At 38.3% G+C, this 40749-nt stretch carries 22 protein-coding genes and 1 pseudogene; 19 read left to right on the top strand and 4 right to left on the bottom strand.

Annotated features, from left to right (window positions below):
• From J416_RS12585 to J416_RS12550, 8 genes and pseudogenes are all read left to right on the top strand, one after another.
• Positions 1–710 (top strand): substrate-binding domain-containing protein (locus J416_RS12585; protein ID WP_003473082.1); only part of this gene is annotated, 710 nt, incomplete at its 5' end.
• A gap of 192 nt (positions 711–902) precedes the next feature.
• Positions 903–2147 carry an ABC transporter substrate-binding protein gene (locus J416_RS12580; protein ID WP_003473080.1) on the top strand — a complete coding sequence of 415 codons (1245 nt, stop codon included), beginning with the start codon at positions 903–905 and terminating at the stop codon, positions 2145–2147.
• 53 nt (positions 2148–2200) lie between these two features.
• A complete protein-coding gene (locus J416_RS12575) occupies positions 2201–3061 on the top strand; it encodes a carbohydrate ABC transporter permease (protein WP_003473079.1) in 861 nt (286 codons plus the stop codon).
• A 3-nt stretch (positions 3062–3064) separates the two neighbouring features.
• Positions 3065–3883, top strand: a complete 819-nt coding sequence (locus tag J416_RS12570; protein ID WP_003473078.1) for a carbohydrate ABC transporter permease — start codon at positions 3065–3067, stop codon at positions 3881–3883.
• Between the two features lie 39 nt (positions 3884–3922).
• On the top strand, positions 3923–5608 hold the full coding sequence (locus J416_RS12565; RefSeq protein WP_003473076.1) for a glycoside hydrolase family 13 protein: 1686 nt from the start codon (positions 3923–3925) through the stop codon (positions 5606–5608).
• 129 nt (positions 5609–5737) lie between these two features.
• Positions 5738–7363 carry a glycoside hydrolase family 13 protein gene (locus J416_RS12560; RefSeq protein WP_003473074.1) on the top strand — a complete coding sequence of 542 codons (1626 nt, stop codon included), beginning with the start codon at positions 5738–5740 and terminating at the stop codon, positions 7361–7363.
• 246 nt (positions 7364–7609) lie between these two features.
• Positions 7610–8584 carry an Rpn family recombination-promoting nuclease/putative transposase gene (locus tag J416_RS12555; RefSeq protein ID WP_003473072.1) on the top strand — a complete coding sequence of 325 codons (975 nt, stop codon included), beginning with the start codon at positions 7610–7612 and terminating at the stop codon, positions 8582–8584.
• A gap of 202 nt (positions 8585–8786) precedes the next feature.
• A pseudogene (locus tag J416_RS12550) lies at positions 8787–9880 on the top strand (Rpn family recombination-promoting nuclease/putative transposase).
• Between the two features lie 127 nt (positions 9881–10007).
• Here J416_RS12550 and J416_RS12545 read toward each other — a convergent pair.
• The 3 genes from J416_RS12545 to J416_RS12535 all read right to left on the bottom strand — a co-directional run bounded on the left by J416_RS12545 (position 10008) and on the right by J416_RS12535 (position 11492).
• Positions 10008–10313 carry a YrhK family protein gene (locus J416_RS12545; protein ID WP_003473066.1) on the bottom strand — a complete coding sequence of 102 codons (306 nt, stop codon included), beginning with the start codon at positions 10311–10313 and terminating at the stop codon, positions 10008–10010.
• A gap of 267 nt (positions 10314–10580) precedes the next feature.
• Positions 10581–10901 (bottom strand): hypothetical protein, encoded by a 321-nt coding sequence (locus J416_RS12540; RefSeq protein WP_003473064.1) that lies wholly within the window; start codon positions 10899–10901, stop codon positions 10581–10583.
• Between the two features lie 228 nt (positions 10902–11129).
• The gene (locus J416_RS12535) at positions 11130–11492 is read right to left on the bottom strand and encodes a hypothetical protein (RefSeq protein WP_003473062.1); all 363 of its coding nucleotides are present in this window, start codon (positions 11490–11492) and stop codon (positions 11130–11132) included.
• A gap of 94 nt (positions 11493–11586) precedes the next feature.
• Between J416_RS12535 and J416_RS12530 the strand changes: the two genes are divergently transcribed.
• From J416_RS12530 to J416_RS12485, 10 genes are all read left to right on the top strand, one after another.
• Positions 11587–13461 carry a dynamin family protein gene (locus J416_RS12530; protein ID WP_003473060.1) on the top strand — a complete coding sequence of 625 codons (1875 nt, stop codon included), beginning with the start codon at positions 11587–11589 and terminating at the stop codon, positions 13459–13461.
• Between the two features lie 26 nt (positions 13462–13487).
• Entirely contained in the window at positions 13488–15227 is a 1740-nt protein-coding gene (locus tag J416_RS12525) for a dynamin family protein (RefSeq protein WP_003473057.1), read from the top strand.
• On the top strand, positions 15202–17802 hold the full coding sequence (locus tag J416_RS12520) for a dynamin family protein (protein ID WP_003473055.1): 2601 nt from the start codon (positions 15202–15204) through the stop codon (positions 17800–17802). The genes J416_RS12525 and J416_RS12520 overlap by 26 nt, the downstream gene beginning before the upstream one ends.
• Before the next feature lie 212 nt (positions 17803–18014).
• On the top strand, positions 18015–19520 hold the full coding sequence (locus J416_RS12515) for a response regulator transcription factor (RefSeq protein WP_003473053.1): 1506 nt from the start codon (positions 18015–18017) through the stop codon (positions 19518–19520).
• Complete coding sequence (locus J416_RS12510; RefSeq protein ID WP_003473051.1) at positions 19480–21246, top strand: sensor histidine kinase; 1767 nt, start codon at positions 19480–19482, stop codon at positions 21244–21246. Before J416_RS12515 ends, J416_RS12510 begins: the two co-directional genes overlap by 41 nt.
• Positions 21247–21419: 173 nt before the next feature.
• Positions 21420–22715 carry an ABC transporter substrate-binding protein gene (locus J416_RS12505; RefSeq protein WP_003473050.1) on the top strand — a complete coding sequence of 432 codons (1296 nt, stop codon included), beginning with the start codon at positions 21420–21422 and terminating at the stop codon, positions 22713–22715.
• Positions 22716–22830: 115 nt separating this feature from the next.
• Positions 22831–23700: a carbohydrate ABC transporter permease gene (locus J416_RS12500; RefSeq protein WP_156809595.1), complete on the top strand. Its 870-nt coding sequence runs from the start codon at positions 22831–22833 to the stop codon at positions 23698–23700.
• Positions 23697–24524, top strand: coding sequence for a carbohydrate ABC transporter permease (locus tag J416_RS12495; RefSeq protein ID WP_003473047.1), 828 nt, complete (start codon positions 23697–23699; stop codon positions 24522–24524). Before J416_RS12500 ends, J416_RS12495 begins: the two co-directional genes overlap by 4 nt.
• Positions 24525–24545: 21 nt before the next feature.
• Positions 24546–27890, top strand: a complete 3345-nt coding sequence (locus J416_RS15170) for a glycoside hydrolase (RefSeq protein WP_003473046.1) — start codon at positions 24546–24548, stop codon at positions 27888–27890.
• Between the two features lie 381 nt (positions 27891–28271).
• Positions 28272–35207 (top strand): Cna B-type domain-containing protein, encoded by a 6936-nt coding sequence (locus J416_RS12485; RefSeq protein WP_003473045.1) that lies wholly within the window; start codon positions 28272–28274, stop codon positions 35205–35207.
• A 45-nt stretch (positions 35208–35252) separates the two neighbouring features.
• Here J416_RS12485 and J416_RS12480 read toward each other — a convergent pair whose 3' ends face one another.
• Positions 35253–36407: a response regulator gene (locus J416_RS12480; RefSeq protein WP_003473044.1), complete on the bottom strand. Its 1155-nt coding sequence runs from the start codon at positions 36405–36407 to the stop codon at positions 35253–35255.
• Positions 36408–36646: 239 nt separating this feature from the next.
• Here J416_RS12480 and J416_RS12475 point away from each other — a divergent pair.
• On the top strand, positions 36647–40749 hold a 4103-nt coding region (locus tag J416_RS12475), incomplete at its 3' end, for a SpaA isopeptide-forming pilin-related protein (RefSeq protein ID WP_003473043.1).

Raw genomic sequence — 40749 nt, 5'->3', positions numbered from 1 at the left:
AAAAAACGATGCAATATTTGCAATTACTTAAAGAAAAGCAAGTTGATGGTATGATTTTTACTAGTGAGACATTGAAAGAGGAATACTACAATTTTATTAAAGAGATGGAAATACCGATGGTTCTTCTCTCATCAGAGTCATATGATTTTCCGGTTCCATTTGTTAAAGTGAACGATCAACATGCCGCTTACTCTGCAACAGAATATCTCATTAAGAAAGGCCATGAGAAGATTGGAATGATTAGTGGTAATGCGAACGATCCTGTTGCAGGACTACCAAGAATTAACGGGGTAAAGCAAGCGATGCAGGCAAATAATTTCCCTGTTCATGATCATCAAATCGTTGTTGAAACAGGCTTTGGTTTTGAAGATGGCATTAATGGATTTCATCGTCTAATCAAGCAATTTCCTGATATAACAGCCATTTTTGCAGCTAGTGATGAGATAGCGCTCGGTGTTATTTCAGCAGCCTATCAACTGAATGTAAAAGTACCCGATGACATATCGTTAATAGGCTATGACAATTTAAGCATTGCCGAAATGAGCACACCGCCATTAACTTCAGTGCATCAGCCATTATATGATATGGGTGCTAAAGCAACAGAATTAGTTTTTGAAATGATTAATCAACCAGAAAAACTTGTGGAAAGCCGTATCTTTCAACATGAAATTAAGGAAAGAGACAGTGTAAAAGACTTGTCGTCTAACTAACGACAAAAGACAGATCGGGCATAATGAAATGTTTTTACCATTTGAGTAAACGTTTACTAAAAAAGAAGTATTTTTAAAGAAAAATATAACAAAGTGAGACAATATTTGGGGTATATACTTTATTTTGAACGAATTAGAAACGTTTGCGCAAAACGTAAACGTTTACCTAAAAATAATTTTTGGAGGGTTAATATGAAACGTGTAACTAAAGGATTGCTTGTCGTTGGACTTAGCCTATTGGTATTCCTTGCCGGTTGTGGATCAGGTGATGAAGAAAGTGAAGGTGCAGACGGTTCTGTAACATTGGAGATGTTCTCTAATAAGTCTGAGAGTATCGATACGTATAAAGGAATTATTGAAGACTTCGAATCTGAAAACCCTAATATCAATATTGAATTGGAAGCTCCTCCAGAGGCTGAAACCGTACTAAAAACCAGGCTAACGAAAAATGATTTACCAGATATAATGTCTATTGGCGGAAATGCGACATACGGTGAATTAGCGAGTAGCGAAGTGTTTCATGATTTTTCAGGCTCAGATGTTTTAGATAGTGTACAGCCATCATATATCGATATGTTAAGTAGATTAGTCGGACCTGATAAAGAAGAAGTATATGGAATCCCTTACGCAACAAATGCAAATGGAGTGATTTACAACAAGCAAAAAGTGAAAGAACTGGGAATTGAAATACCTACAGACTGGGATGAGTTTATCCAAGCCCTTGAGACTGCTAAAGCGGCAGGTGAAATACCGATATACTTCACATTGCAGGATGCATGGACTGGTATGCCAATCTGGAATGGTGTTGCAGCCAATTTAGTTCCTAAAGATTTTGCACAATTAAAAAATAACGGAGAAGCAACATTTCAAGAAGAATATAATGATGTTGCTAGTAAGATGTTAGAATTACTTAATTATGGTCATTCAGATAACTTTGGGATTGGTTATGCGGACGGTAATAGAGCATTCGCTAATGGAGAAGGTGTCTTTTACATTCAAGGAAATTGGGCAATCCCTGAAATTCTAGAGATGAATCCTGATATTGAGTTAGGCACAATGGCACTTCCTTCAAATAATAATGCTGAAGAAAACGATCTTGTATCAGGCGTAGATGTAGCATTGACCATCAGTGACAGCACTGAACATAAAGAAGAAGCAATGAAATTTATCAAGTATTTAGCAAGCGAAGAAGTGGCTCAACGATATATTAATGAGCAAAAAGCCTTCTCAGGATTAACGGGAGTCTTGCAAAAAGACCCTGTATTCGATGGAATTAAGAAGTATTTTGAACAAGGAAGATTGACTAGCTTCCCTGATCATTATTATCCAGCAGGTTTAGGTACAGAAAATCTTGTGCAGGACTTCTTAATAGAAAAGAATAAGGATGCGTTTTTAGAAACTATGGATTCTGAATGGGATAAGGTATTGAATCGCTAAAAATTGCTTAGGGGGCTATAGCGCCCCCTCAAGTTATCAAAGGAGCGTTTGTGATGACAAAGAAAAATTACACCTATTTAATTATGGTCATCCCTGCCATTATCATTTTTTTCACCTTCCATACTTATCCGACTATACAAGGTATTTTCTACAGTTTTACCAATTTTAAAGGGTATGGAAGTTGGGACTTTATAGGTTTTGATAATTATTTAAATGTATTTCAAGATGGACGTGCATTAAGTGCTTACGGTTTCACTTTTCAATTCGCGATTGTATCTACCATCCTTGTTAATATTGTCAGTTTACTTATTGCAATAGGCCTAAATGCAAAAATTAAATTTCATAAGACTTTGCGAGCTATTTACTTTTTGCCATTTATTTTAAGTGTCCTCATCGTAGGATACATTTTCCGGTTCATCTTTACTCATATCCTTCCAAAGGTGGGAGACACCTTAAATATCGAATTTTTAGCTTCAAATATTCTAGGAAATCAGGAATTGGCATGGGTAGGAATTGTCTTATTAGCTGTTTGGCAATCAGCTGCCTTTAACACCCTCTTATATTTGGCGGGGTTATCGACGATTGATCAGCAATTATATGAAGCATCCGATATTGATGGTGCAGGACCATGGCAAAAGTTTTGGAAGGTTACATTTCCTTTGATTGCACCATTCTTTACGATCAATATGGTCGTTGCCATGAAGAACTTTTTAATGGCCTTTGATCAGATCATTGCTTTAACCGGTGGAGGACCTGGGCAAGCTACAGAGTCAATTTCACTTCTCATCTACCGTGGTGCATTTCAAGGCGGAGAATTTGCCTATCAATCGGCGAATGCTGTCATTTATTTCATTGTTATTGTTGTTATCTCTATATTCCAGCTACGTGTTTTAGAGAAAAGAGAGGTGAAATAGCTAATGAGAGGACATACGAATTGGAAAGCAACGATCTTATTAATTCTTGGAAGTCTATTTATTCTGTTTCCACTTTATTTAACGGTGAATATCGCTTTGAAAACTCCAGAAGAGATGGCAGGAAATCTATTAGCTCTTCCTGAATCGTGGGCCTTTTCAAATTTCATGGAAGCGATCGTTATGACCGATTTTTTTAGAGCGTTGACAAATAGTGTTATCGTAACAACTCTTACTGTTGTACTTGTTCTGTTAACGCACTCACTTGTGGCATATGCGATTGCTAGAAATATGCATAAAAAGTTTTATAAGTTTTTATATTTATATTTTATCAGTGCGATGTTTGTTCCTTTTCCGGTTATCATGCTGCCAATCGTTAAGCAAACAAGTATGTGGGGAATGGATAATTTAATTGGTTTAGCTTTACTAAACGTAGTTATGCAATTAGCTTTCAATGTTTTTGTCTATGTTGGTTTTATTAAATCGATCCCTAAAGCCTTGGAAGAAGCGGCTATTATAGATGGGGCTAGTATATGGCAGGTTTTTTGGAAAATTATATTTCCTTTAATGAAACCAATACATGCAACTGTTGCTATATTGACAGCATTATTTGCATGGAATGATTTTATGCTGCCACTTGTTATCTTAAGTGATTCGTCACAATATACATTGCCTCTTGTGCAGTATGCTTTTCAAGGACAGTTCAGTACGGATTATAATCTCGCCTTTGCATCTTACTTAATGGCAATGTTACCAATGATTATCATTTATATACTTGCTCAAAAGTGGATCATAGGAGGGGTCATGAGAGGTTCATTAAAGTAAGCATTTCAGTATTAAAGATAAACGACGGGGGAATTATGAATGAATCAAAAAAATTGGTGGAAAGAAAGTGTTGTATATCAAATTTATCCTAGAAGTTTTAATGATACAAATGGAGATGGTATTGGTGATATTAATGGAATAACGGAAAAATTAGACTATTTGAAAGAGCTCGGTATTGATGTCATTTGGTTATCTCCTGTTTATCAATCTCCCAATGATGATAATGGTTATGATATATCAGATTACTGCAGTATCATGGACGAATTTGGAAGCATGGAAGATTGGGACAACCTATTAGATGAAGTCCACAATCGAGGCATGAAGTTAATTATGGATTTGGTTGTCAATCATACATCTGATGAGCATGAATGGTTTGTTCAATCAAGAAGTTCAACAGACAACCCGTACCGCGATTATTATATATGGAGAAAAGGAAAAGATGGACAGGAACCAAATAATTGGGAATCTGCATTTAGTGGGTCGGCTTGGCAATATGATGAACTGACTGGTGAGTATTATCTGCATTTATTTAGCAAAAAGCAACCAGATCTAAATTGGGAAAATCCAAAACTTCGCCAAGACATCTATCGTATGATGAAATGGTGGCTGAATAAAGGCGTTGATGGATTTCGTATGGATGTCATTAATTTCATTTCGAAGAACCCTGATTTGCCAGATGCACCAAACCCAGATAATAAAAAATATGTAGGTGGCGGGCAATATTATATGAACGGACCGAGAATCCATGAATTTCTCCATGAAATGAATCGTGAAGTGTTATCTCATTACGATGTTATGACCGTCGGTGAGATGCCTGGTGTCGATGTGGAAGAAGCGAAGAAGTATACGGATCCTAGTCGAGAGGAATTACAAATGGTTTTTCAGTTTGAACACATGGATCTAGACTCAGGTCCAAATGGTAAGTGGGATTTGAAGGAGTTAGACTTAAGGGATCTTAAACAAAGTATTACGAAATGGCAAAATGGTTTGCACGGTACTGGCTGGAATAGTTTATATTTAAATAATCATGATCAACCGAGAATTGTTTCTCGCTTTGGAGATGATGAAAAGTACCGTGTAACATCCGCAAAAATGCTAGCAACATTTTTACACATGTTACAGGGAACACCGTATATTTACCAAGGTGAAGAAATAGGTATGACAAATGTGAAATTTGAATCGATTAATGATTATCAGGATATTGAGATATTGAATATGTATCAAGAACAAGTCATTGATGGGAATGAAAATCATGCGGAAATCATGCAAGCAATATATGCTAAAGGAAGAGATAACGCGAGAACACCTTTTCAATGGGATGATTCTGAAAACGCTGGTTTTACAGATGCAGAGCCATGGATGAAGGTAAACCAGAATTTTAAAGAGATTAATGCGAAGCAAGCTGTCGAAGACGAAAATTCCGTATATCATTACTATCGAAAATTAATTCAATTACGTAAAAATCATCCAATTATTGTGTATGGGAACTATCAGCTTATTCTTCCTAATGACCAAAAAATATTTGCTTATCTGCGAAATTATCAGTCAGAAAAATTATTAGTTGTTACTAATTTTTCAGATGACCATGTGAACTTTGATTTACCAGAAGATATTGCGTTTACCGCAAATGAATTATTAATTAGTAATTATGAGATACAGAACGAGACGGATGACCAATCATTTACTCTAAGTCCATATGAAGCAAGAGTTTATAAAGGCGTCTAGTATAAGAATTCATAGATAGCACTTTTATAAAAGCATTCTCATTTTGTTTTGGGAATGCTCCATTTTTTAATGCTTGTAAAATAAGCGGAGAAATCAAACTGTAATCCTAGAGAGGAAGGAGTGATCCACTTGCAACAGGATTGGTGGAAAGAAGCTGTGGTATATCAAGTATACTGGAGAAGCTTTTTAGACTCAGACGGGGACGGCTATGGTGATTTAGAAGGAGTCATTAAAAAATTAGATTATATCAAATATTTGGGAATTGATGTAATATGGTTAAATCCATGCTATGAATCTCCGGATATAGATAACGGATATGATATTTCGAGTTATCAAGAGATAATGGATAAAGCTGGGACGATGGAAGTGTTTAATCGTCTACTAGAGGAAGTACATAAAAGAGATATGAAGCTAATTATGGATTTAGTGGTGAATCATACTTCTGATCAACATTACTGGTTTCAAGAATCGCGTAAGTCAACGGATAACCCGTACCGTGATTATTATATTTGGAAGCCAGGTAGGAATGGGAGAGAGCCCAACAATTGGCGTTCTTATTTCACCCCATCAACATGGGAATATGATGAAAAGACGAATGAGTATTACTTTCATTCGTTTGCAGTGGAGCAACCAGATTTAAATTGGGAGAATCCAGCTGTCAGGCGAGAAATTTACCAAATGATGCGCTATTGGTTAGACAAAGGAATAGACGGTTTTCGGATGGATGTTATCAATTTACTAGCTAAAATACCAGGTTTTCCTGATGCTGAAAAACCAGAAGATATATCATACTTGGGAAACAATCCTGGGATTCATGATTATTTGCAAGAAATGCATGAAGAAGTTTTGAAAGATTATGATATATTCACAGTTGGTGAAATTCCATTTGTTACCCCTGAAGATGGTTTGTTATATGTGGGAGAGGATCGTAAGGAATTGAACACTTTATTCCATTTTGAAGTTCTCGATGATATGAAAAGTTGGGATTTATTACAATTTAAATCCATTCAAAAAAGATGGTATGAAGGGTTATGGAAAAGAGGTTGGAATTCTCAATTTTTAAATAATCATGATCACACAAGATTGGTCACAAGATTCGGTAATGATAAAGAATATCGCCAACAATCTGCTACTTGTTTTGCCACATTAATTCATACTTTACCTGGAATACCGTACGTTTTTCAAGGTGAGGAAATCGGTATGACCGGTGTTCGATTTAACAGTATTGATGAATATAATGACATTGCAATGATCAATGAGTATAAAGAAAGAGTCGCGAATGGCGAAGACTCCAATTCTGTCTTTGAAGAGCTGGTCCCTTTTTCTAGAGATAATTCTAGAACACCTATGCAGTGGAATGACGAAAAGAATGCCGGTTTTACATCAGGGCAGCCATGGATTCAAGTGAATCCAAACTATCACGAAATAAATGTAAAAAAAGCGCTTGATGATCCGGATTCGATTTTTTATTATTATCAGAATCTGATAGAAATGCGCAAACGTCATAGCGTCATGACATACGGTGAATATCACCCCATTTTAGAAGATCATCCGACCATTTATGCCTATTATAGAGTTGATGAAAATGAGAAATGGTTTATATTATTGAATTTATCTGAGGAAGATACTTCATTCAGTTTTACTGAAAACAAGGTATTCGTAAAGCAGTTGGTCATTCATAATTATCCTGTCAAACAGGATTCTGCAAATAGCATTAGGTTAAGACCATATGAAGCAAGAGTATATACAATATAATGCATTGAGTGGTTGTCATTTCATACAAAAAATCCCTTCCTAAATATTAGGTGGGGATTTGAAGATGCTAGCGCATTCCAATTTTTAGCATGTAATGAATGCCACAGCTCTACGTGTGCAAATTTTGTGTAAAGAAAAATGTGGAATTTTTCTATAAAACACTTGCTTTTTGTGTGTGTTAATAGTATATTATTTGTAGAACATATGTTTGCGTTAAGTGTAAATGAAAAGAGAAGAGGTGAACTAATGGATGCGGCAATGCCAGTCGTTTGTGAAGATTCGAAACCGTACATTCCTCATGACCAACTTTTTAAGCAGTTGATCGATACATTTTTCGCAGAATTTATGGCCTTATTTTTCCCCGACATCTACGAACATATCGATTTCTCGCAAGTAAAGCCACTATCTAATGAGTTGTTTACCGATTTATTAGACGGTGAAAGTCGTAAGGCAGATATTGTCGTCGAAGCCAAGTTAAAAGGTGAAGAAACGATTATCATCATTCATGTTGAACCTCAAAGTTATCCGCAAGATTTTTTCCATCAACGTATGTATCAATACTTCAGCCTGTTGTATAATAGATATAGAAAACCGATCTTACCTATTGCCCTTTTTACGTACGATCACATTCGAGATGAACCCAATCAATTCACGGTTAGTTTTCCATTCTTCCATGTATTAACATTTTCCTTTTTAACAATCGAACTCAAGAAGCAAAATTGGCGCAAGTTCTTGCAGTCTAATAATCCTGTCGCTGCGGCTTTACTTAGTAAAATGGGCTATACTGAATCCGAGAAATCAGAAGTGAAGAAGGCGTTTTTGAATATGTTGTTAAGATTAAATGAACCACCCGCGAAGTTAGAGTTAGTCAATGGCTTTTTTGAAAATTATTTACCGATTCATAAGGAGGAGGAAAAGCTGATGAAAGAAACGGAAGAATTCACCCCTGAAGAACTTGCGTTCATACGGAGTTTACCGAATTCATGGCGTGATCGAGGATTAGAGGAAGGTAGAAAAGAAGGTAGAAAAGAAGGTAGAAAAGAAGGGAGAGCTGAAGCATTAGCAGACACGTGCACGCGTTTAATCACCAAATTTGTTGCACCCGTATCAAATGATGTAAGTGAACAGATTCACAAGCAACACCCGGAAACATTAGAAACCATCATAGATCATATCGATGAATTTCAAACGATTGATCAAGTGAAACGTTATTTGAAGTGAAGGGCAATGTGGCAGTCATTTTTGAGTATTTTCCAAGTGTTATAGGCAATTAAAATTGATTCCGTTCTCGTCTGTTAAGATTCGTACACTTACGAGTAGGCGTATTCTGTTTATATGAATTAGGTTGTTAATAAAAATAGAACATGGGTGGTGAAGGTCTTTGAAGGAAAGTTTGCTCCGGCGTGTTCCTTTGCATCACTTGATGGACCTGAAAATTGACTATAGCTTCAAGCAACTGTTCGGAACAGAAAAGAATAAAGAAATTACAGTTGTTTTTTTAAATGCAATTTTGGATAGAAGTGGTCGAAATACAATCAAAGATATTTCTTTTCAAAATACCGAGCAGGTGGTGAATACAAAGAGGATAAACAGTCACGACTAGATATTTTAGCGCTAACGAACAATGACGAATGGATCAATATTGAGATTCAATTTACAAATAAATATGATATGGTCAAGCGTTCTATTTATTATTGGGCAGGTGTTTACCGTGGTCCCATGAAAAGAAAGATGTCATATAAACAGCTTAATCCAGTCATTGCTATTAATATATTAAATTTTGAATTATTTTCGCGAACAGATAGTTTTCATACTTCATATCATTTATATGAAGATATAGAAAAATTCAAATTAACAGATGTTATGGAATTTCATTTTTTGGAAATCCCCAAACTAATTCGTAAATGGAAACAGAAAAAGTTAGATCCATGGAATAATGTATTGGCGAGATGGTTATTGATGTTAGGCGTTGTGGATCATCGAAATGGCAAAGTCTACGAAGACATTTATAAGGAACTGGAGGGAATTGCATTGAAGGATGACACACTAAAGAATGCTTTCCGTGGTTGGGATGTACTCAGTGCAACACAGGAAGAAGTACTAGCATATGAAGCTCGACTTAAAGAGGTTTTGGATGCAGAGGCAGCGGTTGTAGAAGCGGAATTAAGAGAAAAAGAAGCAAAAATAAAAGGACATAAAGAAGGTCGGGAAGAAGGGCACAAAGTGGGACGTGAAGAAGGTCGTGAAGAAGGTCGTGAAGAAGGTCGTGAAGAAGGCCGTGAAGAAGGTCGGAAAGAGGGTCGCAGTGAAGGCCGGAAAGAGGGTTTCAAAAAAGGAGAACAAAAGCGTATCATTAGTTCTACGGTTAACTATTTAGAAGTTTCTTATCCCGGAAACCATATGCAAATAATTGAAAATAAACTGAATGCAATTGATAACATCGAAGTATTAGAAGACATTCAAAAAAGAATTTTCAGATCAAAGTCTTGGGAAGAGGTTCTGGAAATTTTTCGTTAACATGATGCCGGTAGAGAGTCAAACTTATTAATAAAGGCGTCAAGCTGGAATCCAAGAATTCTTTCGCTGAAGCTAGAATCCACGCAATGTGAAATAAAAATTAACCATCCTGCAAGAAATACACGTTTCATTTCATCAATTGATCATATTCTGTTCCATAATGTTTTCTTGCATTAACCTCATGAATTAATCGAATCGTCGGTTTAATTAAAAATTGAAAACTGCCGATCACGAATAACGTCACACCCCAAGTTTTTAGCGATTCAAAATAAAAGAAGATACTACCAATTAAAAACCATACAGCAATCGTAAAGTCATTAAGAGTATACAAAATGTTGTAAATATCTTTATAAAATCGATTGTGTTTTGCCATTTGTGAGTCGACATATTCATTACGTTTTTGTTGATGTTGGTCATAAGCATTGACAGACAAATATTACACCACCTTTATTAATCCATAACCGATTATTAAAAACATCAAACATAAATGTTTTTTTGTTAGGCGAGAATTAGTGAACATATGCTAGAGATTATATGATTGACGCGAGAAATTACGTGCTGAGGATGGAGTTATATGACTCACGCGTTATCATATTGAAGCCAGAACCCCCATACCAAAATTCACGAGAGGTAAAATAAAAAATAACCGTCCTAAGGCGGTTACTACAATAAAATATAGTATGAATGTGGGCTGTTTGATCTATTGTGCTCTACGTTTTAATTTAAAAATCAGCTCATCATGTTCCATTAATTTGTGCTGCATATATTCCGTCTTATCTTCGAGGTCGTCTTCCATACGATCCAAGCGTTTTGTTAATTCTGCATGATTCAGATCCACTTTTTCTGATAATTGCTGAATCGAGCTCTGGTTTTGATCCACTTTTTCTGACAATTGCTGAATCGAGTTCTGGTTTTGATCGACTTTTTCTGATAATTGCTGAATCGAGCTCTGATTTTGATCCACTTTGTCGGACAATTCGTGAATGGCTTGAAGTATCATATTCATCTCACTTTTTTCCATCGTACCTCTCCTTTCCCATTTAGTTCTCGCTCACTACTTTAAGTTGTTATCCTTATTTTACTACAAAACACGAAAGCAGTCATTTGTTAACTTTTTCATTTGAATGCGAACTATTTTTCTGGCGTGACGCGCTGGATTCTGGTGTGAGCACGATAATTCTGGCGTGACGCGCTGGATTCTAGCCTCAGCACGATAATTCTGGCGTGAGCACAATAATTCTAGCGTGACTTATTCTTCACTGAGTTTCAGTGATTGAAATCTGGCTTGGTCAGCGATACTTAATGGGTCGGGATACGATGCGATACGGTCAATGTTTCCGTGTTCATCGATGTCGCCCAGTTTGCCATATGTTTCATCATAGACACTTGTCTGACCTAAAGCATCTTCTTTTATATAACCGATTGTTGAATAATCTTCAGATGTAATTTTCGTTTGATCTAACGGTCCATCTTGTAAATGGTAAGTACCATGTTCATTCTGAATCGTATGGTTATTTTTAGAAGCGATGGTGTCACCGATTCCGTTCTTAAGAGTGGATTGATCCAATTCGTTTGTCGTTACATCCCAATCGTCAAAGTTATCATAAGTCATTGTTCTCACTCCTATATTAGATCTTTTATACTACAAATATAACATAAAAAGTGATAAAATTACATTATCATGGTGAGGGGAGAGCGGTGGTATATTGCGACAATCTTTTACTGACTTAAAATATAAAACGAGTGCGATCATGGATGAGTCCATACAATTCATGAATTCCATTGGTCATACGGGATATGAACGTAGAATAAAACCGATCTACGACCAATTGAATAATGGAAAGTTTTACTTAACCATTGTAGGCGATTTTTCGAGAGGGAAATCGACATTTATTAATGCTTTCATCGGTAAGAAAGTACTACCAGCGAAAATGCGGCCAACAACGGCTTTTATTAACCGGATCTATCAGGCCGACCAAGAGGCGGTTCATTTAGATATGAATGATACAACGGAAGGTCTTTCACTGAGTTTTGACGAATTTAAGAAAATGACTGCACCTATGGCGGTTGATGAGGATAGTGACGAGGAAGAAATGGATGAATATTATGACACATTAACTCGTTTGAAAAATATTCGTCGAGCCAATATTGCCTATCCTTTAGGAGATCGACTTCGTCACGTGGAAATCTATGATACACCTGGTATGAATGATATTTATGAAGAAAGAGAAGAAATTACGAAAACCTTTATTCCACAAGCAGATGCGATTATTTTTGTCTTATCAGCGACGGGAAATTTGACCGATTCAGAGGTTCAATTTTTAAATCAAGAAATTCTCAGTCAACATATCCGTAAAGTATTCTTTGTTGTTAATTTTAAAGATCGATTAAAAGAAGATGAAGATGAACGTGTTATGCAGTCGATTCGCAAAGAATTATTGCATATTGATCAATTAACAGATGTCAACATGTATTTAGTATCTTCATTAGAAGCTCTCCGCTTAAAAGGCGAACATTTGAGGATACGAAAACCCACGTATGATACTCTTGAAGAGACGGGGTTTGCTTCATTTGAAAGGGAGCTAAATGATTTTTTTGAATATGAGCAAGGGTTGGTGAAAGTGGATAAGCCAGCTCGACATTATATGGAAGTGACTCAGTCATACATAGAAAAAGAACTTCAAAATCACCTGATTACCTTGGAAGCCGAACAAGGAGAACTCGTTCAACAAATTGAAGAGGCAGAGTCTCACTTACAACAAGTCACGCAAGACATGAAGCAAGAAGTTGAGAATTTACGGGCTCGTTTGTTGCAACAAGAGAGAGCCATTTTACGGAAAACCGACCAATTATATCAGTCATTACAATCAACACTTGAAACAAAAATCGATCGTTATCATGGCGGACCCGATGATGAAGACATCAAACGTCATTTTGAACAAGTATCTAGAGATATCAAACCGCATCAAGACCAATTCAGTTCAGAACTTTCGGCTTATATGGAGCAAATGATAAAAGATGAAGTCGAAAATACGTTACAACTACTCAAAACGAAAGAAAAACATATGGAGACGCATGCGTTATTTCAATTTGACATGAATTTAGATGTTAGCATATCTCGCAATGTAGATAAAGAAACATTTGAAGAATTATTTACAACGGGATTGGTTGCAGGAGGTGCCCTCATCGGTGCAACGATTTTTGCCACTCCGATTGTGATTCTGGCGGGTATTGGCGCGTTTATTGCCAAGCTCCCTTTGTTCGGGATGGTAGATGCGTATATTAAACGTAAGAAGTTAACAAATGCTAAAAAGGAATATTTTAAGCAATGGGATCATGCTTTTCGTGAACAAAAACATGCTGTGAAGTTGAAGTGGCAAGAAACAGTTCATTCCTCCGTTCGAAAACTTGATCAGATTGTACAGGATAATATGATGGATCTGCGAGAAACACTAGTGATTATGAAACAAGATAATAAACTCAATCAACAAAAAATCGATGAAAAGAAGCAAGCCGTACAACACGTACAACAGAAATTGAAGGAAAATGTAGAGAAGATAGAGCAGTACACCATTTCATGATTTACGAGTAAAGAAAGGGATTATGTATGCAGAATCGAATGCGACAATTGCAAGAATTTTTAGAGCAAGAAATGCCTGAACATAAAGTATTATCTGAATTAGAACATTTACAAGAGGATATGGAAAACCAAGAACAACGTATAGCCGTATTGGGAGAGTTTAAGCGAGGGAAGTCATCCATCATTAATGCATTATTACAAGAGGAATTAATGCCGGTTGATGTTCTGCCGACAACAGCAGTATTACATAAAATCAAGCATGGTCAATCTGATCTCGCTACGGTCTATACGGATGATGAGGAGATAGAATCCATCGCATCCCATCAACAATCACTTATGAATTATACATATGAATCCCAATATCAGCATGTGAACTTTATTGAACTTTATCAACCGTTAGACCATTTAGGGGATAACGTAGAGTTGATTGATACACCAGGTATTGGCGATTTAAATGATCATCGCTTTGAAGTAACATATGAACATATTCCACGAGCGGATCTGATTATTTTTGTATTCGATATGACGACACCGATTCGTAAAACCGAATTAACTTATCTACGAGATACGGTTTTACCATTAGCGATGGGTGAGATTATGTATGTGGCGAATTTCTCGGATCGAGTGGATGAAGAAGAAGTTGATGAAGTCATTGAGTATATGGAAAAGAAATTAAAGAAAATCACTGGGCATAAAGAAAAAGTGTATGCCGTTTCTTCTTTATTTGCCATGGAAGATGATGAGGATGAAGAATGGCAAGCGTTCGAACATGCGGTGAAAGAAAAGATAACGACAGGGAAAAGCGCTGAGCAAAAAGAACGAATCTGGCAGAGACGATTTTATCATAGTTTCTCTAAAGTAGATCACGAGATGGAATTGATTCGGGAGTTACAACATGCAGAGCAAGAAGAGTTACAAGCTTTGATTGAAAAATTAGAACAAATGGAAGCCGACCAAGCAAGGCATCGACAGCAATTAGATGTATATACACAAGACCGTCAGCAAGAAATTATGCAATTGACCACTTCGTCTTTAGCTCATTTTATGGAAGAGCTCGAAAATAAGGTGATCGATGAAGTTGACAGTTTTGAAGGCGAAAATATAAAAGTTTTCTTTGAAAAACAATTACCGAAGACGATGGAACATGAAGTTCGTGCTTGGATCAATATGAACGCCCCAAAGGTGGATCATCTGATGGCAAAAGTGAGATATGAAATTGGTAAGGGGTTAGCGCAATTATTTCGAAATGAATTCGATCAAACTAGGTTACAGTCTTCCGAACCATTCATGTCCATCGATCAGTGGCAAAGCTCTTTCTCTACTACACATAAGAAGACAAATAGTAGTTTGAAAGCCGGGGCTGTTGGTGGAGGAGCGGCTGCCATTGTAGGTGCCTTTGGTGCGAGTATGGTTACGTTACCGTTATTACTGGTGGGGATGCCATTTTTGAAAGACTATTTCAAAGATCACAAGTTAAAGAAATTTAAAAAAGAAGCTATCCCTCTTATACGTGAAGAAACGGAACGGATATCCCATCAATTGCATGAGCAATTTGCCATCTACATCCGCCAGCAGTTAGAAGACTTCAAACATCAAGCGATGACGGCTTATCAAGAAACGTTATTGGAAAGAAAAACGATGATCGAACAAGATCTTAAGCATAGACATGCACAAACAGATAGACGCGAAACAAATCTCCAAGCATGGGATCTATTAAAAACATCTATAGAGGTACGTGAACATGAGACTGTCTCTACTCATTCATAAAGAACTTCATACAATGATTCGATCCTGCAACACATTAGCTGACCTTCGTTATTTTATAGAGCAATCTGACGTGGATAATCAGTTTTACTTGGGTGAAATCTATTATCATCTTGGTGATAAAGAAGTTGCTAGATGGAAATGGCAATCAGTAGCAGATTCGGACTCTCGTTTGAAAGAATGGGCAAGAAAAAATATAGGTGATATTTTACAAGGTGAGCAGTCATATGAAGATGCGTTGAAGTATTACCAAAGATTATCTCAAGATGATATTCAAGAAGAGAAGTTTTTACAAATGGCTCGTTGCTATGCTGGTTTACAAGATCAAGAGCAATCCGCGAAATATTACCTAAAGGTACTTCAGCAAGACGCCTTTTATCGCCATATTTTCATAGAAAGTGTGGCTTTTTTTGATGAACATAAGATGACATTTGAAAGTTTCTTAGCGTATTTATCACGGGTGGATCAAGCTTTTGATTGGCAATTATTCCAAGAGATGCAGCACTATATGTATGATGATTTCCCCATTGATGAGGCAGCATTTATTCAATATATGGATGTATGTAAAGATCATTTGCCGGATGGTGATGCGTTTGCCTATATTCAAGCGATGTGTGAACGACTCGCGTCATATGCTCAAATCATGATCTATTTGGCATCATGGCTCGCCAATCATCCAACGATTGCGCATTTCTTTATTACACAATTAGAGCCTTGGTTGTTGAGTACTGCACAAAAAGCGTATGTACGTGAACCTGGCCTTCATAGCAATTGGCTGAAACAATGGGTGGAACAAAGTGAGGGAACGCTTCTCGGCTCTTATCTATCTCGTATCATCGAGGCAAGTGACACCACGATAGATGTTCCTGAAACGGATCGGGCACAACTTGTCTTTATGTTATGCCAAGATCTCCACCAAGACATCATTGCGTGGACAAGTGATTTCATGCTTCCAGTGGAAACAGAGACAGCCTTTTGGATGAATTACTTTATTGATGCTCAAACCACGAATGTGATGTTATCTGGCACATTTAATAATGGAAAAACGAGTTTTATTCAATCTCAATTTGGTGAGAAAATTTTACAGACGGATATTGTACCAACGACGTCTGCTGTGACCATTTTGGAAAAGAATAGTCACGTTTACTATTCAAAGGTGCAAGCAGGACATGGATTCATCGATTTGGCGTATGATGATGTGGTGACTTCAACTACTATTGAGGAGACGTATGATACGGAATTATATTATATTCAGACGCAGGCACCTGAATGGCATTTTGACAGCATTCGTTTGATTGATACGCCAGGTACCAATGATCAGGGCGAAGAAGAAAATCCAATCTTTCGTTTTTCTCAATATGCTGATCGGTTACTGTATATTTTGAGTGCAGAGCAGGCTTTTCGCAAAGATGAAAAGGACATGATTGAACAGTTGACCCAGCAACGTCCTGATATGCCGATTGATTTTATTTTAAATAAAGCTGATTTTATACTTGATGAAGATGAATTGGATGAAGTCCTAGAGGATACCGAGAAAAAAGTGCGAAAATATACGTCGCCACATTCACAAGTGATTCCTTTTTCTTCTGAGGAGAAGGACTTCTGGCAAGAGGATCTAGCAGGTTTTTTTGAAAGTATAACAGGGACTGTAGCGACAGATACGCGGTTGAGGCAATGGCTAGATCAGAGTTTTTATATGATGGATCGACTTCATGCCCAATATGCAAAAGTGGTTCAAGCGATGCAACAAAAAGTGAACCGACAACGCCGAACGCTTAACAAGTATGTTCAGTTAAAAGCGTTCATCGAAGATACACAGGAATCCGCTAAGAAAAAGGGACAGAACTTATTTCAATTAACGTTTAACGAATGGATCAATGAATTGGATCAAAAATTATCTGATGAGCTGGATGCGATTATTACAAATTTGAGTTATCAGTACGATGTGAATGAAATGGAACAAAGAGTGATTCAGCAGCTACATACGGCGAATTGGCAGCCAGAATTGTTGCCATCCTTTGTCAATACGATTGAGTTATTGAAACATCGATTGATCAAAATGTTACAGGATCATTCATCTGATGACTTGAACCTTTCACGTTTAAAGGTGTTACCAAGGTTGAATGCCACCACGCAACCGATTATAAACAAGGTACAAGAGAATGGGCGTTCATCCAGCATGCCTCGTATCGATTTACAAAGGGATGATAGTTGGACCAATCATGTCAAGAAGGTGATTGGTGGCGGCAGTTGGATGAAAAAAATGGAGCAAGATTCTTATGTTCATTGGTTACGAACGAAAGGGAAGGAAGAGATTCGCTCGCAAATTCAACAATATTACTTCCGCTTGCTTGATCAGGATGCGTTATACGTCACAATGATTCAAGGTGTGCTTGATCCAGAGATGGACAAAGTAGAGAATGACATGCAAAGCCATGCTCAATCTTTGAAGACGGTGAGCGATCAACTGAAAAGATTGGAACAAGAACAAAAACAGTTGCTTGAAGGAAAAGGGTATAAATTTTATCAAACATTAACAGCTTTACATGATATAACGAATGAAATGGGACGAAGTTAGACGCTTCGTTCCATTTTTTTGGCTTCATTAGGTTTTTCTGGCGTGACGCGTGGGATTCTGGCGTCAGCACAATAATTCTGGCGTGACTCGCTGAATTCTGGCCTCAGCACAATAATTCTGGCGTGACGCTCAACTTCGTTTTATGTTTTGTTAAATGATATACTAGTACCAATTATTAAAAGCGCTTACAAAAAGAAGGGGGTTATTCATTTATGGCGGAAGTTTGTCGTGTTCTGATTGTGGATGATGAAATGCTGATTAGGCAAGGAATTATAAATTACATTGATTGGGAAGCGGAGGGTTTTCAAATTGTTGGCGAAGCATCCAATGGACAAGAAGCGATGGATATGATTGAACAAACACATCCCCATATTGTGATTACTGATATTGTCATGCCCGTTATGGATGGCATTGATGTTGTGAAAGCAGTGAAGAGAGCATACCCCAGTATTGAAATCGTTGTATTAAGTAGTTTTGAGAACTATGATTACGTACGATCTACTTTTCAGAATGGTGTGGCAGATTATATATTGAAACCGAAATTAAATGAGGATGAATTATGCCAAATTTTATACCAAATAGCCGCAAATATTCCTGATCTTGATCACACGGCTCGTCAACGTTCGCCTGAACAATTGTTGGAAACAGTGTTACGAGGTAATGAATCAGCATTAGATGAGGCATTCATACAACATTTTCTTCCCTATAGTCAGTTTGTGTTGGTAGCAATTCTCGGGAAACATGCGCAACCACAACTCGGTGATCATGTGAAGGTGTTATCGTTATTAGCTGAAGACAATTGCACAACTTTCCTACTTAACTTTCAACCACAACGGTTCGCTACAATTAAAGAAACAATAAAAACCATTTCAAGCGAGGATACCAGTCTAACATGGATCGTAGCGCGACCCTTTGACTCGATTACGGAGATCAAAAGTGTATATGAGGATGGTCTGTTGAAAATGAAGCAATATTTGTTTTATTTACCGGAACAATCTTTCCTAATTTATGATGAATTGCCGAAAGAGCAGAAAAGGCCTGTTCACTTTGATCTGAATCACTTTATTGATATGTTTAAAAATCGACAATTTCATGTTGCGTTCACTTATTTAAGCGATTACATTCATTATTTAGCATCACAATATACAAAAGATCCATTCGAGTTTACCTCATTTTTAGGAAATATCATTTTTAATATGATCGTTTTATTAGACAACTTAACATGTGACACGGCAGAAATCGAACGGAAAAAATATCGTTATTTTGCGAATATCAATGAAGCAAGCAACGTCAATGAAGCGCTGGAAGAGTTTTATGAAGTTGTAAATAAAATACAAACGATGATTTTCTCGAATGATTCCTCGAATAAACTAGACAGGATGTTAGCGTATATTGAAGATCATTATACAGAAACGCTTCGTCTATCAGAACTTGCGGACCATTTTCACTTTAATCCATCCTATTTGTCCGCTTATTTTAGTAGTCATCATAAAGAAGGATTTAGTGAATATGTGAACCGGGTGAGAATAAAGAAAGCGATGAATCTATTAGAAAGTAGTACTGTTTCCATATCAGATATCAGTGGAATGGTTGGATATTCGGAGCATAGCTATTTTTGCAAAGTGTTTAAACGAATCACAGGAATGTCTCCTAGTCATTATCGGAAGGAGTACCGTTATGAAAATGAAACGACAACAACAATTGATGCAAGTGATTAAAAATCATAATTTGTTTCTTAAAATGTTTGTTGTCATGGTGATCAGTATTGTTGCTGTGTCGTTATTTATCACATTTAGCTCGATTCGTATGTCGAGTCATTTATTTATGGATACCTTCAGCATTACGAATACGAAGGTGTTAGGTCAAATTGAATCGAGGTTTGAATCATTGAGTTATGCGATCGTGAATGCGAAAAATGATGTCCAAGACAATGGTACGATTAAAAGGGGATTAACTGAACAAGGAGAAAATGCGATTGCTATTGCTGAATCAAAATATCAGATTATGAAACAACTTGAAAGAATTGATACGAATATCGAACCTTATAATGCCAGTATGATCGTGTTTGGGAAACAAGAGCAATTATATAATATGAATTATTCGAACTGGTCGGTATCATGGGAAGAGTTAGCGGAACACCCGATTACCCATAGTGCAGTTAACCATCCTGATATATTGCAGTATCACTATGTGCCTTCCTTGATGGCTCATAGTGAACCGATGATTATTGGCACGAAGGCGTTAACGGAGCGGTCTACGGATCATGTTTACGGTATTCTTTATTTCCTAATTAACGAAGATCAATTGAAGGCATTTTACGAAGGGTATACGAGCGAGGGAAATAATGTGTTATTGATCAATGAAAAAGGGACGATTGTTTCAAGTAGTCAAGGGCAGTGGGCGGGAAAAGATGCTCGAGATGTTTTACAAGCATCAAAAGAAGTGGACAAGGAGCAACTAGAGTATAAAGATGTCCATGTCTTGCAAGATGACTATATGTTAATGTCAGAATATTTACCGACATATGATATGTATTTGGTCAATCTCGTTGATCAGAATGCCGTGCTTCAGCGGTTAATTAACCCGAAAGAAATTATTTTTATTAGTATGGGAATTGTCATCATTGCTGTGATCATTGTGTTTGTGATTTCCCGGCGGATGACTAAGTCCATCAGTCAGCTAGTCCATCAAATTTCAGATATTGCGAATCATCATTTTAACAAACCGATCACAGAAACGGGTGGGTATGAAGCGAATCAGATAGCATATGCTTTTAATTCGATGTTACATGAACTACAAGAATACGTAGACGTTGTTGTGCAAACACAACAGCGGCAAAGAGATGCTGAATTAAGGGCATTGCAACATCAAATCAATCCGCATTTTCTATATAATACATTAACGTCGGTTAAATTGATGGTTCAGCAAGGGAAGAAGGAGCAGGCTACTGATACAATACACGCATTGAGCTCTTTACTTCAACATGCGCTTGGTCGTATTAATCAAACAATAACCGTTGAAGAAGAGATCGAAAATATGAAAAATTATGTCTTGATTAACCAAGCTCGGTATGGTGATCGGATCAAGGTGAATTATTTTATTTCACCAGATTGTTTGCATCATCGTTTGCCTAAACTGGTTCTCCAACCTTTTATTGAAAATGCATTTTTTCATGCGTTTAACGAGAAGAAAGAAGGATTTATTCAACTATTGATTGCTCAAAGAGAGGATCGACTCGTTTGTGAAATTGTAGATAATGGGGATGGCATAGATATGGCAGGTCACAATATGAAGGCGAAGCGTCAGTTGTTCACCGGTATTGGGGTTCGTAACGTGCATGAGCGGATTCAGTTGTTATATGGCCATCCGTATGGTGTGGAAATGACAAGTGCCAAAGGAGAAGGGACAAGAGTTCGGATCGAATTACCGTTACGAGAAGAATGAGCGTTGCCTATCTAATAAAATGACAAATAGCTAAAAATCATCCAAATTTGTAGGGAAATTACTAAATATTTTTTCACGATGGATCTAAAGATCGTTCTAACACTCTGTAAATGTAAGCGCTACAATAAAGGTAAGACGGTTGATCAATCGCTTGTAAAAAAGGAGGTCATTCAATGAAAAAGTATGTATGGATCGTCTTGATGTCGATAGGATGGCTGGTATTAGTAGCTTGTTCTTCAGGCGAAGAAACGAATAACAGTTCTAATGAAGGGACTACTGAATATGAAGAAACGAATGCGATTACAGCCTGGGCTTGGGATCCAGCATTTAACATTGCCGCACTTGAACATGCGAAAGAAGCATATAGCGGTGATTATGACGTCGTGATTGTCGAAAATGCGCAAGATGATATTATTCAAAAGTTAAATACCGGTCTTAGTTCAGGTACAACGAAAGGTATGCCCAATATTGTTTTAATTGAAGACTATCGGGCGCAAAGTTTTTTGCAGGCTTATCCAGATGCTTTTCATCCATTAACAGATGTGATCAATACGGATGAGTTCGCTGATTACAAGACAGCCACAACGAGTCTTGATGGTAAACAATACGGTGTACCCTTTGATTCAGGGGTAGCAGGATTGTATGTGCGGACCGATTTTCTTGAAGAAGCTGGTTACACGGTAGAGGATGTATCAAATATTACATGGGCGGAATATATCGAAATCGGGAAAGATGTCAAAGAAGCTACTGGCAAGAATATGCTCACCTTAGACCCCAATGACTTAGGGCAAATTCGTATGATGATGCAAAGTAATGGCTCATGGTATGTCAAAGAGGATGGATCGACGCCTCATATCTCTGAAAACGAATCGCTTAAAAAGGCGTTTGAAGTGTATAAAGGGATGATGGATGCAGATATTGCCAAAATTGTTTCGGATTGGAGTCAGTTTGTGGGTGCATTTAATAGTGGTGATGTTGCCAGTGTTCCAACAGGTAACTGGATTACCCCAAGTGTCAAACAAGCTGCCGAGCAATCGGGCAAATGGGCCGTCGTTCCGATTCCAAGATTAGATATGGAAGGAGCGGTCAATGCATCGAACTTAGGTGGTAGTTCATGGTATGTATTGAATGTTGAAGGGAAGGAGCAAGCAGCTGATTTCTTAGCCAATACTTTTGGTTCAAATGTGGAATTATATCAAACACTTGTTCAAGAAGTGGGCGCAGTTGGTACCTACTCACCTGCTACAGAGGGAGATGCGTATGCCGTAGAGGATGAATTTTTTGGTGGTGAACAAATTGTGTCCAAATTTTCTGAATGGACAGACGACATTCCAGGGGTAAATTACGGTCAACATACGTATGCAATCGAGGATATTATTGTTACGGGGATGCAAGATTACTTGAATGGAACAGAGTTATCTCAAGTACTAGAAAATGCGCAATCACAAGCTGAAGCACAACTGAAATAATAGATTGTTCGATCGAAGAAAGCCTTGAGTTGCCGCGGCTCAGGGCTTTGTTATAGGGGGAGTAAACATGGGTCAACAACTAATAAATAAAGAACACATAACACATAAACGATCGATGAAGGCATTCATTCGAAAGCATATTGGCTGGCTGTTTATCATTGTTTCGGTGCTGGCGATTGGTTTGTTTTATTTTTATCCAATGATTGAGGCTTTTCTCTTATCGTTTCAATCAGGGGCTGGGGCAAGTTTAAAATATGTAGGTTTTGACAACTGGATGCGCTTATTTGGTGATCCGAGTTTTCTTGCTGCTTTAATTAATACATCGATCTATTTGCTTGTTCAAGTGCCTGTCATGATAGTATTAGCGTTAATTTTTTCGGTATTGTTAAATGATCCAACGCTGAAGTTTAGAGGGTTTTTCAGGACGGCGATTTTTTTACCCTGTGTAACGTCACTCGTTGCTTATTCGGTGATTTTTAAATATTTATTTGGCGTTGATGGTATTGTGAATCATTTTTTATTGAATGTAGGCGCGATATCTGAGTCGATAAATTTTTTAGCTGATCCGATTTGGGCAAAAATTATCATTATTCTGGCGATTACTTGGAGATGGACGGGTTATAATATGATTTTTTACTTGTCTTCGCTTCAAAACGTGGATCATTCCATTTATGAAGCGGCAAGAATTGATGGGGCTAATGCGTTTCAGCAATTTTTTCAAATTACCATTCCACTCTTAAAGCCAATCATACTATTCACTTCTATTACATCAACCATCGGGACGTTGCAATTGTTTGATGAAGTTATGAATATTACGCAAGGCGGTCCAGGTAATGCAACCCTTTCAATCTCACAATATATTTATAATCTTTCTTTTGAGTATACGCCTGACTTTGGCTATGCTGCGACTGTATCTTATGTCATCGTCATCTTGATCGTCTTTCTATCAATTATTCAGTTTAAAGTGGCAGGTGATAAAAAATGAAAAAGTGTAAGCGAATTTTTATTTACACGTTTCTAAGCATTGCAACCATCGTTTCAATTTTTCCATTTTTATGGATGATTTCGAGTATGACCAATCAATCGGTAGATGTGACGAGAGGGCGTTTACTGCCTGGCACGCATTTATTTGAAAACGTAAAAAAACTATTTGAAACAGTTGATATTGTACCTGCCCTTGTGAATTCTGGGATTATTGCGGTTGTCACGACATTTTTAACATTATTTATTGCATCGCTTGCTGGGTATGGTTTTGAAATTCATCGTAGCAAGGGAAAGGATATCGTATTTAATATTGTCTTGTTAACAATGATGATCCCATTTGCAGCGATTATGGTTCCCTTATATCGCTTATTTGGTGGAATTACTGACACGATGCCTTTTTTCGGAATTGATACATTAGCGGCAGCCATATTGCCAACTGTTACGACAGCGTTTTTTATTTTTTTCTTCCGTCAAAATACGAAGATGTTTTCTCGCGATTTAATTGAAGCGGGGAGAATTGATGGGCTAAGTGAATGGGGGATTTTCCTACGCATTTATGTTCCAACCATGAAAACAACGTATGCAGCAGCGGCGATTATTGCGTTTATGAATAGCTGGAACAATTATTTATGGCCATTGGTCATCTTACAATCACCTGAGAAACGAACGATTCCATTATTGATTTCCAACCTTGGTTCAAGTTATTCGCCTGACTATGGCATGATTATGACAGCGATTGTGATTGCAACATTGCCAACCGCACTTGTCTTCTTCTTTATGCAGAAACATTTTGTGGCTGGCATGATGGGGTCTGTGAAAGGATAATCATATGAGGAGGGATACAGAGTGAATAAGCTGATCAAAAAAATAGTGTCCATAGGCTTTATTGCAGTGTTTGTTATGCCTATCATCGCATCGACATCAAGATCAGCTGAAGTAAGTATAAATAACTCAGATGCAACAAATAAAGTAATTATGCTTGATCCAAGTTATCAACATGAACCTTTTGAAGGATGGGGAACAGCGTTGGTTTGGTTTGCTAATGTGACGGGTGGCTGGCCTGATGAGATCAAAAATGAATTGGCTGATGAACTTTTTGGTGAAGAGGGATTAAACCTAAATATTGCGCGTTACAATATTGGTGGCCAAGATTCACCTGAAACCGAACCTTATATGCGTTTAGGTGGTGCGGTGCCAGGTTATTGGAATCGTCCAGATGAATTTGCTCCGCCAGAGGGTGTAAGTGTTGATGAAGATTGGTGGGATCCTAGTCAACCGAATCATTGGGATTGGAATAAAGATGCGAATCAACAATGGTGGTTACAGGCAGCCAAAGAACGTGGAGCAAATCTATTTGAAGCATTTTCGAACTCTCCTCCCTATTTTATGACGCAAAGTGGTTATACTTCAGGCAATACAGATGCCAATCAAGATAATCTCCAACCAGATAAATATGAGGAGTTTGCCACCTATTTGACAAAAGTTGTAGCGTATTTGAAGGAAGAGATGGGGATTGATATACGGACTCTTTCTCCAGTAAATGAACCCAATACGGATTATTGGGGAGCAAAAGGGAGGCAGGAAGGGTCTCACTGGGATCCGGCATCTCAAGCTAAGATTATTAAAGAAGTAAGCAAAAAATTAGAGGCATTTGATTTAGATACGGTGGTTTCAGCCATGGATGAAACGAACCCTGGTAAGTTTCGAACGAATTGGGAAAGTTATGACGAAGCCACAAAAAATAATGTAGGTCAGATGAATGTGCATACGTATGGAACAGGAGGACGCACCGCGATTCGGGATCTAGCTAAAATTGAAAATAAACGTCTTTGGATGTCTGAAGTTGATTTAGGGCCAGGCGGCATTCCACAAGATTTTACAAATATAGAGCCAGGTCTTGCCTTATCAGAGCGGATTACATCAGATATTACAAATCTTGAACCAAAAGCATGGGTTCTTTGGCAAGCGATTGAAGACCAAGTCAACATGAATGCAGATCATGAGAATATGAACTGGGGGCTCATTCACGTTGATTTTGCTCCGGACGATTTTGAAGACTTAGAATATCATAAGAATAAAAAATTTTATACGATGGGTAACTATACGAAGTTTATTCGACCGGGCGATCAATTTATTCGTTCGGATGATGAGAATACTTTAGCAGCAATGGACAAAGAGAATCAAGAAGTGGTTGTTGTTCATACGAATCAATCAGATGAAGAGCAAGTGGTTGATTTTGATTTGTCTGGTTTTGAAACGGTGAGCGAATCTGCACAAGCGACTCCTTTTGTAACTTCTGCTGAAGAAAACATTTCGCAAAAAGATTCAATAACTGTGAAGAACGATCGTTTAACAGCGACAGTAGATGCAAAATCGGTAACAACATTTGTGATCTCTGATGTTGCAGGCGTGGATTCGAATGATAGCTTCATTCAATCTGATAAAACATATAAAATCATTAACAAAAATAGTGGGTTAGCATTAGATAAAGCGAATGAGAACGCTTCTATCGTACAACATTCAAATGAAAATCAAAAAGACCTTCAGAAGTGGACGTTTAAAAAAGTAACAGATGGCTATACGAACCAAGAAACATATAAAATAATCAATGCTTCTACCGGTGAATTGCTGACCAATAACGACGGAAAGGCTGTATTAGCTGCTGATGATAATCATGATGCGCAATTGTGGACGTTGTCAACGACCGGTACTGATTATTCATTCATTAATAAGAACAGTGGAAAGTTATTGGAAGTTGGTGGAGAGTCACAGGATGAAGGGGCGTCTGTCGGCTTATGGACAGCAACCGGTGGTGCGCATCAATCATGGTATGTACTTGAATCTCTCTCATCTACGGTGACGAGCATTGATCCCGTCGAAGTGTATACAGCGATGGGAAAAGAACCATCGTTACCAGAAGAAGTGACAGCAAATCTTTCCATTGGGACACAAGTGAAAATCCCTATCGATTGGGAAGAAATTGACGCGGACAGATATGCAAATTTAGGAGAGTTTACCGTCAATGGGGAGGTTGACGGATCAGATGTTGAAGCCATTGCTAAGGTGAGAGTAACGAGACAACAAGTATCGAATCTTGCATTAGAAGCAGAAGTAAGTGCGTCTTTTACAGGTCAATGGGATGATGTAAACCATATTAATGATGGGGATCTTTCGAATAACCGTTGGACCAACTGGGACTCAGAGGAATGGCGTGCGAGCGACTGGGTATCACTTGACTTCGGTGAAAAACAATCCATCGTAGAAGTTGGATTTCACTTCTACGATGATGAAGGGGGAACAAGGCCACCTGAATCGCTTTATCTCGAATCTTGGAATGGATCCAGTTGGGAAGAAATTTCAAATACAAGAGTTGATGTGCAGACGAAAGATGAGGCAACGGTATCATTTGATTCAGCTGTAAATACTTCTCGAATTCGTGTGCAGATGGATGCGATGCCGAGTACATGTATGGCGATTAGAGAAGTGGAAGTAATGGGCGGCGATGTCATCGTGCCAAGCAGTGACGCATCTGTAGAGAATATACTTGTAAATGGTGAAGAGCTAGCGGATTTTTCATCAGATCGATTGACTTACGATGTCAAATTGCCGGCGAATAGGACAGAAATTCCAACGATTGAAGTAGAACTAGTTGATCCATTTGCTACACATGAGATTGCTTTACCTGATGAGCTACCTGGAGAAGCAGAAGTACACGTGACTTCTGAGGATCAATCGGTTACGGAAACCTATACGATACATTTTACGTTGGCTAAGTTGGCGGATATAGATAAATCGGCATTGGTCGAAGAAGTGAGGTTGGTTGACGAATTGAATGAAACTGACTATACAACGTCTTCTTGGGAAAAAGTGATGACCGCGGTGAATCATGCCCGGGAAGTAATGGATAGTCGCCATTCCACACAAGATGAAGTGGATCAAGTTTTGATTACATTACAACGTGCGATAACTCAGTTGGAATATGTAGAAGATCGTTCTGTTAATAATGAAGATAGTGACTCTGGTGAAGCAGTGGAAGAGGTTGATGAGGATAGTGGTCTGAAGCGAGATGGAGAAAGTAGTGAGCTTCCAGACACTGCAACGAATCAATTTAATTGGAGTTTTGTTGGCTTCGTATTTTTGGTATTAGGTATCGCATTTTTTAAGGGAAGAAAGTCAACAGAAGAAAGATAAATGAGAAGGGACGCGGGTGTGAGACCCGCGTCCCTTCTTTTGGCTTTAGGAAAGTTTTTTTGGCTTCATTAGGTTTTTCTGGCGTGACGCGCGGGATTCTGGTGTGAGCACGATAATTCTGGCGTGACGCATGAGATTCTAGCCTCAGCACAATAATTCTAGCCTGAGTCATATAATTCTAGCTTCAGCATAATCATTCTAGGGTGACGAACATAATTTTTCTAGCATCATGAATGGTACTTTTCTACTAATCTTCATGATGTGATTGCGCGAACTGTTTAAGAAAATGTTAAGGGTTGGTGGTTACAATCATTAATTGTGTGTTTTTTCATTTAGACATCTAGATTCAAATAATTTAATAGAAGAGAGGAGAAAAAGTCGATGAAGAGAAGATTGAGTATAGTTCTGCTCTTTTTGCTTTTGTTTCAAACGATGGTACCGGCGCAAGCAATTACGAATGACGATCAGCGTACGGTTTTCACAGATGTAATAGTAGAAGATCAAGATGGCAATGTGATTAACTTAGATGAGCCAATTGAGTCAGAATCAAAAGCGAATGTCCAAATCAATTGGTCAGTCTCTGGATTGGACGTAAAGAAGCAATATTCGGAAACTTTATCTTTGCCAAGTGAATTGCATGTTGCAGAAAAGCAAACAGGTACATTGACAGATGAAGCTGAAGGAACTGAGGTTGGAACATACGAGGTATCTGCTGATCAAACGGTCACAGTTACATATAATGAAGCCATCGAAGCACTTCCTGATGCTACAGGTGCGTTTCAATTTGATGCGACTGTTTCGAAAGATGATACGACAACAAAACAAGAAAATACAACAGAAACAAGTCAATCAGCAGACACACAAGATACATCCAGCTCGGACTCTACACACAACAAAACAGATGAATCAACATCGCAAAATGAACAGCAACAAACAACAAAAGAAAGTACAACCGAAATGACTACCCAGGCGTTATCGGTAGAAAGTACGGAAATTACCGAAAACATAGTGACAGATGTGACGCTTGAAAAAATACTAGGTGATGGTATAACGGAAGAATTGCCAGCGGGTGAAGAGATTGTCGTCGAAAAACCATATGACGATTTTAAGGTTCAACTGGGCTATGATTTTGCATTACCAAATGGTCACAGTTATGGCGATGGTTCCACATACACAATTGAAGTACCGTCACAGTTCACCATTCCAACGGTAGCAAAACCACAGGAGTTAGCAACTGCAGATGGAACGGTATTTGGTTCGTACACCACGGATGGTAACAAGATTGAGATTACATTTAACGAGCAAATCGAAAATAACTCCGACATTGAAGGGTACATTTTATTAGAGTCAGCATTTGATGAACATTATGATGGGCCAGCTCAAGGTGGAGAGATCACATTTCCGATCCAAGGGGAAGATACGATCTCCTATCCTGTGAAATTCATGCCAGGTGGTTCTGCGATCGATAAACAAGGGGTTCCTGATAAATCGTATAATACGAAAACAATCACATGGACCGTCGATTTTAATAAAAATTTACAAACGATCGAAAATGCTGAATTAACGGATGAGATGGTAGAAGGCGATCATCAGTTTATCGATGGCTCTTTGAAAGTTTACAAGCTTGATATAAATGCCAATGGAGAAATAACTGGCAGCACAGAGATCACAGATCATGGTTTTGGAAACAGTTTTCCTTTAGATCTTGGAACCATTGAGTCTGCTTATCGTGTCGTCTATGACACTGAAATTAACGATAGTACAGGTGAAACATACAGCAATAGAGCCACATTAAGTGGAGACAATGTTGATTCAAGCAGTGCGGAGGCATCTGTTTCAGTTGAACGTGGCCAGCCGCTAGAAAAAAGCGCGATTGATTATGATGATGTTTCACAAACAATCACATGGGAAGTGAAGTATAATTACGATGAAAAAGAGATTTCCCAATCAAATGCAAAATTAACAGATGTTCTTGGTGAAAATCAGGAACTTGTAGCGGATAGCTTTACTGTTGAACGTGTTACGATTGACCCGGATACAGGTGAGGTAACGGATACAAGTCAAGTCGATGCTGCAAATTATGATGTCACCTCGACAACGGAGGGTTTTAACTTCCAATTTAACGAGGATATCAGCCAAGCATATACAATTGAATATCAAACGACAGCAACTGATCGTGTGATGGATAGTAACACGGTCGTAAATGAAATTAGTGATGAATTCAGCCATACGGTAACAGGCGAACAAAATATTAGTCACGGTATTTTCTATAAATCGCATGATGGCAATCCGGATTATGACGCGAAAGAAACCAGTTGGACGATGGAATTGAACCGTGATAAATATACCATGGAAAATGTTACTGTTACAGACACTTTACCGCAAGGGTTTACTGCTGAAAACATTAAGGTGACACACGGTGGAAATGAGTGGGAAAAAGGTACAGACTATAATGTCACTATTAATGGTCAAGAAATGGTTATTGATTTTAATCAATCGATCGATCAAAAAGTCGATATTACGTTTACAACTTCTATTGATTTTGATGCAGTAGATTCAACAGTTGATCAATATACAAACGATGCAACGATTGAGTGGACGACTGCAGGAGGCGCAACGAAAACGAAAAGTGACTCAGCTACCTTTGATCCAGATGATTATACGAAAAATAACGGCTTCAAACATGGAAGTTATAACCCGGTCACCAAAGAAATAACGTGGCAAATTGGTGTGAATTATAATGAAGAAACACTGAATGATGTGGTAGTAGAGGATCTCATTAAAAAAAATCAAAATTTCTCAATAGATGACGTCAAAGTCTATCACATGACATTAACCGGTGGAACGAATGGTTATGAAAAAGGAGACGCTGTGAGTAGTGCTTCGATTAATGAAATCACTGGGGGCAACGATGAATCAGGGTTCGAAGTAGATTTAGGGGATATAACTAGCCCGTATTTGATTGAATTTACCACCGATTTGAATGGTGAAATCGTTCATGAATCCTATGACAATACAGCAAATGTGACTAGTAGTAATGATGATACGGATGTATTACCAGCAACGGTCGAGCCAGATCACGGTGGAGAGTTCACGACAAAGAATGCTACGCAAAATCCGGATAATCCGCGCGTGGTCAATTGGGATGTGGAGATTAACTTTTCTCAATCGAAAGTATCGAACCTTTCCCTATCGGATACACCAAGTATCAATCAACAATTACTGAAGGATACGATCAAACTATATGAAACGAATGTTACGAAAGATGGCGTTTCAAAAAATCCGGATCGTCTTTTAACCGAAGGAGAAGACTATACCTTAACCATTACAGAAAATGCGGATGGTCAACAAACCTTCACGATTGACTTTGCCAAAGAAGTGATTGAAGAGGCTTATGTCTTAGCGTATGACACTTATATTTTATATGAAGGTGATGGCAACTTGGAAAATACGGCGTCATTTAACGCCGAAGAAACGCAAGAGTTGGATACAGGCGATTCTGTATCAAATGCGATTGATTTGTCAGCCATTTCAGGTGGTATTACTGGTGAAGTTGGCAGCCTCGAAGTCACCAAAGTCGATGATGACGACCCGACAAAAACATTAGCTGGTGCAGTATTTGAATTGTACGATGCAGAAGGTGATGTATTACTTGATACAGCTACAACGAATGAAAATGGGGTCGTAACCTTTAATAACCTGTTATACGGGGATTACGTATTAAAAGAAGCAGATGCACCGGACGGTTATGTCGTTGGCATTGATGATCAGCAAACGGTGACTGTTGATGGCGACCCTTTAGAAGTAGAGATAACAAATGAAAAAATCAAACGTCACGTAGAACTGACGAAAGTGGATGGTACGAGTGGCGATCCATTAGAAGGGGTTACGTTTGAGTTACGAGATGGTGCTAATGATACGATTGTCGATACGTACACAACCGATGCTAACGGTGAAATTCGTGTAGAAGATCTATCAGCTGGTGATTACTATTTCACTGAAACATCAGCAAAAGAACATTATCAACCAAATGATAAGGATCACCCTTTTACCATTGAGGAAAAACAAACAACGATCGATACAGTAACAGTGGAAAATGAACTGATTCCAGGGAACGCTACTGTTCAAAAAGTCGATGCGGATACAGGCGCTGGCTTACAAGGTGCAACGTTTGAAATTCAGGATAGCGAAGGAAATGAAGTTCGTACAATTACAACGGATGAAGATGGCATGGCGAATACTCAAGATTTGCGTCCTGGTGAATACACACTCGTTGAAACCAAAGCGCCAACAGGATACAACATCTCAGAAAAAGCGGCGAATGGTATCGACTTTACCATTGAACGCAGTCAACAAGAAGCACTTGAAATCGGAACAGTCAGCAATGAAGTGAAAACAACAGCGGTTGAATTGACGAAAACCGATGATATCAATGGAGATGTCCTTGAAGGTGCGACTTTTACATTAACGTATCAAGATGGGAATTATTCAAGTGAAGTCTTGGAAGGTACCACCGACAGCTCAGGCAAAGTTACGTTTACTAACTTGAAACCAGGTACGTATTCCATCGTTGAGACGGAAGCACCTGATGGTTATTTACTTAATTCTGAGCCAATTACTGTTGAAGTTACGTTAGATGATGTACATCATGAAAGAACCGTATCAGCTAGTCAGAATAACCGCCCGTCGACTGACATTACGGTTCAAAAGGAATGGGTCGATACAGCTGAAACCGAAGCAAGACCTGATGAAATTACGGTGCAACTTTTCAAAAATGATCAATCGACACCTATGAAAACGCAAGTGATTGAACCAGATGAGAACGGGCAGTGGCACCATACGTTCGAGCAACTAGAGAAGTATGATGAAGAAGGGAACCTCATTCAATATAGCGTGGAAGAACTTGATGTAGCAGGCTATCAATCGAGCGTTGAGGGAACCGATACTGGGTTTAAAATTACGAATGTACGCGAAGGAACCACTTCTGTGGATGTCACTAAAACTTGGAATGACAATCAAAACAGTGCAGATAAGCGGCCAGAACAAATCGAAGTAGAGCTATATCGTAGTGATCAAAAAGATACGCCAATGGATACCGTAACCATTACACCAAACGAAGGCGGAGATTGGACACATACATTTGCAGATCTCGATGCATTTAATGATCAAGGTGTTGCTTATGAATATACGGTCCAAGAAAAAACACCGGAAGGCTATCGTTTACAGAACAAGACAGGTACGATGCAAGATGGTTTTAGATTCATTAACGTCTTACAAACGTCCATTGATGTCAAGAAAAAATGGTTAGATAATGGGGATACAGAAGATCGGCCACAAGAGGTGACCGTTGAACTCTACCGTAATGATGAGCCAGTAGCAGAGACGACCATGACGGCATCTGATGGTTGGAAGCATACGTTTGAAGATCTTGATGTATATGATGAAAATGGAAATGCCTATACGTACACAGTAAAAGAAAAAGATGCATTTGATCATTATGAAGTAAAATCAATTACAGGTGATCGTCAAGACGGTTTTGTGATAACAAACCTTCGCGTTGGAGAAACTGCATTAGAAGGGGCAAAAACATGGATAGACGAACATGCGGACGACCGACCAAACGAAATTACCGTCAATCTATTGCAAAATGGTGTGGTAGCCGATACTCAGACAGTCACTGCAGCATCAGATTGGAAATATAGCTTTACCAACTTGCCGAAATATACTGATGAAGGCATCCCTTATGAATATTCAGTCAAGGAGCAAGGGGTTCCTGGCTATCAATCAGAAGTGGATGGTACAAATATTATCAATACGAGAGCAGAACAACGTGATATAACGATCACAAAAGGTTGGAAAGATGAAACGGCGGAAGATCGTCCTTCTTCAGTTACGATCACACTGCTCAAAAACGGTGAGAATTTTAAAGAAACCGAATTAACGGCCGAAGATGGTTGGACATATACATTCTCTGATTTAGATGGATACGATCGTGAAGGAAAAGCGATCACGTATACGATCGAAGAAGAGCCTGTCGAAGGCTATGAAACAACGATTGATGGCTTTGATATTACGAATACTCGTGTAGGCAAGACTGAAGTTGAAGGAACCAAAACGTGGTTGGACAATGACTCAGAAAGTCGTCCAGACGTTATAACGGTTCAGCTTTTACAAAATGGGGAGATCATTGAATCACGAGAAGTCACTGCTGAATCGGATTGGCAATATCATTTTACCGATTTAGAGAAGTACGATGAAAATGGTGTGGCGTATGAATATACGGTCAAAGAAGAACCAATGGAAGGTTACGAAGCATCTTATGACGGTTATGATATAACGAATGTTCGTACAGGAACGACTTCTGTGGAGGTTTCGAAAACGTGGAAAGATGGTACAGAAGCAGATCGCCCGTCATCGATTACCGTCCAGCTATATCAGAACGGGGAATTTCTAAAAGATGCGGAAGTTACTGCTGAAAGTGATTGGACCTATGTGTTCGATGAATTGCCTAAGTATGATGAGCAAGGGGTCAAATACAACTATACGATTACAGAAGAATCCATCGAAGGTTATCAATCGACGGTGAATGGCTATGACATCACAAACTTGCGTGTAGGAAAAACGGATGTTGTAGGTACAAAAACATGGTTGGATAATGAATCTGATCAACGTCCAGCGTCTATTCAAGTTCATTTATTCCAAAATGGTGAACGGATGGATACCAAAGAGGTGACGGCAGAAACAAATTGGATCTACCGTTTTACCGATTTAGAGAAGTTTGATGAAAATGGCGTTGCGTATGAATATCATGTGGAAGAAGAACCCGTCGAAGGTTATGAAACATCTTATGATGGTGATGATATTACGAATCGTCGCGTAGGAACGACGACGATTGAAGGAACGAAAACATGGAAAAATGATACCGAACAAGATCGCCCGTCTTCCATTGTTGTTGTTCTTTACCAAAATGGTGAGCAATATACAACGAAGAAGGTAACAGCAGCTAATGATTGGCACTATCGTTTTGAAGATTTACCAAAATATGATGAGAATGGTGTTGCTTACGAATACACCATCGATGAACAAGAGGTGGGAGGATACCGTTCAACCGTAGATGGTTTTGATATTACTAATACATGGACCCCTCAAGTTGCCAATGAAGAGGATTCAAATGAGTCATCAGGTTCAACAGATGAGAGTGATGGACCGTTACCGAACACAGCAACAAACACATTTAATATTATTCTGATCGCAATATGTGCTTTAGCGGTTGGGTTCGTGATGTTACTGATTTATTCCAGAAAAAACAGAACATAGCATAAGTAAAAGGGCTGTCCCGCAATTCACAGGTGACAGCCCTTTTTAAAATGTGTTTTGCATGGAGTGAGGATTGTTTTTCCATTGTTGATACCATAATTCGATATCTTCCTTCATGGGAATATTCAAATCGAATAAATTCTCTTTTAACTTTGAAAATTGATAATCGACTAAAAGACCATAACCTAAAAAAGCATAAATCCGTATAAGCACAAAATTTACTGTTTCATCTTCTGGCTGTTTATCACATATTTGTGTATACCATAATGCAGCTTGTTCGTACTCTTTCCGTTCAAATAAACAGTTAGCGATTTGATACGCTTGGTTGATCCACAGTTTTTCACAACGATATCGATAAGGTTCTGCCCACAAATAATCAAATCCTTGTAAAAAAGGTCCTTGATATCGTTCCATGATTTCTTCATGTTGTGCTAATGTTTGCGAGGATACTTCGGGTGCTTGTCTTATATTATTTTCCCACTCTTTTATATCTATTTTTACGTTTCGTAATTTTAACTGATATCCACCCTGTATATTGCGAATGGACATGTAGTCACTGAAGGGCCTCAGCACCTTCCGTATTTGATATACCGTAACATACAACAAAGAAAAAGCTTTCTCTGGATGGAGATCATGCCATAACGTTTCCACGATTTCTGACTTTGATATCACCTTATCATGAAAATGTAATAAATATAAAAATAATTCTTGGCATTTCAACGTTCTCCAAGATATAAATTCAGGTTGTTGATGGGGGCGTTGCAGTTGAAATGTTCCACTGACATAGACCCATAAGTCATCTTGCTTATGAGTGCTGGACTGATGATGCTCTTGTTGCTGGTAAATATAATTTTCCAGTCGATTCATTGTTTTTTGTAATCGTTCCAATTGTACAGGTTTTAGTAAGTAATCAATCGCATTGACTTCAAAAGCTTCTAACGCAAAATTATCGTAAGCTGTGATAAAGACAATCGGAATCTGAGGATTGATCTCACGAATTTTTTTAGCCAATTCGATGCCATTTACTTGTGGCATTGAGATATCTAAGAAAATGGCATCCGCACAATTGATAGACTTTTCTTTATTTTCGATAAATGGATCTAAATATTTTTTGCATACCTTCCAATTGTTCATCCCTGCAATTAAATTTTCCAGATAATCCAACGCAAGTGGCTCATCGTCAAATAGAATGACATCCATGTCGCTCCTCCTGTTTGGGCAAAAAGTCATATATATGAATGATTTAAAGTAATATTTTGTTCAAAAAATGTTCAGATTAAAGTAATAAAATGAAATTGGAAATATATTTATTTTTTACCATATTCCAAAGGGGGAATGCAAGAAATGGATAATATGAGAAAATGTTGAAATCTATATAGATGATTCAATTGACTGTTAGTTCTTCGGTGAATGCAGCTTAGAAAAGGGAGGATGGCTCCGTGAAAAAAAATCTATTATTCATTCTAGTAGCCTTTGTATTATTTTTTCAAAATGGACAATTATACCATATTGGTAATTCGTTAATGGCAGCTGACAATGGCTTCTCCCTATCAGTTGACTCTAGCTCAACGACAGAGCAAGCAACTTTTTATTTAACATTAGAGGATCCATCTATCGAGACATTACACATGGTTTTGCCAAAAGATGCCGATTTTGATCAAGAGAAAACAGAGCGAAAAAATAGTGAAAAAATTGAACTTCAATATGATCAAGAAGATCATTCATTACTAATCACGAACCATTCAGAAGAAAATTCGAAGATTACGCTTGAACTTACCAATCTATCTGAAGAAGTAACATTATTAGTTGGGCAAGATAAAAATAATTTAGAAGCTTTTGATTTTACGATTTCTGATACCTCGCAATCAACGAATACGAGCTCTTCTAGTCCGATTACGACGTTTTCAGGCAATTTAAATGCCGATATCAGTCTGTCCCCAGTTAGTGACGAGATTTTATCAGGACATTTTGCAAATTATAATTTGGAGCTTAAGTTAACAGGATCTACTGCAGTTACATCCTATACGAATGCTGAAGTAACAGTAGATTTACCGATTACGTCTTATACTCATTTTTCACAAAATGTAGACAATCTAAGCATCAATGGTGTAACGCCTACTTATGATGAACAAGCACACACATTAACGTATCAATTTGACTCTATTCAAACGGGGCGAACATACGAAACAGGCATTGAAGTGGCGACAGTCAATGGGTTATCCCCTGATGGAGAGCAGCTTACTGCAAACGCATCATTTGAAGCAGATCAACAACCCAGCATTTCTGATGATGCGACGGTAGCGATTACGACTTCAAGTTCTATCGATGTGTCGAAAACTTTTCAAGAAGTCACTGATAATGATCTGAATTTAGCGACGCCAAATTCAACGACATTATGGGAAATGAAGCTTGATATTCCCAAAAATAAAGAAGGGCAAATGTATCTTAAAGAAGGTTCTGAAATAATAATTACGGATACATTACCAGATGGGCTAAGCTATGTTTCAACCGCACAAGGTCCAGAACCCGTGCAGGATGGAAACACATTAACATGGACATATGATGCGCCTACGATAGAAGAGCAAAAAGATGCAGATACGGAATTGTATTCAACGACCATTCAAGTACTTTTAGAAGTAGATGATGGCACACAAGATACGACGCAACAAAATGATGTAAGTGCAAATGTGACGTATATCGATGACTCTACTGAAACGGTTGAGGCATATGATTATATTGATATTGTAGATTCAGACACAGCGAATGGTGAGATCGACGGGAATTATTATGTGCCTGTTCATATTGGTCCTGCTGATGGACAAGGAAATCTGGGGACTTTTCAAAATAAAAACCCAAATCCTGTTGTATACGATGATGCACTCTTAGGTTTTACGCATGGCATTTCGCCTTTGAAGGAATCGCAATACGGTGATTTTCAGCAGTATACAACATCTTATGATATTGATCCGAATTTGATTTTTAACGAGTTACAAACACCAGGCGGTTTTGTGTATCGTCCCAATGCAGATCATCCAGCTGGTGTCCCACTAGAAAAAGACCCAACATTCAATCTATTAGCTGATGTGAATGGTGAAGAAAGGTTATTAGTGGAAGATGCGGCTACAGGTACAACGTATACGAGAGAAAGTCTCGGACTCACAGAAGATGATCAAGTAAGTACGATTTACTATGATTTTACTTATGCGCCTAATGGCATGTTAAATACCGGGAAACCAAAGTATTATTTTGAAGTAGAGTCTGGTTACACGGGTGAAGTGAGAAACGAATTTAATGTATATGGCGTCGATGGAAATGGGGATAGCTTTAACTATCAATATGGTCAACAAGATGTCGATACGATTAACGGACCGAGAACGGCTCAAATTACCGATCAACCAACATCACCACCGCCTACTGCATATGTAGGAGTCGAATTGTTAGATCATACAGAAGGTGAGGTAACAACTGGTGAAAACCGGATGAAGGTGAATCTAAATAATATTGATAGTTCTAGTTCTGCCATGGAGGGACCGTTTGAAACAACGGTATTACTTCCACCTGGTGTCACATTAAATGATAATCCGAATCCTGATTATGTGGATGCAGATGGACGTTCTAGCATCGATTCTAACATTGCAGAGGGCGGAAACTATGAAGTAGTAGATGAAAACTATAATAATAGCGGTCGTCAATTGGTTAAGGTTCATTGGAACGATGACTTGTTACGCACTGGAAATGGATTAGAAGCCGAATTAGACGTAACCATTTCTGAAAGCGCTCCGAATAATCTATTATTTGATGTATATGGATTTTCTGGGGAAAGTGATTTACAGGTTCCCGGTAGTCATGGATCAGCGATCACCGATACAACTTTGCAAACAGATGAAGAAGATTTGAATCAGAATAGTGTAACGAATGAACCACGACTGAAATCAGGAAACCAATATTTTATTCGTTCAGAATATAATTTAGAGACAGAAAAACGAGTGAAAGGGGAACTCGATGAGGATTATACGTATTTTGGGCATACGGTACCTGGTGGCGAGATAGATTATCAGTTACTGTTTACGAATACGACTGGTAAAGATATTTCTTATATGACATTAATCGATGTTTTGCCTTCAATAGGTGACTTAGGCATTACGGATAATGTGAATCGTGGAAGTCAATTTACTCCTATCATGACGAATTCTATTACGTTACCAGAGGAATGGCAGAATAAAGTAAATGTTTTTTATAGTACGGCTAAAAATCCAAAACGTGATGACCTAACAAGAAATACAGACTATCCAGATTCTACAACCCAGCTGTCAAATCCGCCTGGTGCAGAGGACCCGAATTGGATGACGGAAAGCGAAGTAACGGATTGGTCATCGATCCATTCATTTAAAATAGAAATGAAGGACGGTGTAAATTGGATCGAAGGGCAAGATATGTTGGTTGAATTTTCAATGCAAGCTCCAGAAGCAACGAACGTTGATCCAAAAGTTTTAGATTCGTCTATTGATCCTGAACAACGTGCTGCCTGGAACTCGTTTGCCATGGCGACTGATCAAGGTCAGCCTGTGGAACCACCACGTGTTGGTGCATATATGGAAATGAGTAATTCTGTTCAACTAACGAAGGTCAATGAGGCTGGAGAAACGTTACAAGGTGCTAAGTTTACCCTTTTTAATGAAAATGGGCAAGAAGTAAAAACAGGGTTAACGACCGATGAAAATGGCGTAGTCACAGTCGAGGATTTATTACCTGGAAGCTATGAGTTTGTAGAAACACAAGCACCTAAAGGGTATCAGTTAGATGAGACGCCGATTTCGTTTGAAATAGAGAGTGCTTATCAAACGGAGCAAGTTGAAGTAACGAAAGAAAATGATTATATACTTGGTTCGGTTAAATTGACGAAAACCGGTGAACAAGGAAAACTGCTTGAGGGCGTCGAGTTTGAACTGCAAGATGGCGCAGGGAATACTTTGCAGGAACATTTGACAACCGATAGTAACGGCGAATTGTTGATTAACGATTTAAAACCGGGAAATTATCAATTAGTCGAAACGAAAACGATCCCTGGTTATGAATTGGACAATACACCGATTCCGTTTGAAATTGCCTTAGGACAAACGGAAACTGAAGAAGTTAGTTTTGAAAACCCATTAACTCCTGGATCCGTGGAACTAACGAAAGTGGGTGAATTGAACGAGCCTCTATCAGGAGCTGAATTTAAGCTACTTGATGAAGCCGGAAACACCCTTCAGACCGAATTGACAACGGATGAGAATGGCAAACTCTTGATTGAGGACTTAAAGCCAGGAAATTATGAACTGGTTGAAACGAAAGCACCGTTTGGTCATGAGTTAGATAATGAACCGATTCCGTTTGAGATTGTGTTTAATCAACAAGAGACGTTACAACTTACTATGGAAAACGAACAATCCACTGGTGCGGTTCAACTGACGAAAACCGGTGAACAAGGCGAACTGCTTGAGGGTGTCGAGTTTGAACTGCAAGATGACGCAGGGAATACCTTGCAGGAACAGTTGACTAC

This window comes from Gracilibacillus halophilus YIM-C55.5, assembly GCF_000359605.1.
GTDB classification, from domain to species: Bacteria; Bacillota; Bacilli; order Bacillales; family Amphibacillaceae; genus Gracilibacillus; species Gracilibacillus halophilus.
Note: the sequence above shows the minus strand (reverse complement) of the source record. Positions and strands in the feature narration are given on the sequence as shown.

Excerpts from the sequence above, each read along its gene's own strand:
- J416_RS12580 (WP_003473080.1), top strand. The coding sequence starts at position 903 with ATGAAACGTGTAACTAAAGGATTGCTTGTCGTTGGACTTAGCCTATTG.
- J416_RS12575 (WP_003473079.1), top strand. The coding sequence starts at position 2,201 with ATGACAAAGAAAAATTACACCTATTTAATTATGGTCATCCCTGCCATT.
- J416_RS12570 (WP_003473078.1), top strand. The coding sequence starts at position 3,065 with ATGAGAGGACATACGAATTGGAAAGCAACGATCTTATTAATTCTTGGA.
- J416_RS12565 (WP_003473076.1), top strand. The coding sequence starts at position 3,923 with ATGAATCAAAAAAATTGGTGGAAAGAAAGTGTTGTATATCAAATTTAT.
- J416_RS12555 (WP_003473072.1), top strand. The coding sequence starts at position 7,610 with ATGGATGCGGCAATGCCAGTCGTTTGTGAAGATTCGAAACCGTACATT.
- J416_RS12540 (WP_003473064.1), bottom strand. The coding sequence starts at position 10,901 with ATGGAAAAAAGTGAGATGAATATGATACTTCAAGCCATTCACGAATTG.
- J416_RS12535 (WP_003473062.1), bottom strand. The coding sequence starts at position 11,492 with ATGACTTATGATAACTTTGACGATTGGGATGTAACGACAAACGAATTG.
- J416_RS12525 (WP_003473057.1), top strand. The coding sequence starts at position 13,488 with ATGCAGAATCGAATGCGACAATTGCAAGAATTTTTAGAGCAAGAAATG.
- J416_RS12520 (WP_003473055.1), top strand. The coding sequence starts at position 15,202 with ATGAGACTGTCTCTACTCATTCATAAAGAACTTCATACAATGATTCGA.
- J416_RS12515 (WP_003473053.1), top strand. The coding sequence starts at position 18,015 with ATGGCGGAAGTTTGTCGTGTTCTGATTGTGGATGATGAAATGCTGATT.
- J416_RS12510 (WP_003473051.1), top strand. The coding sequence starts at position 19,480 with ATGAAAATGAAACGACAACAACAATTGATGCAAGTGATTAAAAATCAT.
- J416_RS12505 (WP_003473050.1), top strand. The coding sequence starts at position 21,420 with ATGAAAAAGTATGTATGGATCGTCTTGATGTCGATAGGATGGCTGGTA.
- J416_RS12500 (WP_156809595.1), top strand. The coding sequence starts at position 22,831 with ATGAAGGCATTCATTCGAAAGCATATTGGCTGGCTGTTTATCATTGTT.
- J416_RS12495 (WP_003473047.1), top strand. The coding sequence starts at position 23,697 with ATGAAAAAGTGTAAGCGAATTTTTATTTACACGTTTCTAAGCATTGCA.
- J416_RS12485 (WP_003473045.1), top strand. The coding sequence starts at position 28,272 with ATGAAGAGAAGATTGAGTATAGTTCTGCTCTTTTTGCTTTTGTTTCAA.
- J416_RS12480 (WP_003473044.1), bottom strand. The coding sequence starts at position 36,407 with ATGGATGTCATTCTATTTGACGATGAGCCACTTGCGTTGGATTATCTG.